We start from the raw sequence: 57,671 nt of genomic DNA on the forward strand, positions 1-57,671 counted from the left end.
ATGAAGGGGAGAGTGAAGGTATGCTAAAAGGAATGTTCAAAAGAAAAGAATTAATATGTATTTCATGTCAGAAAAAAATTCAATATGAAGAAGAGCTTGTTGCTTTTGTAAAGTTGCCGAAAGAAAGAAGTATATTAGTTGGCCCTTTTGATGTGTGTTTGGCAAAAACAGCACAAGAGATATATTGTAAATCATGTTACGACAAAAAAAGCATGACCCAAAGTAATTGAGGGGCATGCTTTTTTCATTGGTGTGCTTTCCCCTCAGATACATTTTGAGTGAGTCGATACCAAAGCCAAAGGTCATTAATGATGGAAGCAAGATCGGCAATTTCTGAATTTAGTTTACAAGAAACTTCGAAGTCTTCTTCGTTATTTAAATAATGTTGTTTTGTATTAATATAGTGCTCAAGTTCTTTTATACGATCAGGAATTTTCCCGCGAACTTGTTCCCATTTTAGTAAAATAGCATGTTGCATTTTTTCGGGGATTTCTTCCCAGTCTTCTTGTAAATGCGGAATTTCAATTCCTAGATGTTCATCGTATAAGAAATACTTTTCCATAAGTTCACCCCCGTTTTCCTGCTTATATTGTACAGAAAAACAGAAAGAAGTTCGACGAAATTGTTTGAAAAAATTTGAAAATGACTCTTGATACATTTTGTGAAAGGTGGTAAAGTGTGAATTATTATAAAAGAAAATGAATATTTATTCTTTAGGGGGATGCAAAATGGAGAAGAAAAAAGTTGTATTAGCATATTCTGGAGGTCTTGATACTTCCGTTGCAATTAAATGGTTACAAGAGAAAAATTATGATATTATCGCGCTTTGTTTAGATTTAGGGGAAGGTAAAGACTTAGGGTTTGTAAAAGAAAAGGCACTTTCAGTAGGTGCAATTAAATCATATATGATTGATGTTCAAGAAGAATTCGCGAATGAATATGCATTGATGGCGATGCAAGCACACACTTTATACGAAGGGAAATACCCTCTTGTCTCTGCATTATCTCGTCCGCTTATTGCAAAGAAATTAGTAGAAATCGCAGAACAAGAAGGTGCAACTGCAGTTGCACACGGATGTACAGGAAAAGGAAATGACCAAGTTCGTTTTGAAGTTTCTATCCAAGCATTAAATCCTTACTTAGAAGTGATTGCGCCTGTACGTGAATGGAAATGGTCACGTGAAGAAGAAATTGCATATGCAAAAGAAAACGATGTACCAATTCCGATTAATTTAGATAGCCCGTTTTCAATCGATCAAAACTTATGGGGACGCAGCAACGAATGTGGAATTTTAGAAGATCCATGGGCAGCGCCGCCAGAAGATGCATATGAGATGACATTGGCGTTAGAAGATACACCGAATAAACCAGAGTTTGTAGAAATCGGATTTGAAGCAGGCGTACCGACTACTTTAAATGGCACTGCATATTCACTTGCAGAATTAATTAAAACGTTAAATGCGCTCGCTGGAAAACACGGCGTTGGACGTATTGATCACGTAGAAAATCGTCTTGTCGGTATTAAATCTCGTGAAGTATACGAATGCCCAGCAGCAATGACGTTAATCACTGCGCATAAAGAGTTGGAAGATTTAACACACGTAAAAGAAGTAGCACATTTTAAACCAGTGATTGAACAGAAAATAACAGAACTTATTTATAACGGTTTATGGTTCTCGCCTTTAAAACAAGCGCTTCATGCATTTTTACAAGAAACGCAAAAGAATGTAACAGGTACAGTGCGTGTGAAATTATTTAAAGGTCATGCGATTGTAGAAGGACGTAAATCTGAGTACTCTTTATACGATGAAAAATTAGCAACATATACTGCCCAGGACGAATTTAATCATGATGCAGCAGTTGGATTCATTTCATTATTTGGTTTACCGACGAAAGTATACAGCCAAGTGAATCAAAAGAAGGTGGAAGCGTGAGCAAACTTTGGGGCGGACGTTTTACAGAAGAAGCGGAAGCATGGGTTGAAGAGTTTGGAGCATCCATCTCCTTCGATCAACAATTAGTAAATCAAGATATAAACGGGAGTATTGCACACGTCACGATGCTAGCAAAGCAGAGCATCGTGACGAAAGAAGAAGCAGAGAAAATAAAGGTAGGTCTTCAATATTTATTGAAAGAAGCAAAAGAGAATAAGCTACAATTTTCAGTAGAAGCAGAAGATATTCATTTAAATATCGAAAAGATGTTAATTGAACAAATTGGCGAAGTAGGAGGGAAACTTCATACAGGCCGAAGCCGTAACGATCAAGTGGCAACGGATATGCATTTGTATTTAAAAGAAAAGGTAGAACATATTATAAAAGCTACAAAGCAATTGCAAACTGTTCTTGTTCATCAAGCAGAAAATAATATTGAAACGATTATGCCTGGCTATACGCATTTGCAACGTGCCCAGCCGATTTCATTTGCTCATCATATTCTCGCTTACTTTTGGATGTTAGAGCGTGATGTAAATCGTTATGAAGATTCGTTAAAGCGTATTAATATCTCCCCATTAGGAGCAGGAGCGCTAGCTGGGACGACATTCCCGATTGACCGAGAATATAGTGCGGAGCTTCTTGGATTTAATGGAATATATGAAAATAGTTTAGATGCAGTAAGCGATCGTGATTTCATACTGGAGTTCCTAAGTAACTCATCTATGCTTATGATGCACTTATCGCGCTTTTGTGAAGAACTTATTTTATGGAGTAGCCAAGAGTTTCAATTTATTGAAATGAGCGATCAATACGCAACTGGAAGCAGCATTATGCCGCAAAAGAAAAACCCGGATATGGCGGAACTAATCCGTGGTAAAACAGGCAGAGTATACGGTAATTTATTCAGTTTACTTACAGTAATGAAAGGATTACCGCTCGCTTACAATAAAGACTTGCAAGAAGATAAAGAAGGAATGTTTGATACAGTAAAAACAGTAGAAGGATGCCTTCATATTATGGGGGGCATGCTTGAAACGATGACTGTAAACAAAGAAAAAATGGGGCAAGCTGTGACGCAAGATTTCTCCAACGCAACAGAAATTGCCGACTATTTAGCAAACAAAGGACTACCATTCCGTCAAGCTCATGAAATTGTTGGGAAGTTAGTGCTACATTGCACACAAAAAGGAATTTATTTATTAGATGTCCCGCTTGAAACATATCAAGAAATGAGCTCTTTATTTGAAGAAGATTTGTATGAAGTTCTTTCACCATATGCGGCTGTAAAGCGTCGTAATAGTGCTGGTGGGACAGGGTTTGAACAAATCAAAAACGCTTTGGAGAAGGCGAAGGGGTTAACGAAAGAATTTATTAAGAATTGAGTTGGGAAGTACGCCAGTCTAGTAAAGTCTGGCGTACTTTGTTTTTTAATAATATTTAAGTTACAATATAGTAAAAAATAACAATTTAGGGGAAGTCTATGAAAAAAATAGTGTTTATCATTGTACTGGTAATTAGTTTAATTGCAAATGCTAAAGTGTTTCTTTTGGACAAATATATGTATGTTGGTGAAAAAGAAAAGCGAGAAGAAGCGATTATCGCAACGATGTGGCATTTGCAAGATAAAGGATATAAAGAAAGTGATATTTTATATATAAAACCGGCCTTTTATAGCAAAATGGATTCGTATGGAATGAATGTGCAGTTTAAAGATGAACCAAATGAATCATATACATATAGAGTTTTAAAAGATACGAAAACAAATAAACTAACTGTACACCAAGATAGCAATGAGCAAGGTGGTATGGGCGGGAAGCATCAAGAGCTTAAATAAAGAAAGAAAACGACTGATGGCATTCGCCTGCAGTCGTTTTTCTTTTAATCATACTTATGTCGATCTTCCGTAATTCGAATATACTCAATATCCATCAAATCTCTAAGTAATGCACCGTTACTTAGTTCAACGCCATGTTTCTCTTTAAAATGAGTACGAATCGTATCTAGCATTTCGAGTTCTTTCCCATTCACATCTAAAATAATACGTTCAGAATCATCCATGTTGCATCCTCCTTTTTTACACATATATATTTTGTCCGTCTATTTCTAAAAAATGTATGTTAACGTAATGTTAGGAAATAAGAAAGGGATGGAAAATGAGACGTATTTATTTTGTAGGGCTAATTTTTTACACGCTAATTGTATTACACGTTGCATTCCCAAATATGTTTTCATTTGAGGAGGTAGAAACAGTACACGTCGGGATATTTATCTTTATTCTATTTGTAGTAGACTGCTGTATTTCAATATGGTTTTCGAAAAGAAAATATGTACAAGATAAAAAAGAAATGGAACAAAAAAAGAGAAAACGTTCATTTTGGATGATGACGTACTGTTTGTCTTTAGTGCTTACTGCTGCTTTTTTTAGTGAACATATTCCATTAGAAAGATTAAATATTGGATTTGGAGCGTTCGTATTCGCATACTATTTTTTTATGCACTTTCTTCCTTATATGAAAGAAAAGCGAGGAGAAGAGGAAGACCCGCTTGTAGAAGAAGCGAGAGAACAAGAGCATAAGAGAATAGAAGGGGATATAAAGAAACTTGGAGAACAAAAATGGTATTTAAAATCAAAAATCATATATGTTCTTTGCTTCATTACGCCGCCAATTGGCTATTTGTACGTCTTCTTACTTCGTAAAAAAATGACAGCAGATGCAAAGCAAACGTACTTAACGATCGCGACAATCATGATGGCGTTATGGTCTTTGAAGTTTCTTCCGCCTTATGTGTTGGCAATTACCGTTGTTGTCGTAGCATGTCTTGTGTTTATAGTGAAGTTTATAAAATGAAAAACACCAAGCCTATGTGGACTTGGTGTTTTATCTATAAATTAAAGCTCACCTTGCTCTTCATCACCACGAACAACAAGGACATCGCATTTCGCATAGCGAATAATATGTTCAGAGACGCTACCAATTAGGAAACGCTCAACAGCATTTAAACCAGTCGCGCCACACATAATTAAATCTACTTTATGGTTTGGAGCAATTTCTTTTGAAATTTTTGATTTAGGATTACCGAATTCTAATACAGTTTCAATTTTTTCAAGACCAGCTTCAAGCGCAGTTTTTTTGTAGTCTTCTAATAAGTCTTCTGCAAATAGATTTGCACGTTCCGCAATTGCACGGCTATAAGCTTCTACTGCTGAGTATGCTTTTACATCAACGATATGAGCAATTGTTAATGTTGCATTGTTGCGCTTTGCGACTTGAATTGCTTTTTTAAAGGCTTTTTCTGCTTCTTTAGAACCATCCACCGCGATTAAAATATTTGTATATGTATTATTCATAGTAAATTCCTCCCAATCTGTTTTATAACTGTTTACAACTTAATTATAAAACAAATTTTGGTAACGTGCTTGCCAGAAACGTTACAGAATTTTGAAAACTCTGTTTCAATTCATTTTAGTTGTAATTGGAGCGAGAACTTGTTACATATGAAGTATAGCAATTTAAAAGGGGGCAGTTTTGTGAGACATGCGCTCATTACAGCCGGTACGAAAGGTTTAGGAAAGCAAGTAACAGAAAAATTATTGGCTAAAGGCTATTCAGTAACAGTAACGTACCATAGCGATATCACGGCTATGGAAACGATGAAAGAAACATATAAAGATGTGGAAGAGCGTCTACAATTCGTGCAAGCGGATGTCACGAAAAAGGAAGATTTACATAAAATAGTAGAAAAAGCGATGAGCCGTTTTGGCAAAATTGACTTTTTAATTAATAATGCTGGTCCATATGTATTTGAACGAAAAAAGTTAGTTGATTATGAAGAAGATGAATGGAATGAAATGATTCAGGGAAATTTAACAGCGGTATTTCATTTATTAAAACTTGTCGTTCCGGTCATGAGAAAACAGAACTTTGGCCGTATTATTAATTACGGATTTCAAGGGGCGGATAGTGCACCGGGATGGATTTATCGTTCAGCTTTTGCCGCAGCGAAAGTAGGACTTGTTTCATTAACGAAAACAGTTGCTTATGAAGAAGCGGAGTATGGTATTACTGCGAACATGGTATGTCCTGGTGATATTATAGGCGAGATGAAAGAGGCAACTATTCAAGAAGCACGTCAGCTAAAAGAGCATAACACACCGATTGGTAGATCTGGAACAGGTGAAGATATTGCAAGAACCATTTCGTTTTTATGTGAGGACGATTCCGATATGATTACCGGTACAATTATTGAAGTGACTGGTGCAGTGGATGTTATTCATAGACATCGATAGAATAAAATAAGATGAAGTTTCGAATAATTGGACAGTTTATCCATTGTGCTGAGAGGTGCGGATAATACTGTCCTTTAATATAAAATTAAATCTATCGGAAAACTCGTGTTATTTTTTTGTCAAATATTGAGATATTATGTTAAAATATAAGAGCGTAGAAAGCGCTTTAAAAAAATGATTCAGGGGTCATTTCATAACTCAAGGGGGAACTAATCATGCGTATCGGTATTCCAACAGAAATTAAAAACAATGAAAACCGTGTGGCAATGACGCCAGCGGGAGCAGTACATTTAGTACAAAATGGTCATGAAGTTTTTGTTCAAAAAGGAGCAGGTTTAGGATCTGGCTTTACGGATGAAGAATACGTACAAGCTGGTGCGAAACTTGTAGAAACTGCTGAAGAAGCATGGAATCAAGATATGGTTATGAAGGTAAAAGAGCCAGTAGCAAGTGAATACGGCTATTTCCGTGAAGGTTTAATTTTATTCACATACTTACACTTAGCTCCAGAACCAGAATTAACGAAAGCATTAATCGATAACAAAGTTGCATCAATCGCATATGAAACAGTACAATTAGACAATCGTTCTTTACCATTACTTGCACCTATGAGTGAAGTAGCTGGTCGTATGGCTGCACAAATCGGTGCACAATTCCTTGAGAAAAACAAAGGTGGTAAAGGTATTTTACTTGCAGGCGTTCCAGGGGTAAAACGCGGCAAAGTAACAATCATCGGCGGTGGTCAAGCTGGTACAAACGCAGCTAAGATTGCAGTAGGTTTAGGTGCAGATGTAACAATCATTGACTTAAGTGCAGAACGTCTTCGTCAATTAGATGATATTTTCGGTAACCAAGTAAAAACATTAATGTCTAATCCATATAACATTGCAGAAGCTGTTAAAGAATCTGACCTTGTTATTGGTGCAGTATTAATTCCAGGTGCAAAAGCGCCAAAACTTGTAACTGAAGAAATGATTCAATCAATGGAACCAGGTTCTGTCGTTGTAGATATCGCGATTGACCAAGGTGGTATTTTCGAAACAACTGATCGTATTACAACTCATGATAACCCAACTTACGAAAAACATGGCGTTGTTCATTATGCAGTTGCTAATATGCCAGGTGCAGTTCCACGTACGTCAACTCTTGCATTAACAAACGTAACAGTACCATATGCAGTACAAATTGCGAACAAAGGTTACAAAGATGCTTGCTTAGGCAACACTGCATTACTAAAAGGTATTAACACATTAGATGGCTATGTAACATTCGAAGCAGTTGCAGAAGCGCACGGCTTACAATACGCTGATGCGAAAGAGCTTCTTGAAAAAGCTCCTGCTTTATCATAATAGAAATACATTTGAGACCTTCCTTTATGAGGAGGGTCTTTTTTATGGAGAAATAACATGTGAATAATTGTTATTTATTGGTGTAAATCGATTTTTATTATGATAATTTAGAATTATATAACAAAAAGAGGGGATTCAATGGGGAGCAAAAAGAGGAAGAAAAAGCAAGTTAAGAGACAAAAGTATATGAAGAGAAAACAGGAACAGAACATACCTTTTTCAAAAAAAGTAGTCCTTATGATAGAAAAAGTATTTCGATATATTTGTATGTTCTTGTATGTGATTTTTTGTGTGTTTTTATGTGGGATGGTTAAAAGTTTGGGGATAACCCCTAATGTTATTGAAGGTATTTTTGGCGTTATGCTTGTTATGGTAGAAGGAATCTTATTCTTTATATTATTTGATAAGGTTTGGCCTAGTCATGAAAGTAAAAAAGATAGAAAAAGAAGCAAAAAATCTTCATCCAATTCAAGCTCATCAAGTGGATTCGGTGACTACAGTAGCAATGATTGTAGCAGCTCAAGTGATGGTGGAGGAGATTGCGGAGGTGGAGGAGATTAAGTTAGTTTTTTAGAAGAACGACTAATGAAAGGATGGGACGAAAGATGGAAACTGTGAACTTAATAGAATTAACAAAGGATATTAAAGATCAACATAAAAATTTCGTCGTTTCAAATGTAAATAATCATTGCTTACGAATCGCTGTATTTACTGGCGAATATGATTGGCATTATCATTCTAATTCGGATGAATTATTCATTGTGCTAGAGGGAGAATTGCTTATCGATTTTGAAGATGGAGAAACGGCGGTTTTAAAGCCAAATGATTCTATTTTAATTCCAGCATGTACGATTCATAGAACGAGAGCATTAAAGAGAACGGTAAATCTTTGTTTTGAACATATAGAGGCTGATACGATTATAGTGGAGCAATTATGAAGAAATTATCTGTAGCCAAGTATAGAAAAATCCTTCCGATTTTAGAAAGTAATATAAGAACGACAACGTTTGCTTATGCGGTATGTGAGCAAATGATAGATGGTGAAGTTTTTGTAAACGAGAAGTTAACAGCAGGATTAATTATTACAGCTAACGGTATCTATTATTTATTTGGTGATACTGATGATCAAAATTATAACGAAGAGTTATTTTCGTATTTAAAAACAGCTATTGAGAAAACAGAGAAGAGATTTACACTCTTTACTTCAAGGGAAGAGTGGGAAATGATGTTAGAAGAGCGTTTTAGTAATACACTTCGGAACATCCCTCGAATGAAATTTCAAAGAGTAACCTTTGAGGAGAGAAAACGAGATTGTAACAAAAATACATATGAAGTGAAGCGTATTGATAGAAGAGATATAGAGCGAAGCAGTGAATTTAAAGAGGAGTACTACAAAGAATATTGGGGATCAAAAGAAACGTTTTTGAATAGTGGTTTTGGATTTTGTATAGAACAAGATGGGATAATTGTAGCTGAATGTGTCTCAATATTTAGCAGGAATGGTTATGCTGAAATAGATATCGCAACACATGAAGCCCATCAAGGGAAAGGATTAGCTCAAGCTGTTGCGACACGGTTCATTGAACATTGCATGCAAAATGATATTATACCGAGCTGGGATTGTTATGTAGACAATATTCCTTCGCGAAAATTAGCTAGTAAATTAAGTTTTTATCATCCAATAGAATACAGTTTGTTTGTACGTAAGAAAACGGGGGAATAAAAATGAATGTAGAATTAACGAGATTTAAAGTTAAGCCTGGTAAGAGTCATCGAGTAGATGAATGGATGCAGCTTCTTAATGAAAATATGAAAGAAGTCCTTTTGACATTAAACGACGAAAAGATGTATGTTGAGACAATTTTCCGGGAAATAAGAGATGGAGAAGAGTACTTATATTGGTATTCTGTGCAAGGAGAAGGCGGAGCTCTTGTCGAAAATTCTCATTATGAAATCGATAAAAAGCACTTAGCGTTTTGGTATGAATGTATCGATGAAGAAGCACCATCTATTGATATGAAAACAGAAGTTGTTATGATTCAAGAGGTTGTGAGGGAAGCGATGGAATAATAGAGTAATATTTTGTGAACAAAAAACAGTCTTATTTTTATGCTGAAATATATATTATTGGAGATGCTATAGGATGAGAATTAGTAATAAATATATCACTCTCGATGAAATAGAGATAATAAGAGAATCCTTAAATAAATTGCATGAATATCATAATAATAAATCAAAATATTTTTCTGGCGATTACCCAAGAATGACATTTGAGGAACGTATTGAAAATTATAAAAAGAACTCAAAGTACGGAGAATATAGAATTGAATTATTGATTGAGTCAGAAACAGATAATATATTAGGATTTTGTATAGCGTATAGTAAAAGCGTAAGCGGAAAGATTGAAATTTTATTTGTTGATGAAAAATACCGAAGAAACGGATTTGGTTTGAAATTAATGAATAGTGCAGTGGAATGGTTTAAAGCGAAGAAGATAGATGAAATTGAATTAACAGTAGTGTACGGAAATGAAGCTGTATCATTTTATGAAAAGCTGGGGTTTTATCCTCGTTCAATTATTATGGCAACTAAGTCATAACGATAGTATGGGGAGAGATGAGTGGGAGTTTTTGTTTCAAAAAAATGATTTATATTTTACTAAAGTATATGTGAGAGCACATCAAAATAAATGTGCTTTTTATTATGAAAAAATTTATAAAAGCTGCATTTGGATATCTTTAAGTGAAAATAAAGAGGGATATCGAGAATATTTTAGGATAAACTATAAAGTGAAACTTTAATCAGTGGGGGGCATCCCCCACTGATTATCAGCCCTCACCAATCGGGCTTTTATGGGCAGTCCGCCCCCCACCTAACTTCTTTGCTTCCGCTGAATTTTGATGTGGGGTCTTACTGCCCGTTAATGCGGGATAAAGAAATAAAAAACACCAAACCAAAAAACTTACCAATATACGGTGTAGTCGTAACAGGAAAAACAGAGGATTTACAAAGTTTACAAGGGTCACCGTATATTAAAGCTGCTGTAAGAGGTGTAACAGTTGAGAAATATTGATTACAAGTAATTAATGTGAATAATCAGAAAATTTATGTTATAATATGGGAAAAGGAGGTTTATATGAGGCAAATACATGGAGCAATTTATATTTACATAACAATGTTTTTCGTGGCGATATCCTATGGATTGGGGCACGTGTATTCGCATCCTATACTAACTTTTTTAAGCGGAGCATGTATGGCGTTTGCGCTTCTTGTCCACCTTTTCTCAGTTTGGATCGTGAAATTTCAATTAAATATTAGTGAAATAGAAGAAGGCACTTTTTGAGTGGCCTTCTTTTTTTAATAATATTTAAAGGAAGAAATAGACAATAAATAAATGCTTTTGAATCGAGGGGCATGATGAAGAGAGTATTATTCTTTTTTATTACTATTTTCTTTTTAGGGAGTTGTTCGATTTGGTATGTTACTTTTTCTAGCGAGAGCAAAAGTTGGACGGGACAATATAAAGGCCATATTAAGGATGATAGTGAAGATGGAATGTTTACATTTCAGTATAAGGGCGGAGATGGAAATACAGAATTTAAAAATTTAGAGATTGCTATTCATGAAACCTTTCGTACAATGACGCAAACTTCAGAAGTTCATAGAGGAGCAAAGGTTGAAATGAAGTCTTCTTGTGTAAGTTGCGCGCCTATCTCTAAAGATGAACCAATAGAGATTGTGATTAAATGGGATGATAAGTATGAGGAGAAGATGGTGCTAAATTTGAAATAGTAGAGAAATAAAAAAGGCAGCAATCAAGCTGCCTTTTTTATTATTTTACAAATTGTAATTCTTTCGGGAATTTCGTTAAAATTTCTGATCCGTCTTTTGTGATGTAAATATCATCTTCAATACGAACGCCACCTACGTTTGGTACATAAATACCAGGTTCGATTGTGAAGACCATACCTTCTTTTAATGGAGACTCGTTACCAGCTTTTACATCTGGATATTCGTGTACGCTAATTCCAAGTCCATGACCAAGTCGGTGCGGGAAGAAGTCTCCGTAACCTGCATCTGCGATAACAGAACGAGCAGCGTTATCGATTGCGCCAAGTGTAACACCTGGTTTACATGCTTCAACTGCTTGTAGTTGTCCAGCAAGTACAGTGTTGTAAATGCGAGTTTGCTCTTCAGAAATCTCACCGAATGCTACTGTACGTGTAATATCAGAGCAATAACCATCAATGATTACGCCTAAATCAAATAGTACGAAATCGCCGCGTTTCATTTTGTTTGCGCCAGGAATACCGTGTGGAAGAGCAGAGTTCGCACCTGCTAATACCATCGTATCAAATGACATTTTATGTATGCCTTTTGTTTTTAATTCGTGTTCAATAATTGCTAATACTTCTAGCTCGCTGCGGTTTTCTTTAATTGCATTTACACCAACTTCAACAGCATAGTCCGCCATTTTAGCTGCTTCGCGTAAAATAGAAAGTTCTTTTTCATCTTTAATTAAACGAAGTTCGCGAACTTTCTCCTCAGCTGATTTGAAAGCTGCATTTGGGAATAATTTCGTTAATTCTTCGTAGCGCTCTACGTTTAAATGTTCTTTTTCAATTGCAACTGCATTTGCATTGATGCCGCGGTCTTTAATTGCTTTTGCAATCATATCCCATGGTCTGTCAGTATCAGTAAATCCGATAATTTCATGTGCCCAGCCAGCGTTACGTGCTTGGCCTTCTTCCATTTTAGGGCAAATTAAAATAGGTTCTTTTTCTTGGAATACAAACATACCAAGAAGTCTTTCGTGTGGTTCACAGTGGAAGTTTGTCATGTAGAAGACGTTCGGTGTAGAAGTTAAGAACGCAGCTTCTACGTTTTTTTCTTTTAGCCATTGCATTAAATTTTCTAATCTAGCATTCATCGATTGGCACCCCCGAGATATTTAATTACAAATATAACTTTAACTCGGAAGAAAGCGTTATGACAAGTAAATAGATGTTAGAAAAGACAGGGGATTGAAAAATCATGTAGAATAAAAAGTGAGAATGTGAATAGGGGAGGAATGTAATAATGAAAGTATCTTATCATGGACATTCAGTTGTGAAAATTGAGGCGAATGGAAAAGTTATTTTAATTGACCCGTTTTTAACAGGTAATCCGAAAACAGATTTAAAAGCTGAAGATGTAAAAGTGGATGCAATCCTTTTATCGCATGGACACGGTGATCATGTTGGAGATACAGTAGAACTTGCGAAGAAAAATAATGCAGTTGTTGTAGCGCCATTTGAACTAGCAACATTTTTAAGTTGGCAAGGTGTAAATACACACCCGATGCATATTGGTGGTTCACATGAATTTGACTTCGGAAAAGTGAAGTTTACACAAGCATTCCACGGCTCTAGTTATATTGATGAAGCAAATAAGACGATTACATATACAGGTATGCCAGCAGGTATTTTATTTACAGCAGAAGAGAAAACTGTATACCACGCAGGAGATACTGCACTATTCTCTGATATGAAGTTAATTGGGGAATTAAATAAAGTTGATCTAGCATTTTTACCAATTGGTGATAATTTCACAATGGGACCAGAAGATGCTGTACTAGCGGCAAAATGGATTAATGCGAAAACTGTTGTACCGATGCATTACAATACGTTCCCAGTTATTGAACAAGATCCATATCAATTTGTAGAAAAGCTACAAAATTGTACAGGGAAAGTATTAGAAGCTGGAGAAAGTATTACACTATAGAAAAGAAACCCTTCATTTGAAAAAGAAAAGTGAAGGGTTTTTTATGTGTGTAGGACAGCTTTTAATGCTTGTATTTGTTTTGGTGATTCTTTTCTTTTGGTACGTGGTTGTTCAGGTGTTTCATTCAATTCCATTGCAACTTTTTTCCCATCTACGAAAGCTAAAAATACAGCACCTACAACCTCTAAAAATTTTTTCATCATGTGTTCGCTCCTTTGTTTTATTTCTTGTCTTAATTGTATAAGTAATTAAGTGTACGAACTATCGAATGAGATGACAATAGCATTACATTGTTGTAATAGAATGAATGGTGGAATGCAAGAGACATTTTGTTATAAAAAAAATAGTACAGGTATGCAAAGAGAGAGTGTAACAGTTTTGAAAATATAGTATACTAAAAGTACAACACATGAAGAATTTAGGGAAAAGAAAGTATGGTGAAACCATTTGGCTACCAAGCATAACCAAATTTTAGAACATATTAATAGCCTGCCAGTAGGCCATAAAATTTCTGTAAGACAAATCGCGAAAGATTTGAGTGTAAGTGAAGGGACAGCTTACCGTGCAATTAAAGATGCAGAAAATAAAGGATATGTTAGTACAATTGAACGTGTCGGAACAATTCGAATTGAACAGAAGAAGAAAGAGAATATCGAAAAACTGACATATGCAGAAGTCGTTAACATTGTCGATGGTCAAGTACTTGGGGGCAGAGAAGGACTACATAAAACATTAAATAAATTCGTAATCGGAGCTATGAAATTAGAAGCGATGATGCGCTATACAGAAGCTGGGAATTTACTCATTATTGGTAACCGTACGAACGCACATCAATTAGCGTTAGAAACTGGAGCCGCTGTATTAATTACGGGCGGATTTGATACGGAAGATCATGTGAAGAAATTAGCAGATGAATTAAAACTGCCGATTATTTCAAGTAGTTACGATACCTTTACAGTTGCAACGTTAATTAACCGTGCGATTTACGATCAGCTTATTAAGAAAGAAATTGTACTCGTTGAAGATATTTTAACGCCAATTGAAGAAACGTTATATTTAAAGCCGAGTGATACAGTGCAGCAATGGCATGCCTATAATGAAGAGACGATGCACGGAAGATATCCGATTGTTGATGAAAGTAACAAAGTGCTAGGAATCGTAACTTCAAAAGATATGATCGGAGTAGCGAAAGAAACACCAATTGATAAAGTAATGACAAAGCACCCAATTACAGTGAACGGTAAAATGTCTGTCGCAGCTGCGGCACGTATGATGGTGTGGGAAGGAATTGAATTACTTCCTGTCGTTGAGGAAGGAAATAAACTGCAAGGTATTATTAGCCGTCAAGATGTACTTCAGGCACTGCAAATGATTCAACGTCAGCCGCAAGTTGGAGAAACCATTGATGATATTGTAACGAATCAATTTATGACGCCAAAAGAAGCGAAGAATGAGCATCTATATCAATTTTCGGTGACGCCGCAAATGACGAACTCAATCGGAACGTTATCGTACGGTGTATTTGCAACAATTGTGACAGAAGCGACAAATCGCGTCATTCGTGCGCAAAAGAAAAGCGATTTAATTGTTGAAAACTTAACGATTTATTTCGTAAAGCCGGTTCAAATTGATAATATTGTATCTGTTCATCCGAAAGTATTAGAAATTGGACGTAAATTTGGTAAGGTCGATGTAGAGGTGCATCATGAAGGTAATGTTGTTGGAAAAGCATTACTTATGGTTCAGTTAATCGATAAATAAAAAGATGGAACAAATCGTTTTGATTTGTTCCATCTTTTTTGTTGTTTTAAATTTGAAAGGCATGATTTTAGATGGGAGTTTTAGTGAAATATGTATGGGATGGAGTGGAAAAGTAACGTGAGAAAAGACAGAATAATAATTCAATTCAGTTGTATATTGTGTTATGATTATATTGTAAGAAAATGGAATTATGAAAGGTGGTATGCATTATGTCGTCAGCCGTACTTTTTTTTGGTAGTATCGCATTATTTTACTTTCTTGTAATGATACCTATTCAATATTTATATTTACAAGGTTTACATGAAAAAAAGGAAAAGACAGGATTATCTCAGCGAGAGCTATATGAAAAAATGTCTTTTGAAGAAGAACAATTACATTTTCATGTACAAGGTAACCCATTTAATATACCATCTGCGTTTGTTGCATATATGATTTTGAAAGTGAAGCAACATAAAAAAGCATCACAATATTGATGCTTTTTTATGTTGCTTCATAGACTTCGGCTTCTTTAACTGCTAATGGCAAGAAATGTTTGTATTGGCGAAACCCGTTAAATACACTTGCACTACCAAATAGAACGAATAAAACACCAACGATAATACGAGCGGTTGAAAGTTCTAAAAAGAATTGGTTTATCCCGAAAAATAAAACGAATGAACCGAGTGCCATTGCGGATTTTCCTGAGAGCCAACCTTTCTCCATTGGGCGGTTTGTACGAAAGTATTTTGTTTTGTAAAAGAGGTACAACATAAATGAGACGATAATACAGAAGACTAATACTGGCATAATGAACACTCCCATCGCTTTATGAAAAATAATAGAAAAGAAAAAGAAATATCTAAACTTTCTAACTTTTATTATAAAGCAATTGTTCGCATGTATGAAATACTTTCCGTTATAATGGAGGATAAAGTGAAGAAGTTGATTAAAAAGGAGATTATACATATGCATGAGCAAATTTTAGAAGCAATTAAAGAGTTTGATACAATTATTATTCATCGCCACGTGCGTCCGGATCCAGATGCGTTAGGTTCACAGGGGGGTCTTGGTACAATTCTACAAGAATCGTTTCCAGAGAAAAATATTTATACGGTTGGGTACAATGAACCGTCACTAGCATACTTACGAGTAATGGATGATATTGAAGATAGTGTATACGAAAATGCGCTTGTTATTGTTTGTGATACTGCGAATCAAGAACGTGTTGACGATCAACGCTATACAAAAGGGAAGATGTTAATTAAAATTGATCATCATCCAAATGAAGATCCATATGGAGATATTACGTGGGTAGATACGACAGCGAGTTCTACAAGTGAACTGATTTATGAGTTTTATAACTATGGAAAAGATAAAGGATTAAAAATAACAAAAGAAGCAGCTCGCCTTATTTTAGCAGGAATTGTTGGAGATACAGGTCGTTTCTTATTCCCAAATACGACAGCCAAAACACTTCGTTACGTAAGTGAGCTTGTTGATATGGGTGTGAAATTCACAGATTTATACAATGAAATGTATAAGACAAAAGAAAAAATTGCTCGTTTAAACGGTTATATTTTACAAAACTTTACGATGGTAGAAGAAGGAGCAGCTTACATTAAATTAACGAAAGAAGTATTAGAAGAGTTTGATGTACTTCCTTCTGAAGCATCTGGTGTTGTTGGAGCGCTTGGCAATATTGATGGATTAAAGGCGTGGGTTCTATTTTTAGAGGAAGACGACGTAATTCGTGTTCGTCTTCGTTCAAAAGGACCAGTTATAAACAAATTAGCAATGCAATATAACGGCGGGGGGCATCCGATGGCTTCTGGTGCGAAGGCATCTTCTTGGGAAGAAGCGGATCGTCTTTTTGCTGATTTACGTGAGATTTGTAAATAAGAGACTATATGTTAGAACGAAAAGAAGGAGCGGTGCTAAAGCCCTCCTTCTTTATTTTTCTTTCTCTATAGTAATGCTAATTTCAAGCACTGTATCAAAAGATATTGTATCGACTTTAAAACGGTATAGCCGATCGTAATGTTTGTACGTTTTATTTTCGATTACCTTTTTAAGTAGGTCTTTATTTTTTGCGATACTTTGAATGTTTTTCGTTAAAAGATGTTGGAGATCATTATGGATAGATGTAGTCATATTTTCGAGTGTAAGATTGTCTAAATCGTATTTTTCTCGATTGATAAGTTTTATTTTAATCTCTTGAATGGTTAAGAGCCGTTTATTTTCAGTGTTCAATTTTTCTTGATCTTCGAGAAGGACGTGGAGCTTTGCTTCTTGTTTTTCTATAATTTCTCTTTGTTCTGCTATTTTACTAGCTTGTTCTTCTTGAAAAACACCGTATATGTACAAAAAAATAAACCAGCTCAAAACGCCTCCAACAGCAGCCCCAGCTAATACTAAGTACCATCTTTTTGCTGTATTAGCACTTGGTACTCTCATACATGTTCCTGCGTTAGCCATTTAATAATAATGAGACCTGTTTGCATACCACCAGTTGCGAAAAAAATAAGGAGAATTTGTTTTACGATATCTTTCATATCTCCGCCAAAGAAACTTCTTTCAAAGCTATAAAAGGTATCGAATGTTCCGCCGATTGCTGCAACGAGTGCCCAAATTCTTAAATTTTGGGCGAATTGATTAATGTAAGTTAGAGCTGGTTTTCCAATAAGAAACGCACCAAATCCACCAATTAATGAACCGCCAAGTATAACCCCAAAGGCAATAAAATAACTAATAATAAGCAGAGAGAAAAAAGTATGTTCTCTTACATCCATCGTCATTCCCCTTTCTTCTTCATATATATGGACAAAGTATAAGAAGTATGTTTTGATTTCCGCTTTCCTCATCACCTATAATAAAAGTAGTCAAATAGGTAAAGAGAGGGTACAACAGTGAAGTTTGTGCATTTACAATGTCAAACCGTTTTTAGTTTATTAAAAAGTGCTTGTAAAATTGATGAGCTTGTAGTCAGGGCGAAAGAACTTGGTTTTTCATCGCTGGCTATTACGGATGAAAATGTTATGTATGGTGTTATTCCGTTTTATAAAGCATGTAAGAAACATGGTATACAGCCTGTTATTGGATTAACCGCTTCTATTTTTAGTGAAGAAGAAGAAAGGTCTTATCCGCTTGTATTACTTGCTGAGAATGAAATAGGCTACCAAAATTTATTAAAGATTTCTAGCAGTATTATGACAAAGTCCAAAGAAGGTATTCCTAAGAAGTGGCTTGCGCATTATGCGAAAGGATTAATTGCTATTTCACCAGGTAAAGATGGCGAAATTGAGCAATTATTACTAGAAGACAATGAGAGTCAGGCTGAAGAAGTAGCTCGCACGTATCAAAATATGTTCGGCCATTTTTATATGAGTTTGCAGCATCATGCGATTCAAGATGAGTTGCTTTTACAAGAGAAACTACCTGAATTTATTAGTAGGGTTAATATTCCAGTCGTTGCAACAAATGATGTGCGCTATATCAATCAAAGTGACGCGCTTGTTCACGAATGTTTACTATCTGTTGAAAGTGGAACGAAAATGACTGATCCAGATAGGCCGAGGCTGAAAACAGATCAGTATTATTTAAAGTCATCGGATGAAATGGAAGCACTATTTTCCCATGCGCCGGAAGCAATCCAAAATACAATAAAAATTGCAGAGCGTTGCCAAGTAGAAATACTGTTCCATGTAAATCAACTTCCGAAGTTTCCTGTTCCGTCTAATGAAACGAGTGATATATACTTGCGTCGTGTTTGTGAAGAAGGTTTGCGGAAACGATATGGTGAACCGAAAGAAGTGCATATAAAGCGTTTGGATCATGAATTAAATGTTATTTCTCGTATGGGATTTAGTGATTATTTCCTCATCGTATGGGATTTTATGAAGTATGCACATGAAAATTATATTCTAACAGGACCAGGTCGTGGATCGGCAGCTGGTTCACTCGTTTCATACGTATTAGAAATTACAGATATTGATCCAATTGAATACGATCTATTATTTGAAAGGTTTTTAAATCCTGAACGTGTGACGCTTCCCGATATTGATATTGATTTTCCAGACGTAAGACGTGATGAGATGATTCGCTATGTGAAAGATAAATACGGTCAGCTCCGTGTTGCGCAAATTGTAACGTTTGGTACGCTTGCAGCAAAAGCGGCAATTAGAGACATTGCTCGTGTAATGGGGCTTCCGCCGCGAGATATTGATATATTTTCAAAACTTATCCCATCAAAGCTTGGTATAACATTAAAAGATGCATATGAAGAATCACAATCACTTCGTGAGTTTATACAAGGGAATCTTTTGCATGAGCGTGTGTTTGAAATCGCAAAACGTGTAGAAGGTTTACCACGTCATACGTCTATTCATGCGGCTGGTGTTATTATGAGTCAAGAACCGCTAACAGGCAGTGTAGCAATTCAAGAAGGACATAACGATGTTTATGTTACGCAATATCCAGCCGATGCGCTAGAAGAACTTGGGTTGCTTAAGATGGACTTTTTAGGATTACGTAATTTAACGTTACTTGAAAATATTATAAAATTTATCGCGAACAAAACAGGGAAAGAAATCGATATAAGAAACTTACCTCTTCAAGATGAAAAGACGTTCCAATTATTAGGAAGAGGAGATACAACAGGTGTATTCCAGCTTGAGTCAGGCGGTATGCGAAATGTACTTCGCGGGTTAAAACCGAATGAGTTTGAAGATATCGTAGCTGTTAACTCGTTATACAGACCAGGACCGATGGAACAGATACCGACTTTTATTGAATCGAAACATGGAAAAAGAAAAATCGAATATTTACATCCGGATTTAAAGCCAATTTTAGAAAGAACATACGGCGTCATTGTATACCAAGAACAAATTATGCAAATTGCATCGAAGTTAGCAGGGTTTTCGCTTGGAGAAGCAGATTTACTGCGCCGTGCGGTGAGTAAAAAAAATCGTGATATTTTAGATCAGGAACGTAAGCATTTCGTCCAAGGATGTTTGGGAAATGGATACAATGAGACATCCGCAGAGAAAATTTATGATTTAATTGTAAGATTTGCGAATTACGGTTTTAACCGAAGTCACGCTGTAGCTTACAGTATGATTGGATATCAGCTTGCCTATTTGAAAGCGAACTATACGCTGGAATTTATGACGGCATTATTATCAAGCGCAATTGGAAATGAAGATAAGATTGTACAGTATATACGAGAAACGAAGCGGAAAGGTTTTCACGTTTTGCCGCCGTCTCTTCAGAGAAGTGGTTATAACTTCCAAATAGAAGGGAATGCGATACGTTACAGTTTACTTTCGATCCGAAATATTGGAATGGCTACAGTGACGGCATTATTAGAAGAACGAGAGAAAAAAATGTTCGAAGATTTATTTGAATTTTGTCTCCGTATGCCGTCAAAGTTCGTAACGGAGCGTAATTTAGAAGCTTTCGTCTGGTCGGGATGTTTTGATGATTTTGGTGTTTCGAGAACGAATTTATGGAAAAGTATTAAAGGGGCGTTAGAGTACGCGAATCTCGCACGTGATTTAGGAGATGCTGTTCCAAAATCAAAATATGTACAAGGAGAAGAGCTATCTTTTATTGAACAACTAAATAAAGAGAAGGAAGCACTTGGCTTTTATTTATCAAGTTATCCGACAGCGCAGTATGTGAAGTTAGCAAAAGAATTAGAAATTCCATCTCTCGCTCAGGCGATGCGACACAAGAAAAAAGTACAAAGAGCGATTGTGTATATAACAAGTGTTAGAGTGATTCGTACGAAAAAGTTTCAAAAGATGGCATTTATTACATTCTGTGATCAAAATGATGAAATGGAAGCGGTCCTCTTCCCGGAAACGTATATACATTTCTCGGATAAGTTGCAAGAAGGAGCAATTGTTTTAGTTGACGGTACGATTGAGCTAAGAAATCATAAGCTTCAATGGATTGTAAATGGACTATATCCGCTAGAGGAAATGGATGTTTATGAAGAAAAGAAAGACGCATCTGTTTACGTGAAATTGCCATCTCAGTATGAGAAAAAGCTTTTAAATCGGGTTACGAAAATATTGTTCGACTATTCAGGTTTTGCGAAAGTACTAATTTATTATGAAAAGGAACATAAAATGGTACAATTATCTCGGAGTTTATCGATTCATCCAAGTGAAGAATGTTTAGGAGCACTTCGTGAAATTGTCGGGGAAGAAAATGTAGTTGTGAAAATATAATGGACAATTTCCCTACACTTCGATTATTATAGTAGTAGTGTTCGTGGTCAGACCACTTGGAGAAATTGATATCAGCAAGAATAATTTGAGGAGAGTGGATAGTTTGTCAACACTTCGTGAAGAAGCACTTCACATGCATAAAGTGCATCAAGGAAAATTAGAAACTGTATCAAAAGTAAAAGTAGAAAATGCAAAAGATTTAAGTCTTGCATATTCTCCAGGGGTTGCAGAACCTTGTAAAGAAATTTATGACGATAAAAGTAAGGTATATGAATATACGATGAAGGGAAATATGGTAGCAGTTGTGACAGATGGAACAGCTGTACTTGGTCTTGGTAACATTGGACCTGAAGCATCTCTTCCAGTAATGGAAGGTAAAGCTGTATTATTCAAGAGCTTTGCTGGTGTAGATGCATTCCCAATTGCCTTAAATACAAACGATGTAGATAAAATTGTTGAAACTGTAAAATTAATGGAGCCAACTTTTGGCGGCGTTAACTTAGAAGATATCGCAGCACCAAACTGCTTCATTATTGAAGAGCGTTTGAAAAAAGAAACAAATATTCCTATCTTCCATGATGATCAACACGGAACAGCTATTGTAACAGTAGCAGGTCTTGTAAATGCACTGAAATTAGTTGGAAAGAAAATGTCTGACATTAAAGTTGTCGCAAATGGCGCAGGTGCAGCAGGTATTGCAATTATTAAACTTTTATATCGCTATGGTGTACGCGACATTATTATGTGTGACCGTAAAGGCGCAATCTATGATGGTCGTCCTACAGGTATGAATCCGGTGAAGGATGAAGTTGCAAAATATACAAATAAGAATCGTATAGAAGGTTCTTTAGCTGATGTTGTACAAGGTGCGGACGTATTCATTGGTGTATCTGCAGAAGGTGCATTAACAGAAGAGATGGTTCGTACAATGAATGACGATGCGATTATTTTTGCAATGGCGAATCCAGTTCCAGAAATTATGCCAGAATTGGCAAAAGCAGCGGGCGCAGCTGTTGTTGGAACAGGTCGTTCTGACTTCCCGAACCAAGTAAATAATGTACTGGCGTTCCCTGGTATTTTCCGCGGTGCACTTGACGTACATGCGACACAAATTAACGAAGAAATGAAGATGGCAGCTGTACAGGCTATTGCTGAGCTTGTAGCAGAAGATGAGTTAAATGCAGACTATATCATTCCGGCACCATTTGACGCGCGTGTAGCGCCTCAAGTAGCGGCTTACGTTGCAAAAGCAGCAATGGAGACAGGAGTAGCTCGCCGTCAAGTAGATCCAAATGAGATCGCTGAAAAAACAAAACAATTAGCGCTGATTGGTAAAGAATAAGCGAGGAATTTCCATTGACATCATCAAATACAAAAGTATATCTCGAAATTGTAAAAAAAATCCGTTCCATTATGGAAGAGGATGGATTGGTGGCGGGGGATCGTTTGCCGTCTGAGCGTGAGTTAAGTTCACGCTTAAACGTAGGACGTTCCTCTGTAAGAGAAGCATTGCGTGCTTTAGAACTGGTAGGATTGATTGAAACGAGACGTGGTGAAGGGACGTTTATTCGAAACTTTTATGATAACGGTCTTGTACAATTAATTGCTCCGTTCTTATTGCAAGATGAGAAAACAATTCGTGATTTATTACAAACGAAACGGTTACTCGAGAAAGATATGATTCGAATTGTATGTAATTTACCGAAAGAAACGTTTTCTAAAGTGCTAAGTAAATTACATCAAGTGCTCGAAGGAAACGAAAACTCAATTCCAATGCTTCATCAAACGTTCTTTAAAACACTTATTGAACAAGTCGATAATTATTTACTATATCGCATTTGGATGATCGTAAATGATTACGTATCAACGCTTTCTTGTAAAGTTTCAAGAGATTCTATCGATATGTATAGAAAGCTTTACGCTACTTTGGAAGAAAAACAAGAAAATGATGCACTAAAAATTTACGATGAATTAGTAGAGAATATACAGTTTCACTCGTAATGTATAAAATTTGTCGAAATGACCATGACACGTTATGACAAACATTCTACCGCGTAGCGGTTAAAGTTAAACGTAAAGAGTGAGGTTATTAGACAGATTGAGAAGATAAGGCTAACATCAAACTTTGGTGTTAGCCCCATTTTCTTCTTACGCTAACCTTAGCTCTCAACGAAGGGGGTCAAATTGTGCTAAGAGATTTATTCGTGAAAAAGAAAAAGTACGCTGCAATACCTTCAGAACAAGTACGAAAAGATGTACCAGATGGCGTTATGACAAAATGTCCGGAATGTAAAAAAATCATGTATACGAAAGAACTTCTAAAAAATTTAAAAGTATGTGTGAATTGTGGATATCATCATCCTATGAATGCATGGGAACGTCTTGATAGTATATTGGACGAAGGGTCATTCCGTGAGTATGACAAAGAAATGGTTTCATTAAATCCACTCGAGTTTCCAGGTTATGAAGAGAAACTAGAGAGCGATCGTAAGAAGACTGAATTGAACGAAGCGGTTGTAACTGGTGAAGGAACAATTGATGACATGCTTGTTGTTGTTGCAGTAATGGATTCTCGTTTTCGAATGGGGAGCATGGGCTCTGTAGTAGGAGAAAAAATCGCCCGTGCGGTTGAAAAGGCGTACGACTTACAAGTTCCATTTATTATCTTTACTGCTTCGGGTGGTGCCCGTATGCAAGAAGGGATATTAAGTTTAATGCAAATGGCAAAAACAAGCGTAGCTTTGAAAAAGCATAGTAATGCAGGAGGATTATTTATTTCTGTTATGACTCACCCAACGACGGGCGGGGTTTCAGCGAGTTTCGCTTCACTTGGTGATTATAATCTTGCAGAACCAGGTGCACTTATCGGATTTGCTGGTAGACGTGTAATTGAACAAACGGTGCGTGAGAAACTACCGGAAGATTTCCAAACGGCAGAATTCTTACTAGATCATGGTCAATTAGATGCGGTGGTGCATCGTGATGATATGAGAGAATCGCTTCGCAAGATTTTAGAAGTTCATCAAGGAGGGGAAATGGCTGTATGGCAGAGCTAGAATTTGAAAAACCAGTTGTTGAGCTAAGAAATAAGATTCGTGAACTGAAAGACTATACGAAAAACAGCCAGATGGACTTCAGTGAGGAGATTCGTATTTTGGAAGAAAAGCTAGAAAATTTAGAGGAAGATATATACGGCAATCTAAAAGTATGGGACCGTGTTCAAATTGCTCGTCATGCAGAACGACCGACAACGCTCGATTATATTGAGCACTTATTTACTGATTTTTTCGAATGTCATGGAGATCGTCTATTTGGCGATGATGCAGCGATTGTCGGCGGCATTGCGAAATATAAAGGGATGCCTGTAACTGTAATTGGGCATCAGCGCGGAAAAGATACGAAAGAAAATATTCGCCGTAACTTTGGAATGCCTCATCCAGAAGGATATCGAAAAGCACTGCGTCTCATGAAACAAGCGGAAAAGTTTAATCGTCCTATTATTTGTTTCATCGATACGAAGGGAGCTTATCCTGGTAAAGCAGCTGAAGAACGTGGACAAAGTGAAGCTATTGCCCGCAACCTATTTGAGATGGCAGGTTTAACGGTACCAGTTATTTGTATCGTTATCGGTGAAGGCGGTAGTGGTGGTGCGCTAGGTCTTGGAGTAGGAGATTACATTCATATGCTAGAAAATTCCACTTATTCTGTTATTACACCAGAGGGTGCAGCGGCAATTCTTTGGAAAGATGCAGGAAAAGCAAAGGAAGCTGCAGAGGCAATGAAAATTACAGCAGCAGATTTGAAAGAATTAGGTGTAATTGACGAAATTATTCCAGAAGCAAGAGGCGGAGCTCACCGTAATATTTTGAAACAGTCAGAAAATATAGATTTAATGATTCGAAAAACTTTTGAACAATTAAACGGAATTTCGAAAGATGAATTAATCGAAAAACGTTATGAAAAATATATGAAAATTGGGCAAGTTTCGTTTTCAAACGCTTCCATTTGGATAAAATAAGAAAAGCGTGCGTTCCACTTCGCGAATGCACGTTTTTATTATGAAAAGACACATCTTCTCCATTGTATTTTTATATTTTTTCGTGTTATTTTATTATAAGGCAAATAATCTTTATGAGGTGAGTACAAATGAAACGTATTGGTGTATTAACAAGTGGTGGAGATTCACCTGGTATGAATGCTGCCATTCGTGCAGTTGTTCGTAAAGCGATTTTCCATGATATTGAAGTATATGGTATTTACCATGGATACGCTGGATTAATTTCTGGTCACATTGAAAAATTAGAACTTGGTTCTGTTGGCGATATTATCCACCGCGGTGGTACAAAATTATATACAGCAAGATGTCCTGAGTTTAAAGATCCAGAAGTACGACTAAAAGGTATCGAGCAATTAAAGAAACACGGTATCGAAGGACTTGTTGTTATTGGTGGAGATGGTTCTTACCAAGGCGCTAAAAAATTAACTGAACAAGGATTCCCATGTGTTGGTGTACCAGGTACAATCGACAATGATATCCCTGGAACAGACTTCACAATTGGTTTCGATACAGCTTTAAACACTGTTATTGATGCAATTGATAAAATTCGTGACACAGCTACATCTCATGAACGTACATATGTTATCGAAGTAATGGGACGTCACGCTGGTGATATCGCATTATGGGCTGGTTTAGCTGATGGTGCGGAAACAATCTTAATTCCAGAAGAAGAGTATGATATGGATGATGTTATCGCTCGTCTGAAGCGTGGTAGTGAACGTGGTAAAAAACACAGTATTATCGTTGTAGCTGAAGGTGTTGGAAGTGCAATTGACATCGGTAAGCACATTGAAGAAGCAACAAACTTTGATACTCGTGTAACTGTATTAGGTCACGTACAACGTGGTGGATCACCAAGTGCACAAGACCGTGTATTAGCAAGTCGTCTTGGCGCAAGAGCAGTTGAATTGTTAATTGCTGGTAAAGGTGGACGTTGTGTAGGTATTCAAGATAACAAACTTGTTGATCATGATATTATCGAAGCGTTAGCTCAAAAGCATACAATCGATAAAGATATGTATCAATTATCTAAAGAATTATCCATCTAATCGGCGTAATGTCAGATATTTGGGAACGGTTTCATAATTTTCGGAGGTGCAATATGCGTAAAACTAAAATTGTATGTACTATAGGTCCTGCTAGTGAAAGTATTGAAAAATTAGAGCAATTAATCGAAGCAGGTATGAACGTTGCTCGTTTAAACTTCTCTCATGGTAGCCATGAAGAGCACGGAGCTCGTATTAAAAACATTCGTGAAGCTTCAAAGAAAACTGGTAAAACAGTTGGTATCTTACTTGATACAAAAGGTCCAGAAATCCGTACTCACGACTTCGTAGACGGACAAGCTGAGCTTGTAACAGGTGCAGAAGTAGTTCTTTCTACTGAGCAAGTATTAGGTACTGCAGAGAAGTTCTCTGTATCTTATGCTGGTCTTTATGACGATGTAGACCCAGGTTCTCGTATTCTAATCGATGACGGTCTTATCGAACTAGAAGTAATCGAAAAAGCTGACGGAAACATCCGTACAAAAGTTCTTAACAGCGGAACTGTAAAAAATAAAAAAGGTGTTAACGTACCAAACGTAAGCATTAAGCTTCCTGGTATCACTGAAAAAGACGTAAAAGATATCATCTTCGGTATCGAGCAAAAAGTTGATTTCATTGCAGCTTCATTCGTACGTAAAGCGTCTGACGTATTAGAAATCCGTGAATTATTAGAAGAGCATAACGCTCAATACATCCAAATTGTACCAAAAATCGAAAACCAAGAAGGTATCGACAACATCGATTCAATCTTAGAAGTTTCTGACGGTTTAATGGTAGCTCGTGGTGACATGGGTGTAGAAATTCCACCAGAAGAAGTACCGTTAGTACAAAAACGTCTAATTAAAAAATGTAACGTGTTAGGTAAACCAGTTATTACTGCAACACAAATGTTAGATTCTATGCAACGTAACCCACGTCCAACTCGTGCGGAAGCAAGTGACGTAGCTAACGCAATCTTCGATGGTACAGATGCAATCATGCTTTCAGGTGAAACAGCTGCTGGACAATACCCAGTAGAAGCGGTAACAATGATGGCTAACATTGCGGTACGTGTTGAAAAATCATTACAATATGAAGATATGTTCAAAAAACGTATTAAAGAGTTCACTCCAACAATTACAGATGCAATTAGCCAATCTGTTGCGCATACAGCACTTGCTCTTGATGTAGCTGCAATCGTAGCTCCAACAGAAAGTGGATATACTGCGAAAATGATCTCTAAATACCGTCCAAAATCTCCAATCGTAGCTGTAACATCTGACGAGCAAGTAGGACGTCGTCTTGCACTTGTTTGGGGTGTACAAGCATTTATGGCTGAGAAGCGCGCAGCTTCAACTGACGAAATGTTAGATACAGCAATTCAAACAGGTATGGATGCAGGTCTAATCGGACTTGGAGATACTGTAGTGATTACTGCGGGTGTTCCAGTTGCTGAAACTGGTACAACAAACTTAATGAAAATCCACGTTGTTGGTGAAGAAATTGCTAAAGGACAAGGAATCGGTCGTAAAGCTGCAAAAGGTAAAGTAGTTGTAGCAAAAACAGCTGCTGAAGCTGTAGCGAACGTAAACGAAGGTGATATCCTTGTTACAACAAGCACTGATAAAGATATGATTCCTGCAATCGAAAAAGCTGCGGCTTTAGTTGTAGAAGAAGGTGGCTTAACAAGCCATGCAGCTGTTGTAGGCGTATCAATTGGTATTCCTGTTATCGTTGGTGTAAACGGCGTAACAGCAACTTTAAAAAATGGCCAAGAAGTAACAGTTGATGCAGCACGCGGAATTGTTTATAATGGACATGCGGAAGTGCTATAAGTAATACGGAGAGAAGGATCGGAGTCCTTCTCTTTTTTTTACACAAAAACGAGATAGAATTAGCTTAAAGCGCCTAGAATTGCTTTTAAAAGCTGTTTGTTATGGGTTTTAATATGAAAGGATATCTATATTTCATATGATGTATATAGGCGTTGTGAGGGCATTAAAAGTGAGATGTGAGAGAGGTGTAGAACTATGAAATGGTTACTATTCTTGTTTATTTTAATACCAGCGATTGAGATTACGGTCTTAATTGGATCAAGTCATGTAATAGGTTTATGGTCTACGTTCGCTATGATTGTATTTACAGGTGTTGTAGGTGTGTATTTGGCGAAAAGACAAGGGTTTAAAGTGCTTGGAGAGATTCAATCTAAGTTGAATAGAGGGGAAATGCCAGGTGAGGCGGTACTAGATGGTATTTTTGTATTTGTAGGAGGTATTCTCTTAGTGCTTCCTGGGTATGTGACAGATGTGCTAGGGTTTATCTGCGTGATCCCTATTACGAGAGCTTTATTGAAGCCGCTTGTTATGAAGTGGATGGAATGGAAATTTAGAAAGAACTCTACTATTATTATTCAGAAATAGCACTTAGATTGTAGAAATCTAAGTGCTATTTTTTGTCTTGTAAGAGGAGGGGAACTTTCTAATTGAAGCTTTGTTTTACCACGCTATTTGTGGGGTGGAATTTCTATCTCGAAATTGGGCTGCTCGTAAGTGTCTGATGTGGGGCGAATGATGAGTGGGGATGAACAAAACGTCTGCTCATTATATTTGCTATATAATTTTCGTTTGAACTCTTGTTGTGCTTCGATTAAACTTGTGATTTTTTAGTGCTATTAATTTAGGTGAATAAGATGGAGGGAAATGCTGCTAAATTAAAGTTTTGCTTTCTTATATAAAGGAACGATTGGTGTAAAAAATTCATATAAAAAGGCGGAGATTGTTAGTTGAAGTCTTATTTTATGCTATTTTGTATAATTATTCATTTACATAAAAAGTAATAAATGTAAATAATAATTATAAAATAAATAGAATAAATATGTAAAAATACCACGAAATATGCGTTTTTTATGCAAAAAAACAAGAGAATTATCTTTTTTGAGTGCAATTCTCTTGTTTTATGTAATGAGTATGAAAAATAAGTACAAGGAATAATCAGTGGGAATTTCCCACTGATTACATGTAAGTTTTTTGTTGTGTATGAATTAGAAACTATTATTTTGAAGGTGAACCTTTAATATATTTCCACAAGTCATGGAAGACATTAGCTTTGTGTAATGTATTAAGTAGTACTAAGGTGACTGGGCCGATGATTAATCCTAAAAAGCCAAAAAGTTTAAAGCCGACAAATAGAGCGACGAGTGTTGCTAATGGATCGAGACCGATGTTAGATGAAAGTACTTTCGGCTCCATAATTTGTCTTTGGACAATCACGACGATGTATAAAATGAGAAGACCAATGGCGAATGCGGTATCGCCAGTGAAAAATACGTATATAACCCATGGAACAAAGACTGCACCTGTTCCTAAATATGGTAGTAAATCTACAACTCCTGTAATAATCGCAATAGTAATGGCGTATGGTACGCGTAATATTAAAAGCCCGATTAGTACAATGACGGTTGTCATAGATACGAGTGTAAGTTGTGCTTTCACAAAACCAAACAAAGCTTTTCTTAAGTCGACAAAAATAGTTTTTCCATAGCCATGTACACGATTCGGTAGCAATTTTCTTGCTTTCTGAGCAAGACGGTGCCAATCGTAACTGATGAAGAAAGTGGCTAATAAAATGAATACAAGGACAGTTAAAGTTGTTGGCAGTGCACTAATGAAATTCGTTAACCCGCTTATAATGGCGGTTAAAAGTTCTTTCATTTGTGTTGTTGCTTCTGTTCCTAAGTTTTGAATGTTTTGTGTAATTGTATAGCGCTGTGGTTCTCCAAGATGATTAAATTTAGAGATTAAATCATCGTAGAGAGGCATAATATGATTAAGTGCAAATTGCTGAGCGAATGTAACGATATCTGGAAACTTTACTGTAACAAGTTGTAGTAAGTATGTTGTGGCAGATATTGCTTCAGTCACAAGATATGTAACAAGTCCAACGATAGCTCCAAATACGAGAATTAAGCTAACGAGTACTGCTAGTGCGCGAGGAAATTGTAGTTTTTGATTAAGGAAATTGACGACAGGATTAATCAAATAAGCAAATGCAAAAGCGATAATAAAAGGATAGATAAGCCCTGACATGTATAGTAATACATAGAACCCAGCTACCGTTGCTACAATGACAAATATGAGTCTCAATATCATATATAGTAAGTTTCGGTTCAAAGATGTATACCTCCCATTCCAATTTGGATTATCCTAATTCGTTCAACTTATAACGAGTGTGCTCCACTGATTAAAGTTTCACTTTACCCCGCATTAACGGGCAGTAAATCTCCTACCCGAAGTGCGGCTGGATCAAAGGAGTTAGCTGGAGATAAACTGCCCGTAAAAGCCCGATTGGTTCAACTAATAATCAGTGGAAAATGCCCCACTGATTAAAGTTTCACTTTATGTTATAGTGGAATGATGGATTTTTCCTGCTTTTTCAGTATGTGAGTGACTGTGAAAGCTTGGTGTTGATGCTTCTACTATATGGTAAAAACTTCATTTTCTCTTCTTTTTATTTTACCTGTTTCTAATTAGAAAAGAAAGAAGAGACGCCCGTTTTTTAAAATGTATACATGCTTAAATTTTGATGGTGAAAGTCTCAGTTTGTCATTTTAAAATACATAAAAAATGAAGTGATTCATGTTGAATAGGCCTCGATATTGCATGTATAACGATAGGTTTAAAGGTATTTTTGTTTGGAAATGAGTTCATTATTTTCAGAAAGGAAGTGCAAACATGATTAGTCAGTCAACGTTATTTTTATTCATACTACTTATTATAGGACTTATTGCTAAAAACCAATCGCTTACTGTAGCTATTGGTGTGTTATTTTTATTGAAGTTTACGTTTTTAGGAGATAAGGTCTTTCCTTATTTACAAACGAAAGGAATTAACCTAGGTGTAACGGTCATTACAATAGCGGTGCTCGTACCGATTGCGACAGGGGAAATAGGTTTTAAACAACTTGGAGAAGCGGCGAAATCTTATTATGCGTGGATTGCTTTAGCTTCAGGTGTAGCGGTCGCTTTGTTAGCGAAAGGCGGCGTACAATTGTTGACGACGGATCCTCACATTACAACTGCGCTTGTTTTTGGGACAATTATAGCGGTTGCGCTATTTAATGGGGTTGCTGTTGGTCCGTTAATTGGGGCTGGAATTGCCTATGCGGTTATGAGTATTATACAGATGTTTAAATAAGGAATTTTATAGTAATATAAAATTTTTGAATTCTTTCTGTTCACAAAAGTCAGATAATTGTTTATAATAGGATTAGAAACTTTGAAAAGTTACATAACAGCAGAGACTTTACACCAGATAAAATAAAAACAACATAAAACAATTTTATAATGATATTGTTTTATGTTGTTTTTATCATAAAACTCTTCGGAATGTATTTTCCTCACTAACTTGTTGTTTTGAGCGTGAGGATTCGGGGAGACATTCACGCTCATGCTTTCCATGTAAACAATGGACAATAAGAGGGGAACATCGCAACAAATTTGCATGATCGTGCATTTTGCTTGCCTAAAGAGTGAACGGGCGTTCATAATTCAAAAGGGAAGCAAATAGATATAAGGAGCAAGGTTGGGAGAATTTTCAGGAAAAGGAGAGAATGTCATGACTGTTATTCGAGGTTTAGAAGGGGTAGTAGCAACAACATCATCTGTGAGCTCTATTATTGATGATACATTAACTTATGTTGGGTATAATATTGATGATTTAGCGGAGAATGCTACATTTGAAGAAGTAGTATACTTATTATGGCATCGTAAGCTTCCTAACGAACAAGAACTAGAGAAATTTAAAGGGACTATATCGGAATACTATAAAGTGCCAGATGAGATTTTAACATATTTGAAACAAGTAGATTTAAAAATCGCACATCCGATGTCGGTTTTACGAACTGCAATTTCCATGCTATCATTATACGATGAGAGCGCTGAAATTATGGATGAAAAGTCCAATTATTTGAAAGCGGTTAAATTACAGGCGCAAGTCGGAACTTTAGTTGCTGCTTACGCGAGAATCCGTAAAGGTTTAGATATTGTTGAGCCAAGAAAGGATTTATCATTAGCTGCAAACTTCTTGTACATGTTAAATGATCGCGAGCCAAATGAAGTTGAAATTGAAGCTTTTGATAAGGCGCTTGTACTTCATGCAGATCATGAGTTAAACGCTTCTACATTTACTGCACGTGTTTGCGTAGCTACACTTTCAGATGTATATTCTGGTATTACAGCAGCAATCGGTGCATTAAAAGGTCCTCTTCACGGTGGGGCAAATGAAAATGTAATGAAGATGTTAACTGAGATTGGTGAAGAAGAAAATGTAGAGTCATATATTCATAATGCTCTTCAAAATAAAGTGAAAATCATGGGCTTTGGCCACCGTGTGTATGAGCAGGGTGATCCACGTGCAAAACACTTACGTGAAATGTCTAAGAGATTATGCGTGCTTTTAGGAGAAGAGAAATGGTATAATATGTCTATCAAAATTGAAGACATTGTAACAAAAGAAAAAGGTCTTCCACCAAATGTTGATTTCTATTCAGCTTCTGTATACCATTGTTTAGGAATTGACCATGACTTATTTACACCTATTTTTGCAATTAGCCGTATGTCAGGCTGGTTAGCTCATATTCTAGAACAATATGAAAACAACCGTTTAATTCGTCCGCGTGCTGATTATAATGGACCAACGCATCAAGTGTATGTTCCAATTGCACAACGATAAGCGAATAACACTATTTTGATAGTGAAAATACGCTTTCAAAAGTCTGATTTTTTCGGAAAGATGTAATGATTAGAATATTTTAATTTGACTAACGGTTTGAACTGAGGGGTTATTCCCTCAGTTTCATACATATGAAATTTCAAACATGGGGGTTATCACATTGACGACAGGTGAAAAAATTACTGTAACTAATGGTGTTATGAATGTACCAAACAATCCGATTATTCCATTTATCGAGGGAGATGGAATTGGTCCTGATATTTGGGCAGCTGCATCTCGCGTACTAGAAGCAGCAGTTGAAAAAGCTTATGATGGTGAGAAGAAAATCGTTTGGAAAGAAGTGCTTGCAGGGGAAAAAGCATTCAACCAAACAGGCGAGTGGTTACCTGAAGAAACTTTAAACTTAATTCGTGAATATTTAATCGCGATTAAAGGTCCACTTACAACTCCAGTTGGCGGTGGTATTCGTTCTCTAAACGTAGCACTTCGTCAAGAATTAGATTTATATGTATGTCTACGTCCAGTTCGTTATTTTGAAGGTGTTCCTTCACCTGTAAAACGTCCGGAAGATACTGATATGGTTATTTTCCGTGAAAATACTGAAGACATTTATGCTGGAATTGAATATGCACAAGGGTCTCCAGAAGCAGAAAAAGTTCTTGCTTTCTTAAAAGAAGCAATGGGTGTTAATAAAATCCGCTTCCCAGAAACATCTGGTATTGGTATTAAGCCGATCTCAGAAGAAGGGACAAAGCGTCTTGTTCGTGCTGCAATTCAATATGCAATTAACGAAAAACGCTCTTCTGTTACATTAGTTCATAAAGGAAACATTATGAAATTTACAGAAGGTGCTTTCAAAAACTGGGGTTATGAAGTAGCGGAACAAGAATTCGGCGACAAAGTATTTACTTGGGCTGAATACGATCGTATTGTTGAAAAAGATGGTAAAGATGCAGCGAATAAAGCGATGGCAGACGCTGAAGTGGCTGGAAAAATCATCGTAAAAGATTCTATTGCAGACATCTTCTTACAACAAATTTTAACTCGTCCACGTGAGTTCGATGTTGTTGCAACAATGAACTTAAATGGTGACTATATCTCTGATGCACTTGCTGCACAAGTAGGTGGAATTGGTATTGCACCTGGTGCAAACATTAACTATGTGACTGGACATGCTATCTTTGAAGCTACACACGGTACAGCTCCAAAATATGCAGGTTTAGATAAAGTAAACCCATCTTCTGTTCTTCTTTCAGGTGTATTATTATTAGAACACTTAGGATGGAACGAAGCTGCGAAATTAGTAACTGCTTCTGTTGAGAAAACAATTGCTTCAAAAGTAGTAACTTATGATTTCGCACGCTTAATGGAAGGTGCAACAGAAGTGAAATGTTCTGAGTTCGCTAATGAACTTATTAAAAACATGGATGTAGCGATAATCAAAAACGCATAATTAAAGCGGGGGGTAAATTATGACAATCAAACGCAAGAAGGTTTCAGTCATCGGTGCAGGATTTACAGGAGCAACAACGGCATTCTTATTAGCACAAAAAGAACTTGCAGATGTTGTATTAGTGGACATTCCACAACTGGAAAATCCAACAAAAGGGAAAGCGTTAGATATGTTAGAAGCGAGCCCAGTACAAGGTTTTGATGCTAACATTATTGGAACATCTGATTACGCAGATACTGCTGATTCTGACGTTGTCGTTATTACAGCAGGTATTGCACGTAAGCCTGGTATGAGCCGTGATGACTTAGTAGCAACAAACTCTAAAATTATGAAAAGTATTACGCGCGACATTGCAAAACATTCACCAAATGCAATTATTGTTGTGTTAACAAATCCAGTTGATGCAATGACATATTCTGTATTTAAAGAAGCAGGATTCCCGAAAGAGCGTGTTATCGGTCAATCGGGTGTATTAGATACAGCTCGTTTCCGTACATTCATCGCACAAGAATTAAATCTTTCTGTAAAAGATATTACAGGATTTGTTCTTGGTGGACACGGTGACGACATGGTACCTCTTGTGCGTTATTCTTATGCAGGCGGTATTCCGTTAGAAACGTTAATTCCGAAAGAGCGTTTAGAAGCAATCGTAGAACGTACACGTAAAGGTGGCGGTGAGATTGTAGGCTTATTAGGAAACGGTAGTGCATATTACGCACCAGCAGCTTCTTTAGTTGAAATGACAGAAGCAATCTTAAAAGATCAACGCCGTGTATTACCGGCTATTGCGTACCTTGAAGGTGAGTATGGTTATAGTGACCTTTACTTAGGGGTACCAGTAATTCTAGGTGGTAACGGAATTGAAAAAATTATTGAATTAGAACTTCTTGCAGATGAAAAAGAAGCGTTAGATCGCTCTGTAGAATCTGTACGTAACGTAATGAAAGTTCTTGTTTAATAATTGAATAGTAGTGAAAAAGATTCGGGATTCCGAATCTTTTTCTACTATTTACCGAATTGTTTTTTTGAAATAATATGAAAACGCTATCATTTGTAATATCCTATAATGAAACTGTAGATTTATACTATATATTGCCCTCATCATAGTAAATTTCGGATAAGGTATCGCTTTTAGTAGGATAATAAGGTGAAAAAATCGGAGGGGGTTGTAACATGTTAAAGAAAAAAGTTCAAATTGGTCGTAAAATGGATGAAATTACAGTAGGAGAGAAATTATCTATCACTGAAAAAATTGAGGATAAAGATTTGTTATTGTACTTAGGGTTAACGAATGATGCCAATCCATTATATATTCAGCATGATTACGCATCCCAAACTCCGTATGAAAAGCCGATTGTACCAAGCATTATGCTAACGGGAATGATTACAACGGCAGTTACGAAATATTTACCGGGTCCAGGAAGTCATATTACGAGAAAGGACCTTACATTCGTGAAACATGTTCACCATTATGAAACGTTACAAATCCACTTTGAAGTTGTGGCTGTTTCTGAGGAGGAACATACAATTGATATGCTTGTATCTGCTCATGATGAAAAAGGAGAAACTGTTGTAAAGGGTTCATTAACAGTAACGCCACCTTATAAATCTGTTTCCATTATGGAAAAAGCATTAGATAACTTTTAAAAGATGAAAATAAAAATAGCGCTAGCATACCTTTAATAGGGATGCTAGCGCTATTTTTAGTTGAAAAACCCTTCTTTGAACCCTTCAGCAAATTCTGAGCAACCCGTTTTAATCGTATCCCAGCTAGGAGCGTTAAAAGCAAGGATACATGTGACTGCTAAAGATAGAATGGATAGTATTAGTCGCATAATAGACCTCCAAATATTATTAATTTATATATTAAGATTAATAATATTATTATCGGTAATTGAAGTCAATTAAAGGAGTGGTTTTTTAGGTGAGGTGGAAAAGAGAAGAGTGATCTTTGAAACGGTAAGAGAAGCTGAAGTGTGGGCAGACGGGTTTGTGAATGAAATGTACGGGAGAGTATTTGATGGATATGAAACACCAGATTATAAAATAGCGTATGCTCTTTCGTTGTTCTTAGCGCAAAATCAAGATTTTATCCCGCATTAACGGGCAGTAAGATCCCACCTCAAAATTCAGCGAAAGCAAAGAAGTTAGGTGGGGAATGAACACCCCCCCACTGATTAAAGTTTCACTTTATAGTTCATACGGAAGTGAGCTTTAACGAAGAGAGAGCAATCTATAAAATTTGGCAAAATCCTGTGTAGTTGCAGGTGAAGCGTAATTAAGTCTATTTTCTCAATTCTACACAAACGATCTCCATGAATAGACAATTATATTGAGAGGGACCTTGTTTTCTAGTATGATGAGAATAACGGGGAAAATACTAGGATGAAGAAGGTTTCAAGTCTATAACTTGGAGGAAAAGAATGAACAATCGTATTTTAGTAGTTGATGATGAGGAATTTATCTTAACTTTAATCGAATTTAATTTACAACAAGCTGGGTTTGAAGTTATAACAGCGATGGATGGAGAAATGGCGCTTCAAAAAGCGACAACAGAACGCCCAGATTTAATTATATTAGATTTAATGCTTCCGAAAATGGATGGTATGGAAGTGTGTAAAGAATTACGATTGCAGCGCGTTATGACGCCGATTTTAATGTTAACGGCAAAAGATGATGAGTTTGATAAGGTGCTAGGCCTTGAACTTGGGGCAGATGATTATATGACGAAACCATTTAGTCCAAGAGAAGTTGTTGCTCGTGTGAAGGCAATTTTGCGCCGCACGAAATTACAACAAGAAGAACAAGTTGCAGAAGCGCCAGATGAAGATAGCATTACAATTGCAGAACTTAAAATTTTACCGGAGTTTTATGAGGCTTATTTCCAAGGAAGAAAGCTTGAATTAACACCAAAAGAATTTGAACTACTTGTGTATCTTGCGAAAAATAAAAGTCGCGTGTTGACACGTGATCAATTATTAAGTGCTGTATGGAATTATGATTTTGCTGGTGATACACGAATTGTTGATGTTCATATTAGCCATTTGCGCGATAAAATTGAACAAAATACGAAAAAACCGACGTACATTAAAACGATACGTGGTTTAGGATATAAATTAGAGGAGCCAAAAGGGAATGAATAAATTTCGTTCCAGGCTTCTTTTTACATTTGTTTCTCTTATTGTATTTATTTTAGTTGGACTAGGTTTATTACTAGAAACTGTGTTTGAAAACTACTATATAGATCATGCTAAAGAGAGAATGGTAAAAGAGACGGAGTATGTTGCGACGTTAGCAGAAGAGCAAGGTTTTAATAATGTCTTAAAAAATCCATACGTATTTGAAAAGTTAGAAGAAAAAATACCAGCTTCTATCGTATTTTTGGATGAAAAAAAGAAAGTTCAATATAGAAAAGGACAAGAATTGGCATTTAGTCCAGAGACGATTAAAGAACTTTCTTCGGAAGTGGCAAAACAACGAAGTAAAGTAATTACGAAAGAAACGGATCGAAAGAATGAATTTTATCATGCGGTGTTCGTTCAAGATGTAGAAGGAAAACAAGGATACATTTTGGTGAAAAGTATAATTGATCCTTTAAGAGACGTACATCAAAAAACGTGGGGATTATTAATTATCGGATTTGTCATTGCTTGTCTCGTAGTTGTATTTTTAGGTATGAAAATTACAGGGCAATATATTAGGCCAATTGAATCGGTTACGAAAGTTGCAATTGAATTGGCAAAGGGTAATTATAAAGCACGTGCATACGAAAGTCATTCGGATGAAACAGGAATGCTGAGTAAAGCGATTAATATTTTAGCACGAAATTTACAAGAGATGACACTTGAACAAGAAATGCAGCAAGATCGTCTGCATACGTTAATTGAAAATATGGGAAGCGGAATGATTTTAATTGATAGCCGAGGATATATAAACCTTGTAAACCGCTCTTATAAGGAAACTTTCCACGTAACAGATGAAGAATATTTAGATCGCTTATATTATGAATCGTTTCATCATACAGAAATTATTGAGCTTGTAGAAGAAATCTTTATGACAGAAGTGAAAGTGCGTAAACAAATGTTATTACCACTTGGAATTGAACGGAAGCATTTCGAAGTATATGGAGCGCCTATTATCGGGACAAACCATGAATGGAAAGGGATTGTTCTCGTATTCCATGACATAACAGAGTTAAAGAAATTAGAACAAATGAGAAAAGACTTTTTAGCGAATGTTTCTCATGAATTAAAGACACCGATTACTTCTATTAAAGGTTTTTCAGAAACACTCTTAGACGGAGCGATGGATAATAAAAAATTCTGCGAACATTTCTTGCACATTATTTTAAAAGAAAGTGAGCGCATGCAAGGATTAATTGAAGATTTATTAGATTTGTCGAAGATCGAACAACAAGGATTTAAATTAAATATGGGAACCGTTGACATGAAGGGGCTGCTTGAAGATATTCATATGGTGCTTGATAATAAAGCAGGAGAAAAAGAAATCTCTTTACAAGTGAATGTATTAAAACGTGCCTCTGTTATTGGAGATCCAAGTCGTTTGAAACAAATCTTTATTAATTTAATTAATAACGCAATCGTATATACACCGGCTGGAGGCGTTGTTTCAGTAGAGTTAGCGGAAGATAAATATAATGCTTATATAAAAGTATCGGATACTGGGATTGGTATTAGTAAAGAGGAAATTCCGCGTATTTTTGAACGTTTCTACCGGGTGGATAAAGCAAGAAGTAGAAATACTGGTGGTACCGGCCTTGGATTGTCGATCGTAAAGCATTTAGTTGAGGCGCATCAAGGTACGATTACAGTAGATAGTGAAGTTGGAGAAGGGACAACGTTTACAGTTGTTTTACCGAAATCAGCAACTGAAAAATAGGATGAAGGATGTTTACAATATATTAACAATGGCTTAATTAAATATTAATAAAGCTCTGTTAATATAATACATGAAAACCCCTTCATCCAAGGAGTAATTTTGGACGAGAATAGTTAAGCTGTTCTCGTCACTTCCCTTTATGCCAATATAAGTCTGTTTTATATATGAAAGAAAATAGCCGTTATTTTTCTTCTCTCTATTAGTCATGTTAATATAGAGAGAGGAAAGGAACGGTTTTTTTCTGTGAAAAAAATCATTTCAAATTTGTATGGGGAGGTTTTAATTTTGGAAAAAAAGGTCGTATTAGTAGATGGTAATAATATCGCGTATCGTGCTTTCTTTGCACTACCGCTTTTAAATAACGACAAAGGTATACATACGAACGCAATTTACGGTTTTACAATGATGTTAATGAGAATATTAGAGGAAGAAAAGCCAACTCATATGTTAGTGGCGTTTGATGCAGGCAAAACAACGTTCCGTCATAAAACGTATAGTGAGTATAAAGGAGGGCGTCAAAAGACTCCACCTGAATTATCAGAGCAGTTCCCGTTTATTCGGGAGATGCTGGATGCGTTCAATGTACCGCGTTATGAATTAGAAAATTATGAAGCGGATGACATCATGGGAACGTTAGCGAAAGAAGCGAGTGAGCAAGGGGCAAGTGTAAAAGTTATTTCAGGAGATAAAGATTTACTTCAACTTGTTTCTGATAACACGCTTGTATGTATTCCGCGAAAAGGGATTACAGAAGTGGATGAATATACGAAAGAAGCTTTATTTGAAAAATACAGCTTATCACCAAAGCAAATTATCGATATGAAAGGTTTAATGGGAGACCAGTCAGATAATATACCGGGTGTACCAGGAGTTGGTGAAAAAACGGCAATTAAATTGTTAACACAGTTTGGAACGGTTGAAGCGGTGTATGAAAATATAGATCAAGTAAGTGGGAAGAAATTAAAAGAAAAACTGGAAGAAAATAAAGAACAAGCTCTTATGAGTAAGGATCTTGCAACTATTATTACAGATGCGCCGATTACAGTTCATGTGGATGATATGGCGTATAAAGGATATGAAGCAAGTGATGTCATTCCAATGTTCGAGAGTTTAGGATTTACATCTCTTTTAAATAAATTAGGCGTTACGCCAGAAGAAACTGCTCCAGCTGAATTAGATGATATTACATTTGATATTGTGGAAGAAGTTACAGAAGAAATGCTTCAGCAAGATAGTGCGCTTATCGTTGAAGTACAAGAAGATAACTATCATAAAGCAGACATTCAAGGTTTCGGTATTCAAAATGAAAATGGATGTTACTTTATTCAGACAGACATTGCTCTTAAGTCAGATGCTTTTAAAGAGTGGCTTGCAGATGGAGAAATGAGAAAGCATACATTTGATGCGAAGCGTGCAATCGTTGCACTGAAATGGAATGGGATAGATATGCAAGGGATTGACTTTGATCTATTAATCGCTGCTTATTTACTTGATCCAGCTGATACGGATAAAGACTTCCGTACTGTAGCGAAAATGAAAGAAACGCATGCTGTGAAATCTGATGAAGAAGTTTACGGAAAAGGTGCGAAGCGTGCTGTTCCAAAGTTAGAGGTAGTAGCGGAGCATGTGGCTCGTAAAGTGCATGTATTATATGATGTAAAGCAAACATTCGTTGAAGAGTTAAAGAAGAATGAGCAATATGAACTGTTTACAGAGTTAGAATTGCCGCTTGCACGTGTATTAGCTGATATGGAAGTAAAGGGTGTAAAAGTTGATACAGAGCGTCTTCGTAATATGGGAGAAGAACTTGCGGGTAGATTAAAGGAAATGGAACAGGAAATTTATAAGCTTGCGGGAACAGAATTTAATATTAATTCACCGAAGCAGCTTGGTGTTATTCTGTTTGAGAACTTAAACTTGCCGGTTATTAAAAAGACGAAAACAGGTTATTCTACGTCAGCTGATGTACTAGATAAGCTTATGAATCACCATGAAATTATTCCAAATATTTTACATTATCGTCAATTAGGAAAACTAAATTCAACTTACATTGAAGGTTTACTGAAAGTTGTACATGAAGATTCATCTAAAATTCATACTCGCTTTAATCAAGTGTTAACGCAAACAGGTCGATTAAGTTCAACGGATCCGAACTTGCAAAATATCCCGATTCGATTAGAAGAAGGAAGAAAGATTCGTCAGGCATTTGTTCCGTCAGAAGAAGGATGGATTATGTATGCGGCTGATTATTCACAAATCGAACTGCGTGTATTAGCTCATATTGCAAATGATAAAGGGCTAGTTGAAGCATTCCAACATGATATGGATATTCATACGAAAACAGCTATGGATGTATTTGGCGTTGAAAAAGATGAAGTAACTTCAAATATGAGACGACAAGCGAAAGCTGTTAACTTCGGAATTGTATATGGTATTAGTGATTATGGTCTTTCACAAAACTTAGGAATTACAAGAAAAGCAGCAGCGGAATTTATTGAAAAGTATTTAGAAAGTTTCCCTGGTGTACAAGAATACATGGAGGACATCGTAAAAGATGCGAAACAAAAAGGATATGTGGCTACATTATTAAATCGTCGCCGTTATATTCCAGAAATTACGAGTCGTAATTTCAATTTACGTAGCTTCGCTGAGCGTACAGCGATGAATACACCAATTCAAGGTACTGCCGCAGATATTATTAAAAAAGCGATGATTATTATGGCGGATCGTTTAGAAGAAGAAGGATTACAAGCACGTCTTCTTCTGCAAGTACACGATGAATTGATATTTGAAGCGCCAAAAGAAGAAATTGAAAAATTAGAGAAGCTTGTACCTGAAGTAATGGAGCATGCAATTGAACTCGCAGTTCCGCTGAAAGTTGATTATTCTTACGGTCCAACTTGGTACGACGCAAAATAAGGAAGTGATGAAATGCCTGAATTACCAGAGGTTGAAAATGTCAGACGGACACTTGAAAATCTTGTAACAGGAAAAACGATTGAAGATGTTATTGTTACTTATCCAAAAATAGTGAAACGACCAGATGATGCAGAAATTTTTAAAGAAATGCTAAAAGGCGAGAAGATTGAAAATATAAAGCGAAGGGGTAAGTTTTTGCTTCTATATGTAACAAATTATGTTATTGTTTCACATTTGCGTATGGAAGGTAAGTTTTTACTACATCAAGAGGATGAGCTGATTGATAAACATACGCACGTCCGTTTCTTATTTACAGATGGAACGGAATTACATTATAAAGATGTGAGAAAATTTGGTACGATGCATCTCTTTAAGAAAGGTGAAGAAATGAACCAAATGCCTCTTGCTGACTTAGGTCCGGAGCCATTTGATGCGGAATTGACAACGCAGTATTTACAAGAAAGATTGAAAAAGACGAATCGTAAAATAAAAGTTGTGCTATTGGACCAGCGTCTTTTAGTAGGGCTTGGAAATATATATGTAGATGAAGTTTTATTCCGTTCTCAAATTCATCCTGAACGAGAAGCGTCGTCTTTAACAGTAGAAGAAATTGAGCGAATTTATGAGGCTACCGTTACAACGCTAAGCGAAGCGGTGAAGCGTGGCGGAAGTACAATTCGAACGTATATCAACTCACAAGGGCAAATTGGTTCGTTCCAAGAACTCCTAAATGTATACGGAAAAAAAGGAGAACCGTGTGTAACTTGCGGTACGATATTAGAAAAAACAGTTGTTGGCGGGCGAGGAACGCATTACTGCCCAATTTGTCAGCCTAGAATATAGAAAAGAGATAACATCGGATAGGCATTTGTCATATACATACAGCAGAGCTATGTATAAGGGAGGAGCTTACCGATGTACCTTTATTTATCTCTTATTTTATTAGCTTTTACATTAAGCTTGGATAGCTGTAGTGTAGGGCTAACATATGGTTTAAGAAGCGTAAGAATTCCACTAAGATCAATTATAATTATCGGAATGTGTTCAGCGGCTGTTATGCTTGTTTCAATGGGAATTGGACATATGATCGCGAAAGTATTTTCACCTGTTATCGCAACGCGTATCGGTGGGCTCGTTCTTATTGGAATAGGGATTTGGGTATTATATCAATTTTTTCGAAGTGAGAAAAAAGAAGAACCGAAGCAAGAGGAGAAGGTCTGGAAATTAGAGATTGCCTCGCTAGGGCTAGTGATTCAAATTTTACGGAAACCGACTGTAGCAGATTTTGATAAATCAGGCACCATTTCTGCAGGAGAAGCATTGCTTCTTGGTATCGCTCTTTCTGTAGACTCATTTGGTGCCGGAATTGGTGCATCTTTATTAGGGTATACACCCGCTATGATGGCGATATTAGTTGCAATTATGAGTTCTTTGTTTTTATTTATTGGAATGAAACTTGGAACGGTTTTATCGAATATGAAGTGGTTACAAAAATTTACATTCCTGCCTGGAGTATTACTCATTATTATTGGAATTTGGAAAATGTAAGTATGGGCGTGGAACATTAGTTTCGCGCCTTTTATTATGAGGAGGATTATGATGACAGTAGTAATTGGATTAACAGGAGGCATTGCAAGCGGAAAAAGTACAGTATCTCAAATGTTTCGTGAACTGAGTATACCAGTAATTGATGCAGATATTATTGCACGAGAAGTTGTAGAGCGAGGAAAACCAGCATATAACAAAATAGTAGAAGTATTTGGAACGGAAGTGTTACAAGAAGATGGAGAACTAGATCGTCCAAAACTAGGAAGTGTCGTTTTCTATAATGAAGAAAAACGATTGCAGTTAAATAAAATTGTTCATCCTGCAGTACGTGAGGAAATGAATAGGCAAAAGGAAATGTACATAAAAGAAGGTATGCAAGCGGTTGTGTTAGATATTCCTCTCTTATTTGAAAGCAAATTAACAAGTCTCGTTGACCGCATTTTAGTTGTAGCGGTTAAGCCGCATACGCAATTAGAACGTTTGATGAAACGAAATAACTTTTCAGAAGAAGAAGCAACAGCTCGTATTCAATCTCAAATGCCGTTAGAAGAAAAAGTGAAAAATGCAGATGAAGTGATAAATAATGATGGCACAATTATGGGAACGAAAACACAATTGCAGGTAATTTTAAGGAAGTGGAACATTATTGACTAAAAAATTGTGAAATTAATGAAAATGCTTAGTGACATATCTCCTTTTTGTGTTATACTATTATTGGGATTGGAGATAAATAGTATAACGCATTCAAGGGGGATAACATATTATGACTCGTGTGGCAATTAATGGATTTGGACGTATTGGGAGAATGGTATTTCGTCAAGCAATAAAAGAAAGCGCATTCGAAATTGTAGCAATCAATGCAAGCTATCCATCTGAAACGTTAGCACACTTAATTAAATATGATACAGTTCATGGCAAGTTTGACGGAACAGTAGAAGCATTTGAAGATCACTTATTAGTTGATGGAAAAATGATTCGCCTTTTAAACAACCGCGATCCAAAGGAATTGCCTTGGACAGATTTAGGTGTTGAAGTTGTAATTGAAGCAACTGGTAAATTTAATTCAAAAGAAAAAGCAATTCTTCACGTTGAAGCTGGAGCGAAAAAAGTTATTTTAACAGCGCCTGGTAAAAATGAAGATGTAACAATTGTAGTTGGTGTGAACGAAGACCAATTAGATATTACAAAACATACTGTTATTTCAAATGCATCTTGTACAACAAATTGTTTAGCGCCTGTTGTGAAGGTGTTAGATGAGCAGTTTGGAATTGAGAACGGTTTAATGACGACGGTTCACGCTTATACAAATGACCAAAAAAATATTGATAACCCACATAAAGATTTAAGAAGAGCACGTGCTTGCGGACAATCAATCATTCCGACAACGACAGGTGCTGCGAAAGCGCTAGCAAAAGTTCTTCCACATTTAAACGGAAAACTTCATGGTATGGCACTTCGTGTACCAACACCAAACGTGTCTCTTGTTGACTTGGTAGTAGATTTAAAACGCGATGTGACAGTAGAAGCTATTAACGATGCATTCAAAACTGTTGCAAACGGTGCTTTAAAAGGTATTGTAGAATTCAGCGAAGAGCCTTTAGTATCTATCGACTTTAATACAAATACACATTCAGCTATTATCGATGGTTTATCTACAATGGTAATGGGTGATCGTAAAGTGAAAGTACTTGCTTGGTATGATAACGAGTGGGGCTATTCTCGTCGTGTTGTAGATCTTGTAACGTTAGTTGTTGAAGAGTTAGCGAAACAAGAAAATGTGCAACACATTTAAGTGAATAAGGGAGGAGAGGGCAAGGCAATATTTGCCCTCTTTTTTTAATTTTTTCTGAAAAGGAAAAAATTATATAAGTATATTTTAAAAAGTGGACATACCACGAAACGTTGTGATTACTGCATTTGTGAATCGTTTATTTTTTTTAGGGAAAAGTAAAGAGGAAAATATGACAGAAAATCGAAAAAACTGTTGTTGCAAAATGAAAATAAACAAAGTATACTAACACTCGTAAACTTAAGAGCTGAGGTACGTAGTCACTACTTAAAGGGTTAGGACCTCTCTGGACTAACTTTCCCCCGTGGTAGTGGAGCAAGCCAAATTGCAAATTAGTTTTCAATTCGAACAGTTAGAATAAATTTACAAGGGGGAACTGTAGAATGGATACTATGGATACGATGGGTCGTCACGTGATCGCTGAACTTTGGGATTGCGATTTCGACAAGCTTAATGACATGCCGTATATTGAACAATTATTTGTGGATGCAGCACTAAGAGCTGGTGCTGAAGTGCGTGAGGTTGCTTTCCATAAATTTGCACCACAAGGTGTAAGTGGAGTAGTAATTATCTCAGAATCACATTTAACAATTCATAGCTTTCCGGAGCACGGTTACGCGAGTATTGATGTTTATACTTGTGGGGATCGTATTGATCCAAATGTTGCTGCAGAATATATTGCAGAAGGTTTAAACGCGAAAACGCGTGAGAGCATCGAGCTTCCTCGAGGCACTGGTAGCTTCGAAATTAAGCAGAGAGAAACAAAAGCTCTTTAAAAAAGAACATAATTGATTTAAAATGTAAAGAGGTGTATAATGCACCTCTTTTTTAGTTTATAAAAAAGGAAAAATATAACGTACTCGTTAGTTGAATAAATTGGATTCTTGCAAATGAGGTAGTGCTCTATATACCATCTTATTTTTAAGGATGAGATGATAAAGTGATGCGCTGAAACTTAAAGTGGTAAGAGAGTTAGAATGAGTTATATAATATTGTATATATATTTTAGGTGAAGTGAGTAGAGAAAAATAAAGAGTATAGTGTAAAGGAGTGAATGTATTGCGTTGTCCATCCTGTTCTCATAATGGTACAAGAGTGTTAGATTCGCGTCCGGTAGACGAGGGGCGCTCTATTCGAAGAAGGAGAGAGTGTGAAAGCTGCTTAAGTCGCTTTACGACCTTTGAAAGGGTAGAAGAGTCACCTCTTATCGTTGTAAAAAAAGAAGGCACACGAGAAGAGTTTAATAAAGAAAAGATTTTACGTGGTTTAATTAAAGCGTGTGAAAAAAGACCAGTATCTTTAAGACAATTAGAAGAAGTAACACAAAGCGTGGAACGTGAACTGCGTAATTTAGGTATATCAGAAGTGAAAAGTGATATGATTGGTGAAATTGTCATGGAAGAACTTCGCGATATTGATGATGTTGCTTACGTACGTTTTGCTTCTGTATATCGTCAATTTAAAGATTTAAATGTATTTATTGAAGAATTAAAAGATATACTGCAAAAAGAAAGAGAGTAGAAGTTGTATTTTATTCTCTTTACATACCGTAAGTAATAGGATAAGAGAGCTAGAAGCGCAAGCTAATAGCTCTTTTTCACTAAGAATTTATATAATGAAGATAGAACGAATGAAGTAGAGGATAGATTGGATGAGAGAAAGGAAAAGCAAGAATGGAAAAACAGTCATGGATGGAGCTATTGCCGATTGATCGTTATAAAGTAAGTGCGAAAGGGCTACTGCACAATTACGACCGAAAAGTGTTAACGATGTTGTATCAGCCGTTAATAGGTAGTAGAGCTTTTAGCTTATACATGACACTATGGGGAGAGCTAGAGCAAGATCGTGTATTTGGAAAAGAGAATACGCATCATTTCCTTATGGTGACTATGCAAATGCAACTTCCTGAAATATATGAAGAACGAGTAAAGTTAGAGGCAATTGGGCTATTGAAGGTATATATTAAGAAAGAAAAAGATATTCGAATGTTCATATATGAGTTGCAACCACCTTTATCTCCGAAGCAGTTTTTTGATGATATTGTTTTAAGTATCTTTTTATACAATCGATTGAGCCGGACAAAATATAATCAAGTAAAGCAATATTTCTTAGAAGAAGAATTTGATTTTGCTTCTTATGAAAATGTTACGCGTTCTTTCAATGATGTGTTTGGTTCGTTTAATCCAGGACAGCTTGAGCATGCGCAAGAAGACCTTCGTATTCCAAAAACGACAACTATGCCAAGTAACGAGAAGGGAGACGCTCCGAAAGTTTGGAATGATTTCTTTGATTTCTCTTTATTTGTAGATGGATTGTCCGCTCTTGTTCCTAAAAAGGCGATTACAGATCAAGTGAGAGACTGCGTTATAACACTTGCTTACGTGTATGGTGTAGATGTGTTATCGATGCAAAATATCGTTCTTGGTGCAGTGACAGAGATGCAAACAATTGATACGGAAAGGCTTAGAAAAGGAGCGCGCGATTGGTATCAATTTGAAAATGGTCAAGCATTACCGGTATTAAGTGAAAGAGTACAGCCTCATGCTGCACGTACGATGAAAGAGAAAGAGCCTTCATCGCAAGAGGAGATGCTAATAAAGCAGCTAGAGGAAATCTCGCCAAAACAACTATTGAAAGAGATTTCTGGTGGTGCAGAGGCAACGAAAGCGGACTTGCAGATCGTTGAAGATGTCATGATTAATCAAAAATTGACACCAGGAGTTGTGAATGTACTTATTTATTACGTTATGCTACGCTCAGATATGAAACTTGCGAAAACGTATGTCGAGAAGATTGCTGGGCATTGGGCACGTAAAAAGGTCGGTACAGTAGCGGACGCGATGGCGTTAGCGAAAGAAGAGAACCGTCAATATCAAGAGTGGGCTGAGACGAAGAAAAAAGGCCGTACGGCGAAGAAAACGGTGCGGAAAGAAATGGTGCCAGATTGGCTTAAGGAAGAAGAGTCGAAAGAACAAGAGAAAGAAACAGAGAAGAAAGATATAAGTGTAGAAAAAAATGCAAGTACGCTAGAAGATGAAAGAAAACGACTAGAAGAAGTGTTAAAAAAATATAAGCGTGATTAATAGAAGAGAATGAACGCTCTTTGAGGTGAGAAAATGGAGCATATTCAAAATTCATTTGCAAAATTAATGGAAAATGAAAACTTTAAAAATAGATATGAAGTATTAAAGGCAGAAGTAATGGCGCATCCGCGTGTGAAAGAATTTATAGACGAACATAAGGGTGAAGTAACGACTTCTATGATTGAGCGCAGTCTTGTGAAGTTATATGAATATATTGGACAAAGTGTAGGTTGCGTGGATTGTCCGGATTTAGGTTCATGTAAAAATATGCTGCAAGGTTATGAGCCAAAGCTTGTTATTCAAGGGAAGATGATTGATATTCAATACGATCGCTGCGTTAGAAAAGTAGCGCATGACGAGAGAAAGAAATATGAAAAACTCGTTCAAAGTGTATATATGCCAACGGATATTTTGCAGGCAACTATGGAAAACTTAGACCCTTCTGATTTAAATGCACGTATCGATGCAATTGGTGCAGCGAATGAATTTTTAAGTACATATGAACCAGGTAAAAAAGCACAAGGTTTATATTTGTACGGTAAATTTGGTGTAGGAAAAACGTACCTTTTAGGAGCAATAGCGAACGAGCTTGCTCGAAAGAAAATAAGTTCGATGCTCGTATACTTCCCGGAATTTTTACGTGAAATTAAAAGTTCAATTCAAGATAATTCGATTGGTGAAAAGATTGATGCGGTTAAACGCGTACAAGTTTTAATGTTAGACGATATCGGGGCAGAAGCGATGTCAAGCTTTGTGCGTGACGATGTGCTTGGTGCAATCTTGCAATTCCGTATGTTAGAAAACTTACCGACGTTCTTTACGTCTAATTTTGATTTTAAACAACTGGAACACCATTTAACGTATACGCAGCGTGGTGAGGCTGAAGAAATGAAGGCAGCACGTATTATGGAACGAATTAAATATTTAGCGAAACCAATTCCAATTGGTGGGAAAAACCGTCGTCATAAGTAAAAGAGCAAGCTGAGAAGCTTGCTCTTTTGTATTATAGTGATATTTTCTTTTCAAATATGAGGTCGAAATATTCAGGTTGTCCAGAACTGCCAATCGTAGGGGCAACAATCTGTACGAACCTCCAGCCATCTCTAGCATGTTCTTGAATAATTTCTTGGTAGTCTTCAGCTGGTTTTGAGCGAGTGAACCCCCAATGTAATTCGACTTTTACGAATTTATATTCAAACATTCAGATACCCCCTTTTATTGATAAGTAAAGTATACAATAAAAATTCATAGTAGCTTGTATCATTTTTTTCTCCCTCCCTTAATATATATAAAATTAGCAAGCCATATTGAGTGGATTTTCTAACGATAGGAAATGTGATTCTACTAAGAGTGAACTTCACGCGGGACGGACTCTTATAGGATTTGTAACGTATAGATACAGTCCTTTAGAGCGGGGATAAAAGGGGGGACAAAAGTGATTGAAATTTGCTTCGAAGAAAAAAATGATGCTATGCACGTATATAGACAATTGCTGAAAAGAGCGGAAGTGTTATATAAGGAAACGAGTGTGTATTTACAGGAACAAAAAGTGGTGATTCACATACCAGTACGTGAATCGAATTATATTGAAAAAATCTTATTGCCAGTAATGGTGTATTTCATTGTGAATGTGAAACAAAATGAGTGGATTTATACGATTTTAAAAGAAAAGTTTTTTTATGAAGAACAAGAAGAGTGTCATCAAATATTGCACATGGCACATGAGATTTTAAAGGGAAGAAGAAAAGGTGTAGCTCAGGATTTAACGCGTAACGCATTTGAGTCATATATTAAGTCTTCTTTAAATAATTGGCTTTGTGATCCGCTCTCATTCTCGTTTTCATCATATATCCGTTTTCGTCTTCGTACATATAGGGAAATGGTGGCTAAACTTGCGGAAGTGGCAATTGATGAATATAAGATGGAGCAAGAATACCAAATGTTCATTGAGACGCTTCGGCAACAAGTAAGTAGCCGTAAATCACGTTTGTCTTGCGTGCATCTTATTTTTGATGAAAGCTTTATCTTTTATGATGATAAAGGTAGACGTTTAAAACAGGAGAAGTTGGTCCAATATATAGATGAGGAATTATTAAAGCAAAATGATGTATATATTGATACGAAAGTAATTGCGCCGCTTCTTTCTATTTCGCCTAAAAAGATTTATTTATATACGAAAGAACAAGACCATAATATGATTATTACTTTGCGAAATGTGTTCCAAGAACGGGTCCAATTACATGGATTACATGATTTTGAGCGCAATGTGAAAAATTTAAAAAATAAAGGTAACGCCCTTGATTTTCTAAGTTTTTGAGCATATAATTACCTACATAAATGAAATATATTGAAATGTCATGATGAGGACATGAGTAGTTTTCTACGATTTTCAGAGAGGGAAGCCTTAGGGTGTGAGCTTCCTAGTACGGGATTATTACTTACCACCTCTAAACTTTAGCAGTGAACGGTTTTTCTAGTAATTGCTAACGGACAACACCGTTATGTTGAACTTGAGCAATTAACAATTATGTTAATTGGAACAAGGGTGGAACCACGAATTCAACACTCGTCCCTTTTTACGGGGTGAGTGTTTTTTATTTTGAGAAAAAGAGGAGTGACCAGTGATGGCAGATGTAGTTAAAATTACTTTCCCTGATGGAGCTGTGAAGGAGTTTCCAAAAGGCGTAACAACTGAAGAAATCGCAGCTTCTATTAGCCCAGGCTTAAAGAAAAAAGCTGTAGCTGGAAAATTAAACGATGAGATGATCGATCTTGTTACACCAATCGAAGAAGATGGTGCAGTTTCTATCATTACATTAGATTCTGAAGATGGCCTATATATTTTACGCCATTCAACAGCCCACCTTTTAGCACAAGCGTTAAAACGTTTATATAAAGATGTTAAGGTTGAGCTTGGCATTGGTCCAGTAATTGAAAATGGCTTCTACTACGATATTGATATGGAAGAAGCAATTACAGTTGAAGACTTCAAGAAAATCGAAAAAGAAATGCAAAAAATCGTGAACGAGAACTTAGAAATCGTTCGTCATGAAGTACCACGTGCAGAAGCAATTCGTCGCTTTGAAGAAATCGGCGATGAGTTAAAATTAGATTTAATTAACGATCTTCCAGAAGATGCAGTTATTTCAATCTATGAGCAAGGCGAATTCTTCGACCTTTGTCGTGGTGTTCACCTTCCATCTACAGGGAAAATTAAAGTGTTTAAATTATTAAGCGTTGCAGGTGCTTACTGGCGCGGTGATAGCAATAATAAAATGCTACAACGTATTTACGGTACTGCATTCGTTAAGAAAGCAGAATTAGATGAGCACTTACGTATGCTTGAAGAAGCGAAAGAGCGCGATCACCGTAAATTAGGTAAAGAATTAAAACTATTTACTAATAGCCAAAAAGTAGGACAAGGTTTACCACTTTGGTTACCAAAAGGTGCAACAATCCGCCGCATTATCGAGCGTTACATCGTTGATAAAGAAGCAAGCTTAGGCTATGATCACGTATATACTCCAGTACTAGGAAGCAGAGAGCTTTATGAAACTTCTGGTCACTGGAACCACTACCGTGATGGCATGTTCCCATCAATGGAAATGGATAACGAAGAATTAGTTCTTCGTCCAATGAACTGTCCTCATCATATGATGGTTTATAAAAATGATATTCACAGCTACCGTGAATTACCAATCCGTATTGCAGAACTTGGAACAATGCACCGTTATGAAATGTCAGGTGCGTTATCTGGATTACAACGTGTACGCGGAATGACTTTAAACGATGCGCACATTTTCGTTCGTCCAGATCAAATTAAAGAAGAGTTAAAACGTGTTGTAAACTTAACTCTAGAAGTGTACAAAGATTTCGGTTTAGAGAACTACTCATTCCGTCTATCTTACCGCGACCCAGCAGATACTAAAAAGTATTATGCGGATGATGAGATGTGGGAAAAAGCACAAGGTATGTTAAAAGAAGCTATGGATGAAATGGGTCTTGATTACTATGAAGCTGAAGGTGAAGCGGCATTCTACGGTCCAAAACTTGATGTTCAAGTTCGTACTGCTCTTGGAAAAGACGAAACACTTTCAACTGTACAATTAGACTTCTTACTTCCAGAACGCTTTGAATTATCATACGTTGGTGAAGACGGTAAACAACATCGTCCAGTTGTAATTCACCGTGGTGTTGTATCAACTATGGAACGTTTTGTAGCCTTCTTAATTGAAGAATACAAAGGTGCATTCCCAACATGGTTAGCTCCAGTTCAAGTACAAGTAATTCCAGTTTCTCCGCAAGTACATTTAGACTATGCGAAGAAAGTACAAGACGAATTGCGTCGTGCTGGTATCCGTGTTGAATTAGACACTCGTGAAGAGAAGATCGGTTACAAAATCCGTGAAGCACAAATGCAAAAAATTCCGTACATGCTTGTAGTAGGTGACAATGAAGTAACTGAAAACGGCGTAAACGTACGTAAATATGGTGAACAAAAATCAGAAACAATCGCATTAGATGCTTTTGTTGACATGATTAAAGTAGAAGGAAAACGATAAGAAAAAGCCGCGGTATACCGCGGCTTTTTTATGTAATATACTCGAGAAAAATTAGAAAAAATAACCATGTAACACTTATCATAAAAAAGTATTGCAAGTATGTTAGTTGTTTGTTACAATATTTCTTGTTGTTAGTAAAACACATCGCGTCTTCTTGACAGACATCATGTCCTATGATAAACTCATCAAGGATAATAGAATATTGTTTTGTGGAACAAGTAGAAGCACCCGCTTCTCACCTGATGGACGCATTCGCAGTTAACAGGTAAATGTATTTCTTACTTAAGATTTTACAAGTGTGGGTGTCGTATGCCCGCACTTTTTTTGTTCGGGTTCTATGACTACAAAATATGTTCTGAGAAAACCTTGGAGGTGGCTTACTATTAGCAAGGATATGATGATTAACGAGCAAATTCGTGCACGTGAAGTACGTTTAGTTGGCGCAAATGGCGATCAACTTGGAATCAAGTCTCGTAATGACGCTTTAGACTTAGCTGCAAATCTTAATCTTGATTTAGTATTAGTTGCTCCAAATGCGAAACCGCCAGTATGCCGCATTATGGACTACGGTAAATTCCGCTTTGAGCAACAGAAGAAAGAAAAAGAGCAGCGCAAAAATCAAAAAGTAATTAGCATGAAAGAAGTTCGTTTAAGTCCAACAATTGATGAACACGACTTTAACACAAAACTTCGTAATGCTATCAAGTTTTTAGAGAAAGGCGACAAGGTTAAAGCGTCAATTCGCTTTAAAGGACGTGCCATTACTCATAAAGAAATCGGTCAACGTGTTTTAGATCGCTTCTCAGAAGCTTGTGCTGAAGTTAGTACAGTTGAATCTAAGCCTAAAATGGAAGGACGCAGTATGTTCTTAGTTTTAGCACCGAAAAACGATAAGTAATAGATAGAGGAGGAAATACCTATGCCTAAACAAAAAACTCATCGCGGCGCTGCAAAGCGTTTCAAAAAGACTGGATCAGGTAAACTGAAACGTTCTCACGCTTACACAAGCCATTTATTCGCTAACAAATCTACAAAAGCTAAACGTAAACTACGTAAAGCTGGTGTAGTAAGCGCTGGTGACTTCAAACGCATTCGTCAAATGCTTGACAACTTAAAATAAGTTCGGCTGATATATAGAACAATTAGGAGGTAATATTATGCCAAGAGTAAAAGGTGGTACAGTTACTCGTCAACGTCGTAAAAAAGTAATTAAATTAGCAAAAGGTTACTACGGTTCAAAAAATACATTATTCAAGGTTGCTAACCAACAGGTTATGAAATCTCTAATGTATGCATTCCGTGACCGCCGTCAAAAGAAACGTGACTTCCGTAAATTATGGATTACACGTATCAACGCAGCAGCTCGTATGAATGGTCTTTCTTACAGCCGCTTAATGCACGGTCTTAAAAATGCTGGCATCGAAGTTAACCGCAAGATGCTTGCTGACTTAGCTGTTCATGACGAAAAAGCTTTCGCTGAATTAGCAACAGTTGCAAAAAACAACATTAACTAATTAATTAGTTGAAACCTTAGAAGAATTTTCTTCTAAGGTTTTTTTATTTGTATTCAAATAGAAGTTAGAAGTGAAAGAAATTCTAAAGATTAACGACTATGTCGTTATCAATATGACAAAATCAATATAAAAGTTATAGCAGTATAGAAGAATATACATATGAAGTCAGGAGAATACTCCTGGCTTTTTTCAATTCTGCTCGTTTGGAAAGAAGAGTATCTTTCCTAGCCGAAACGACACTGCTATAATGGAAAGATGATATGGAACTTTCATCAGATGAACAATTTAAGAGCGATGACTGAAACGTATTTGTAAATTAAGGACAAGCTATTTTATAAAGAGTTAGATAGCTGACTTATTCATAAGAACTGAAACATAATAATGAACTTTGAGATGAAACAACATTGTTGCGTAAAATGCGATGTTGGAGGAGGACAATAGAATGGACTTACTACAACTATTTAAATTACAAAAAGAATTAGATGACCGTATTGCAAAAGAACATGACTTACAACCGAAAAAATTGTTAAAAGAAAAAATGTTAGCTCTTCTTGTAGAAATTGGAGAACTTGCAAATGAAACACGTTGTTTTAAATATTGGAGCAACAAACCAGCTTCGGAACGTGAAGTAATATTAGAAGAATACGTAGATGGTTTGCATTTTATTTTATCAATCGGAATTGATTTAGGTATTGATAAAAACTTCCTATTCTATAAATGTGCACAAACGAATAAAACACAAGTGGAAATTTTCTTAGACACATATGCGAAAGTAATTCGTTTTACAGATCAACCATCTATTACAAACTATATTGAATTATTTACGAGCTATCTTCGACTTGGACAAGCACTTGAATTTGAGCAAGAAGAGATTGAAAAAGCATATTTAGATAAAAATGAAGTAAATCATCAGCGTCAAACACAAGGATACTAATTTAATTTTTGAATATTTCAATTTAATTATTGTATAATGAATTGACTGAAGAAAAAGGAGGGTGTTGGCAATGACAAAATTAGACGCGACATTGACAATGCTAAAAGAATTAACGGACGCACGTGGTATTGCTGGTAACGAACGTGAACCACGTGAAGTAATGAAGAAATATATCGAGCCGTTTGCGGACGAACTTTCTACTGATAATTTAGGGAGTTTAGTTGCAAAAAAAGTAGGGGAAGAAAACGGCCCAAAAATTATGGTTGCAGGTCATTTGGATGAAGTTGGATTTATGATTACACAAATCGATGACAAAGGTTTCCTTCGCTTCCAAACGGTTGGTGGCTGGTGGTCACAAGTTATGCTTGCGCAACGCGTGACGATTGTAACGCGTAAAGGAGATGTAACAGGTGTAATTGGTTCAAAACCACCGCACATTTTACCTCCAGAAGCTCGTAAAAAGCCAGTTGAAATTAAAGACATGTTCATCGATATCGGTGCTTCTAGCCAAGAAGAAGCAATGGAGTGGGGCGTACGACCAGGAGATCAAGTTGTACCTTACTTTGAATTCCAAGTGATGAAGAATGAAAAAATGTTACTTGCAAAAGCATGGGATAACCGAATTGGTTGTGCAATTGCAATTGACGTATTAAAACAATTAAAAGATGAAAAGCATCCAAACGTTGTATACGGCGTTGGAACTGTACAAGAAGAAGTTGGTCTTCGTGGCGCAAAAACATCTGCGAATTATATTAAACCAGATATCGCGTTCGCAGTAGATGTTGGTATCGCTGGAGATACACCGGGTGTAACGTCAAAAGAAGCGCAAAGTAAAATGGGCGATGGACCACAAATCATTTTATATGATGCTTCTGTTATTGGACATACAGGTTTACGTGATTTCGTAGTTGATGTTGCTGATGAATTACAAATCCCGTATCAATATGATTCAGTAGCGGGCGGAGGAACGGATGCGGGTGCGATTCACATTGCTGTAAATGGTATTCCTTCTATGGCAATTACAATTGCAACGCGCTATATCCATTCTCATGCGGCAATGTTACACCGTGATGATTATGAAAATGCAGTGAAGTTAATTGTAGAAGTTATTAAACGTCTTGATAAAGAGGCTGTACATAACATTACATTTAATTAATAGAAAAAGCGAAGGAGATTCTCCTTCGCTTTTTTATGTTTTAAAAAGGCCGTTCTAATCCTGCTGCAGTATGAGCGCCTAAAATAATTAAACGAGTTAATTGCATCGCCATAAAATGCGGAGTATATATCATTCCTCTTTTTAACCATGACATAATCATTCCGATGTGAGCCCCTGTAACATAACTAATCAAAATATCACGAGGAACCATAAGATCTTCATCATCTGGTTGTGAAATAGACAAGCTTAATGTTAAATGCACTTGTATTGTTTTCATCATTTTATAAGAGTAGTTTCCGGCAGCTTTATCCCCAAGCATAACGTTATAAAAGTTTACATTTTCTGCGATATGTTCGAATAAAGCTAAAAATGTAGGGTGAGGTGAATCAAATGTAAGTTGAAAATCTTCTTTATTTCTATTTTTCGGTTTAATTACTTCTGCTAGCTTCTCTAACATTTCTTCAATACTTTTGTCTAATAGGTCATATTTATCATGGTAATGGCTATAAAATGTAGCGCGATTTACAGGAGCGCGTTCTGCGATATGTTGCACAGTTACATTTTCAAAGCCTTTTTCGCCTACTAAAGCGACAAAAGCATCCTGAATGAGTTGTCTCGTTCGCTTTACACGTGGATCATTTGTATTTTTAATAGACATTTTTCTTCTCCTCGTTTAATTTTCTATACTTAAACA

General features: G+C 36.4%; 62 protein-coding genes, 1 pseudogene and 2 other annotated features. Of the genes and pseudogenes, 51 read left to right on the forward strand and 12 right to left on the reverse strand.

Annotated features, from left to right (window positions below; translation table 11 throughout):
* Window positions 1-20 precede the first annotated feature (20 nt).
* Window positions 21-230 (forward strand): hypothetical protein, encoded by a 210-nt coding sequence (locus ACTFRY_RS01290; protein ID WP_000911986.1) that lies wholly within the window; start codon window positions 21-23, stop codon window positions 228-230.
* Between the two features lie 14 nt (window positions 231-244).
* Here ACTFRY_RS01290 and ACTFRY_RS01295 read toward each other — a convergent pair whose 3' ends face one another.
* A complete protein-coding gene (locus tag ACTFRY_RS01295) occupies window positions 245-562 on the reverse strand; it encodes a hypothetical protein (RefSeq protein WP_000417218.1) in 318 nt (105 codons plus the stop codon).
* 166 nt (window positions 563-728) lie between these two features.
* On the opposite strand from ACTFRY_RS01295, the gene ACTFRY_RS01300 reads away from it, so the two are divergent.
* The 3 genes from ACTFRY_RS01300 (at window position 729) to ACTFRY_RS01310 (ending at window position 3,771) form a co-directional block, all read left to right on the forward strand.
* The gene (locus ACTFRY_RS01300; protein ID WP_016118716.1) at window positions 729-1,934 is read left to right on the forward strand and encodes an argininosuccinate synthase; all 1,206 of its coding nucleotides are present in this window, start codon (window positions 729-731) and stop codon (window positions 1,932-1,934) included.
* Window positions 1,931-3,319 (forward strand): argininosuccinate lyase, encoded by a 1,389-nt coding sequence (gene argH, locus ACTFRY_RS01305; protein ID WP_000041290.1) that lies wholly within the window; start codon window positions 1,931-1,933, stop codon window positions 3,317-3,319. The genes ACTFRY_RS01300 and argH overlap by 4 nt, the downstream gene beginning before the upstream one ends.
* Window positions 3,320-3,417: 98 nt before the next feature.
* Window positions 3,418-3,771, forward strand: coding sequence for a DUF3139 domain-containing protein (locus tag ACTFRY_RS01310; RefSeq protein WP_000724675.1), 354 nt, complete (start codon window positions 3,418-3,420; stop codon window positions 3,769-3,771).
* A gap of 44 nt (window positions 3,772-3,815) precedes the next feature.
* Here the strand turns inward: ACTFRY_RS01310 and ACTFRY_RS01315 are convergent, their stop codons facing one another.
* Complete coding sequence (locus ACTFRY_RS01315) at window positions 3,816-3,995, reverse strand: hypothetical protein (protein WP_000342765.1); 180 nt, start codon at window positions 3,993-3,995, stop codon at window positions 3,816-3,818.
* A gap of 95 nt (window positions 3,996-4,090) precedes the next feature.
* Between ACTFRY_RS01315 and ACTFRY_RS01320 the strand changes: the two genes are divergently transcribed.
* Window positions 4,091-4,786 (forward strand): hypothetical protein, encoded by a 696-nt coding sequence (locus ACTFRY_RS01320; RefSeq protein ID WP_001252919.1) that lies wholly within the window; start codon window positions 4,091-4,093, stop codon window positions 4,784-4,786.
* A gap of 41 nt (window positions 4,787-4,827) precedes the next feature.
* On the opposite strand, the gene ACTFRY_RS01325 is transcribed toward ACTFRY_RS01320, so the two are convergent.
* Window positions 4,828-5,286, reverse strand: a complete 459-nt coding sequence (locus ACTFRY_RS01325) for a universal stress protein (RefSeq protein WP_001066673.1) — start codon at window positions 5,284-5,286, stop codon at window positions 4,828-4,830.
* A gap of 147 nt (window positions 5,287-5,433) precedes the next feature.
* On the opposite strand from ACTFRY_RS01325, the gene ACTFRY_RS01330 reads away from it, so the two are divergent.
* From ACTFRY_RS01330 to ACTFRY_RS01375, 10 genes and pseudogenes are all read left to right on the forward strand, one after another.
* On the forward strand, window positions 5,434-6,225 hold the full coding sequence (locus ACTFRY_RS01330) for an SDR family oxidoreductase (RefSeq protein ID WP_002005829.1): 792 nt from the start codon (window positions 5,434-5,436) through the stop codon (window positions 6,223-6,225).
* A gap of 215 nt (window positions 6,226-6,440) precedes the next feature.
* Window positions 6,441-7,574, forward strand: a complete 1,134-nt coding sequence (gene ald, locus ACTFRY_RS01335) for an alanine dehydrogenase (protein WP_001219398.1) — start codon at window positions 6,441-6,443, stop codon at window positions 7,572-7,574.
* Between the two features lie 138 nt (window positions 7,575-7,712).
* Entirely contained in the window at window positions 7,713-8,135 is a 423-nt protein-coding gene (locus ACTFRY_RS01340; protein ID WP_000534949.1) for a hypothetical protein, read from the forward strand.
* Window positions 8,136-8,179: 44 nt separating this feature from the next.
* Window positions 8,180-8,512, forward strand: coding sequence for a cupin domain-containing protein (locus tag ACTFRY_RS01345; RefSeq protein ID WP_016118713.1), 333 nt, complete (start codon window positions 8,180-8,182; stop codon window positions 8,510-8,512).
* Entirely contained in the window at window positions 8,509-9,297 is a 789-nt protein-coding gene (locus tag ACTFRY_RS01350; protein ID WP_098617032.1) for a GNAT family N-acetyltransferase, read from the forward strand. Before ACTFRY_RS01345 ends, ACTFRY_RS01350 begins: the two co-directional genes overlap by 4 nt.
* 2 nt (window positions 9,298-9,299) lie before the next feature.
* A complete protein-coding gene (locus ACTFRY_RS01355; protein WP_001100215.1) occupies window positions 9,300-9,644 on the forward strand; it encodes a DUF6176 family protein in 345 nt (114 codons plus the stop codon).
* A gap of 73 nt (window positions 9,645-9,717) precedes the next feature.
* The gene (locus ACTFRY_RS01360; RefSeq protein WP_098617033.1) at window positions 9,718-10,173 is read left to right on the forward strand and encodes a GNAT family N-acetyltransferase; all 456 of its coding nucleotides are present in this window, start codon (window positions 9,718-9,720) and stop codon (window positions 10,171-10,173) included.
* 333 nt (window positions 10,174-10,506) lie between these two features.
* Window positions 10,507-10,647 (forward strand): annotated as a pseudogene (locus ACTFRY_RS01365) (anti sigma factor C-terminal domain-containing protein); the annotation flags it as partial.
* 63 nt (window positions 10,648-10,710) lie between these two features.
* Complete coding sequence (locus ACTFRY_RS01370; protein ID WP_001248905.1) at window positions 10,711-10,917, forward strand: hypothetical protein; 207 nt, start codon at window positions 10,711-10,713, stop codon at window positions 10,915-10,917.
* Between the two features lie 74 nt (window positions 10,918-10,991).
* On the forward strand, window positions 10,992-11,366 hold the full coding sequence (locus ACTFRY_RS01375) for a hypothetical protein (RefSeq protein ID WP_136986050.1): 375 nt from the start codon (window positions 10,992-10,994) through the stop codon (window positions 11,364-11,366).
* A gap of 40 nt (window positions 11,367-11,406) precedes the next feature.
* Here the strand turns inward: ACTFRY_RS01375 and pepQ are convergent, their stop codons facing one another.
* Window positions 11,407-12,504 carry a Xaa-Pro dipeptidase gene (gene pepQ / locus ACTFRY_RS01380; protein ID WP_000994032.1) on the reverse strand — a complete coding sequence of 366 codons (1,098 nt, stop codon included), beginning with the start codon at window positions 12,502-12,504 and terminating at the stop codon, window positions 11,407-11,409.
* 149 nt (window positions 12,505-12,653) lie between these two features.
* Between pepQ and ACTFRY_RS01385 the strand changes: the two genes are divergently transcribed.
* Window positions 12,654-13,337, forward strand: coding sequence for a metal-dependent hydrolase (locus ACTFRY_RS01385; RefSeq protein WP_000868922.1), 684 nt, complete (start codon window positions 12,654-12,656; stop codon window positions 13,335-13,337).
* Between the two features lie 41 nt (window positions 13,338-13,378).
* Here ACTFRY_RS01385 and ACTFRY_RS01390 read toward each other — a convergent pair whose 3' ends face one another.
* Window positions 13,379-13,540: a hypothetical protein gene (locus ACTFRY_RS01390; RefSeq protein ID WP_000976017.1), complete on the reverse strand. Its 162-nt coding sequence runs from the start codon at window positions 13,538-13,540 to the stop codon at window positions 13,379-13,381.
* 244 nt (window positions 13,541-13,784) lie between these two features.
* On the opposite strand from ACTFRY_RS01390, the gene ACTFRY_RS01395 reads away from it, so the two are divergent.
* Both ACTFRY_RS01395 and ACTFRY_RS01400 read left to right on the forward strand, forming a co-directional pair.
* The gene (locus ACTFRY_RS01395) at window positions 13,785-15,098 is read left to right on the forward strand and encodes a CBS domain-containing protein (RefSeq protein WP_098617035.1); all 1,314 of its coding nucleotides are present in this window, start codon (window positions 13,785-13,787) and stop codon (window positions 15,096-15,098) included.
* A gap of 209 nt (window positions 15,099-15,307) precedes the next feature.
* Window positions 15,308-15,571 carry a DUF3949 domain-containing protein gene (locus ACTFRY_RS01400; RefSeq protein WP_000093044.1) on the forward strand — a complete coding sequence of 88 codons (264 nt, stop codon included), beginning with the start codon at window positions 15,308-15,310 and terminating at the stop codon, window positions 15,569-15,571.
* A gap of 7 nt (window positions 15,572-15,578) precedes the next feature.
* On the opposite strand, the gene ACTFRY_RS01405 is transcribed toward ACTFRY_RS01400, so the two are convergent.
* Window positions 15,579-15,884, reverse strand: a complete 306-nt coding sequence (locus ACTFRY_RS01405; RefSeq protein WP_001144776.1) for a YtpI family protein — start codon at window positions 15,882-15,884, stop codon at window positions 15,579-15,581.
* 159 nt (window positions 15,885-16,043) lie between these two features.
* On the opposite strand from ACTFRY_RS01405, the gene ACTFRY_RS01410 reads away from it, so the two are divergent.
* Window positions 16,044-16,976 carry a DHH family phosphoesterase gene (locus ACTFRY_RS01410; protein ID WP_016118710.1) on the forward strand — a complete coding sequence of 311 codons (933 nt, stop codon included), beginning with the start codon at window positions 16,044-16,046 and terminating at the stop codon, window positions 16,974-16,976.
* Between the two features lie 51 nt (window positions 16,977-17,027).
* On the opposite strand, the gene ytrI is transcribed toward ACTFRY_RS01410, so the two are convergent.
* Window positions 17,028-17,531, reverse strand: coding sequence for a sporulation membrane protein YtrI (gene ytrI / locus ACTFRY_RS01415; protein ID WP_001265736.1), 504 nt, complete (start codon window positions 17,529-17,531; stop codon window positions 17,028-17,030).
* On the reverse strand, window positions 17,528-17,941 hold the full coding sequence (locus tag ACTFRY_RS01420) for a YtrH family sporulation protein (protein WP_002005839.1): 414 nt from the start codon (window positions 17,939-17,941) through the stop codon (window positions 17,528-17,530). The genes ytrI and ACTFRY_RS01420 overlap by 4 nt, the downstream gene beginning before the upstream one ends.
* 42 nt (window positions 17,942-17,983) lie before the next feature.
* Between ACTFRY_RS01420 and dnaE the strand changes: the two genes are divergently transcribed.
* The 8 genes from dnaE (at window position 17,984) to ACTFRY_RS01460 (ending at window position 28,812) form a co-directional block, all read left to right on the forward strand.
* Window positions 17,984-21,310 carry a DNA polymerase III subunit alpha gene (gene dnaE, locus ACTFRY_RS01425; RefSeq protein ID WP_061663242.1) on the forward strand — a complete coding sequence of 1,109 codons (3,327 nt, stop codon included), beginning with the start codon at window positions 17,984-17,986 and terminating at the stop codon, window positions 21,308-21,310.
* Between the two features lie 133 nt (window positions 21,311-21,443).
* Entirely contained in the window at window positions 21,444-22,652 is a 1,209-nt protein-coding gene (locus ACTFRY_RS01430) for an NAD(P)-dependent malic enzyme (RefSeq protein ID WP_161508111.1), read from the forward strand.
* Between the two features lie 14 nt (window positions 22,653-22,666).
* On the forward strand, window positions 22,667-23,311 hold the full coding sequence (locus tag ACTFRY_RS01435) for a FadR/GntR family transcriptional regulator (protein ID WP_000204439.1): 645 nt from the start codon (window positions 22,667-22,669) through the stop codon (window positions 23,309-23,311).
* 185 nt (window positions 23,312-23,496) lie between these two features.
* Window positions 23,497-24,366 (forward strand): acetyl-CoA carboxylase, carboxyltransferase subunit beta, encoded by an 870-nt coding sequence (accD, locus tag ACTFRY_RS01440; protein WP_000942856.1) that lies wholly within the window; start codon window positions 23,497-23,499, stop codon window positions 24,364-24,366.
* Window positions 24,354-25,328 (forward strand): acetyl-CoA carboxylase carboxyl transferase subunit alpha, encoded by a 975-nt coding sequence (gene accA, locus ACTFRY_RS01445; RefSeq protein ID WP_000818804.1) that lies wholly within the window; start codon window positions 24,354-24,356, stop codon window positions 25,326-25,328. The genes accD and accA overlap by 13 nt, the downstream gene beginning before the upstream one ends.
* A 128-nt stretch (window positions 25,329-25,456) precedes the next feature.
* Window positions 25,457-26,416 carry a 6-phosphofructokinase gene (gene pfkA / locus ACTFRY_RS01450; protein ID WP_000821157.1) on the forward strand — a complete coding sequence of 320 codons (960 nt, stop codon included), beginning with the start codon at window positions 25,457-25,459 and terminating at the stop codon, window positions 26,414-26,416.
* A gap of 53 nt (window positions 26,417-26,469) precedes the next feature.
* Window positions 26,470-28,227 (forward strand): pyruvate kinase, encoded by a 1,758-nt coding sequence (pyk, locus tag ACTFRY_RS01455; RefSeq protein WP_001232673.1) that lies wholly within the window; start codon window positions 26,470-26,472, stop codon window positions 28,225-28,227.
* A 195-nt stretch (window positions 28,228-28,422) separates the two neighbouring features.
* Window positions 28,423-28,812 carry an FxsA family protein gene (locus ACTFRY_RS01460; protein WP_000871631.1) on the forward strand — a complete coding sequence of 130 codons (390 nt, stop codon included), beginning with the start codon at window positions 28,423-28,425 and terminating at the stop codon, window positions 28,810-28,812.
* Between the two features lie 630 nt (window positions 28,813-29,442).
* On the opposite strand, the gene ytvI is transcribed toward ACTFRY_RS01460, so the two are convergent.
* Window positions 29,443-30,561 (reverse strand): sporulation integral membrane protein YtvI, encoded by a 1,119-nt coding sequence (gene ytvI / locus ACTFRY_RS01465; RefSeq protein WP_001081388.1) that lies wholly within the window; start codon window positions 30,559-30,561, stop codon window positions 29,443-29,445.
* Between the two features lie 561 nt (window positions 30,562-31,122).
* Here ytvI and ACTFRY_RS01470 point away from each other — a divergent pair.
* The 5 genes from ACTFRY_RS01470 to ACTFRY_RS01490 all read left to right on the forward strand — a co-directional run bounded on the left by ACTFRY_RS01470 (window position 31,123) and on the right by ACTFRY_RS01490 (window position 36,220).
* Window positions 31,123-31,584, forward strand: a complete 462-nt coding sequence (locus tag ACTFRY_RS01470; protein ID WP_000625507.1) for a DUF441 domain-containing protein — start codon at window positions 31,123-31,125, stop codon at window positions 31,582-31,584.
* A 387-nt stretch (window positions 31,585-31,971) separates the two neighbouring features.
* The gene (gene citZ, locus ACTFRY_RS01475) at window positions 31,972-33,120 is read left to right on the forward strand and encodes a citrate synthase (protein ID WP_136986137.1); all 1,149 of its coding nucleotides are present in this window, start codon (window positions 31,972-31,974) and stop codon (window positions 33,118-33,120) included.
* Between the two features lie 160 nt (window positions 33,121-33,280).
* The gene (gene icd / locus ACTFRY_RS01480; RefSeq protein ID WP_000206898.1) at window positions 33,281-34,573 is read left to right on the forward strand and encodes an NADP-dependent isocitrate dehydrogenase; all 1,293 of its coding nucleotides are present in this window, start codon (window positions 33,281-33,283) and stop codon (window positions 34,571-34,573) included.
* 19 nt (window positions 34,574-34,592) lie between these two features.
* On the forward strand, window positions 34,593-35,531 hold the full coding sequence (mdh, locus tag ACTFRY_RS01485; RefSeq protein WP_000153232.1) for a malate dehydrogenase: 939 nt from the start codon (window positions 34,593-34,595) through the stop codon (window positions 35,529-35,531).
* Window positions 35,532-35,746: 215 nt separating this feature from the next.
* Window positions 35,747-36,220, forward strand: a complete 474-nt coding sequence (locus ACTFRY_RS01490; protein WP_000914181.1) for a MaoC family dehydratase — start codon at window positions 35,747-35,749, stop codon at window positions 36,218-36,220.
* Window positions 36,221-36,276: 56 nt separating this feature from the next.
* On the opposite strand, the gene ACTFRY_RS01495 is transcribed toward ACTFRY_RS01490, so the two are convergent.
* Entirely contained in the window at window positions 36,277-36,408 is a 132-nt protein-coding gene (locus ACTFRY_RS01495; protein ID WP_001237022.1) for a hypothetical protein, read from the reverse strand.
* A gap of 109 nt (window positions 36,409-36,517) precedes the next feature.
* On the opposite strand from ACTFRY_RS01495, the gene ACTFRY_RS01500 reads away from it, so the two are divergent.
* The 12 genes from ACTFRY_RS01500 (at window position 36,518) to dnaI (ending at window position 49,783) form a co-directional block, all read left to right on the forward strand.
* Window positions 36,518-36,676: a hypothetical protein gene (locus ACTFRY_RS01500; RefSeq protein WP_016118707.1), complete on the forward strand. Its 159-nt coding sequence runs from the start codon at window positions 36,518-36,520 to the stop codon at window positions 36,674-36,676.
* A gap of 320 nt (window positions 36,677-36,996) precedes the next feature.
* Complete coding sequence (gene phoP, locus ACTFRY_RS01505; RefSeq protein ID WP_001065220.1) at window positions 36,997-37,716, forward strand: two-component system response regulator PhoP; 720 nt, start codon at window positions 36,997-36,999, stop codon at window positions 37,714-37,716.
* Window positions 37,709-39,472: a sensory box histidine kinase PhoR gene (phoR, locus tag ACTFRY_RS01510; RefSeq protein WP_001032108.1), complete on the forward strand. Its 1,764-nt coding sequence runs from the start codon at window positions 37,709-37,711 to the stop codon at window positions 39,470-39,472. The genes phoP and phoR overlap by 8 nt, the downstream gene beginning before the upstream one ends.
* A gap of 285 nt (window positions 39,473-39,757) precedes the next feature.
* On the forward strand, window positions 39,758-42,391 hold the full coding sequence (polA, locus tag ACTFRY_RS01515) for a DNA polymerase I (RefSeq protein WP_000412803.1): 2,634 nt from the start codon (window positions 39,758-39,760) through the stop codon (window positions 42,389-42,391).
* Between the two features lie 12 nt (window positions 42,392-42,403).
* Window positions 42,404-43,234 (forward strand): DNA-formamidopyrimidine glycosylase, encoded by an 831-nt coding sequence (gene mutM, locus ACTFRY_RS01520; protein WP_016118706.1) that lies wholly within the window; start codon window positions 42,404-42,406, stop codon window positions 43,232-43,234.
* 72 nt (window positions 43,235-43,306) lie between these two features.
* Window positions 43,307-43,939 carry a sporulation membrane protein YtaF gene (gene ytaF / locus ACTFRY_RS01525; RefSeq protein ID WP_016118705.1) on the forward strand — a complete coding sequence of 211 codons (633 nt, stop codon included), beginning with the start codon at window positions 43,307-43,309 and terminating at the stop codon, window positions 43,937-43,939.
* A 51-nt stretch (window positions 43,940-43,990) separates the two neighbouring features.
* Complete coding sequence (gene coaE, locus ACTFRY_RS01530) at window positions 43,991-44,593, forward strand: dephospho-CoA kinase (RefSeq protein WP_000219316.1); 603 nt, start codon at window positions 43,991-43,993, stop codon at window positions 44,591-44,593.
* 109 nt (window positions 44,594-44,702) lie between these two features.
* Window positions 44,703-45,731, forward strand: a complete 1,029-nt coding sequence (locus tag ACTFRY_RS01535) for a glyceraldehyde-3-phosphate dehydrogenase (RefSeq protein WP_098617037.1) — start codon at window positions 44,703-44,705, stop codon at window positions 45,729-45,731.
* A 389-nt stretch (window positions 45,732-46,120) separates the two neighbouring features.
* Window positions 46,121-46,504 (forward strand): adenosylmethionine decarboxylase, encoded by a 384-nt coding sequence (gene speD, locus ACTFRY_RS01540; protein ID WP_002003660.1) that lies wholly within the window; start codon window positions 46,121-46,123, stop codon window positions 46,502-46,504.
* 283 nt (window positions 46,505-46,787) lie between these two features.
* Entirely contained in the window at window positions 46,788-47,249 is a 462-nt protein-coding gene (gene nrdR / locus ACTFRY_RS01545; protein ID WP_001203687.1) for a transcriptional regulator NrdR, read from the forward strand.
* Between the two features lie 152 nt (window positions 47,250-47,401).
* The gene (locus ACTFRY_RS01550) at window positions 47,402-48,811 is read left to right on the forward strand and encodes a replication initiation and membrane attachment family protein (protein ID WP_098617038.1); all 1,410 of its coding nucleotides are present in this window, start codon (window positions 47,402-47,404) and stop codon (window positions 48,809-48,811) included.
* A 33-nt stretch (window positions 48,812-48,844) separates the two neighbouring features.
* Window positions 48,845-49,783: a primosomal protein DnaI gene (gene dnaI / locus ACTFRY_RS01555; RefSeq protein ID WP_000400104.1), complete on the forward strand. Its 939-nt coding sequence runs from the start codon at window positions 48,845-48,847 to the stop codon at window positions 49,781-49,783.
* 31 nt (window positions 49,784-49,814) lie between these two features.
* Here the strand turns inward: dnaI and ACTFRY_RS01560 are convergent, their stop codons facing one another.
* Window positions 49,815-50,012, reverse strand: a complete 198-nt coding sequence (locus ACTFRY_RS01560; protein WP_000464457.1) for a DUF4177 domain-containing protein — start codon at window positions 50,010-50,012, stop codon at window positions 49,815-49,817.
* Window positions 50,013-50,246: 234 nt separating this feature from the next.
* On the opposite strand from ACTFRY_RS01560, the gene ytxC reads away from it, so the two are divergent.
* The 7 genes from ytxC (at window position 50,247) to ACTFRY_RS01595 (ending at window position 56,977) form a co-directional block, all read left to right on the forward strand.
* The gene (ytxC, locus tag ACTFRY_RS01565) at window positions 50,247-51,128 is read left to right on the forward strand and encodes a putative sporulation protein YtxC (protein ID WP_000569629.1); all 882 of its coding nucleotides are present in this window, start codon (window positions 50,247-50,249) and stop codon (window positions 51,126-51,128) included.
* 31 nt (window positions 51,129-51,159) lie between these two features.
* Window positions 51,160-51,388, forward strand: a binding site (T-box leader).
* A 47-nt stretch (window positions 51,389-51,435) separates the two neighbouring features.
* A complete protein-coding gene (gene thrS / locus ACTFRY_RS01570) occupies window positions 51,436-53,373 on the forward strand; it encodes a threonine--tRNA ligase (RefSeq protein ID WP_000786083.1) in 1,938 nt (645 codons plus the stop codon).
* 210 nt (window positions 53,374-53,583) lie between these two features.
* Window positions 53,584-53,704, forward strand: a sequence feature (ribosomal protein L20 leader region).
* A 63-nt stretch (window positions 53,705-53,767) separates the two neighbouring features.
* Window positions 53,768-54,271 carry a translation initiation factor IF-3 gene (gene infC, locus ACTFRY_RS01575; RefSeq protein WP_000973215.1) on the forward strand — a complete coding sequence of 168 codons (504 nt, stop codon included), beginning with the start codon at window positions 53,768-53,770 and terminating at the stop codon, window positions 54,269-54,271.
* 21 nt (window positions 54,272-54,292) lie between these two features.
* Window positions 54,293-54,493 (forward strand): 50S ribosomal protein L35, encoded by a 201-nt coding sequence (gene rpmI, locus ACTFRY_RS01580; protein ID WP_001125945.1) that lies wholly within the window; start codon window positions 54,293-54,295, stop codon window positions 54,491-54,493.
* Between the two features lie 37 nt (window positions 54,494-54,530).
* Entirely contained in the window at window positions 54,531-54,887 is a 357-nt protein-coding gene (gene rplT / locus ACTFRY_RS01585) for a 50S ribosomal protein L20 (protein WP_001138362.1), read from the forward strand.
* 442 nt (window positions 54,888-55,329) lie between these two features.
* Window positions 55,330-55,821: a dUTP diphosphatase gene (locus ACTFRY_RS01590; protein WP_000365050.1), complete on the forward strand. Its 492-nt coding sequence runs from the start codon at window positions 55,330-55,332 to the stop codon at window positions 55,819-55,821.
* A 70-nt stretch (window positions 55,822-55,891) separates the two neighbouring features.
* Window positions 55,892-56,977, forward strand: a complete 1,086-nt coding sequence (locus ACTFRY_RS01595) for a M42 family metallopeptidase (protein ID WP_000163555.1) — start codon at window positions 55,892-55,894, stop codon at window positions 56,975-56,977.
* A gap of 40 nt (window positions 56,978-57,017) precedes the next feature.
* Here the strand turns inward: ACTFRY_RS01595 and ACTFRY_RS01600 are convergent, their stop codons facing one another.
* Window positions 57,018-57,635, reverse strand: a complete 618-nt coding sequence (locus tag ACTFRY_RS01600) for a TetR/AcrR family transcriptional regulator (RefSeq protein WP_000023661.1) — start codon at window positions 57,633-57,635, stop codon at window positions 57,018-57,020.
* Window positions 57,636-57,671: the final 36 nt, after the last annotated feature.

This window comes from Bacillus cereus group sp. MYBK195-1, from assembly GCF_051916605.1.
Classification (GTDB): Bacteria; Bacillota; Bacilli; order Bacillales; family Bacillaceae_G; genus Bacillus_A; species Bacillus_A cereus.

Coding starts and splice junctions, on each gene's coding strand:
- ACTFRY_RS01290 (WP_000911986.1), top strand. CDS start 21: ATGCTAAAAGGAATGTTCAAAAGAAAAGAATTAATATGTATTTCATGT.
- ACTFRY_RS01295 (WP_000417218.1), bottom strand. CDS start 562: ATGGAAAAGTATTTCTTATACGATGAACATCTAGGAATTGAAATTCCG.
- ACTFRY_RS01300 (WP_016118716.1), top strand. CDS start 729: ATGGAGAAGAAAAAAGTTGTATTAGCATATTCTGGAGGTCTTGATACT.
- ACTFRY_RS01310 (WP_000724675.1), top strand. CDS start 3,418: ATGAAAAAAATAGTGTTTATCATTGTACTGGTAATTAGTTTAATTGCA.
- ACTFRY_RS01315 (WP_000342765.1), bottom strand. CDS start 3,995: ATGGATGATTCTGAACGTATTATTTTAGATGTGAATGGGAAAGAACTC.
- ACTFRY_RS01320 (WP_001252919.1), top strand. CDS start 4,091: ATGAGACGTATTTATTTTGTAGGGCTAATTTTTTACACGCTAATTGTA.
- ACTFRY_RS01325 (WP_001066673.1), bottom strand. CDS start 5,286: ATGAATAATACATATACAAATATTTTAATCGCGGTGGATGGTTCTAAA.
- ACTFRY_RS01330 (WP_002005829.1), top strand. CDS start 5,434: ATGAAGTATAGCAATTTAAAAGGGGGCAGTTTTGTGAGACATGCGCTC.
- ald (WP_001219398.1), top strand. CDS start 6,441: ATGCGTATCGGTATTCCAACAGAAATTAAAAACAATGAAAACCGTGTG.
- ACTFRY_RS01340 (WP_000534949.1), top strand. CDS start 7,713: ATGGGGAGCAAAAAGAGGAAGAAAAAGCAAGTTAAGAGACAAAAGTAT.
- ACTFRY_RS01345 (WP_016118713.1), top strand. CDS start 8,180: ATGGAAACTGTGAACTTAATAGAATTAACAAAGGATATTAAAGATCAA.
- ACTFRY_RS01350 (WP_098617032.1), top strand. CDS start 8,509: ATGAAGAAATTATCTGTAGCCAAGTATAGAAAAATCCTTCCGATTTTA.
- ACTFRY_RS01355 (WP_001100215.1), top strand. CDS start 9,300: ATGAATGTAGAATTAACGAGATTTAAAGTTAAGCCTGGTAAGAGTCAT.
- ACTFRY_RS01360 (WP_098617033.1), top strand. CDS start 9,718: ATGAGAATTAGTAATAAATATATCACTCTCGATGAAATAGAGATAATA.
- ACTFRY_RS01370 (WP_001248905.1), top strand. CDS start 10,711: ATGAGGCAAATACATGGAGCAATTTATATTTACATAACAATGTTTTTC.
- ACTFRY_RS01375 (WP_136986050.1), top strand. CDS start 10,992: ATGAAGAGAGTATTATTCTTTTTTATTACTATTTTCTTTTTAGGGAGT.
- pepQ (WP_000994032.1), bottom strand. CDS start 12,504: ATGAATGCTAGATTAGAAAATTTAATGCAATGGCTAAAAGAAAAAAAC.
- ACTFRY_RS01385 (WP_000868922.1), top strand. CDS start 12,654: ATGAAAGTATCTTATCATGGACATTCAGTTGTGAAAATTGAGGCGAAT.
- ACTFRY_RS01390 (WP_000976017.1), bottom strand. CDS start 13,540: ATGATGAAAAAATTTTTAGAGGTTGTAGGTGCTGTATTTTTAGCTTTC.
- ACTFRY_RS01400 (WP_000093044.1), top strand. CDS start 15,308: ATGTCGTCAGCCGTACTTTTTTTTGGTAGTATCGCATTATTTTACTTT.
- ACTFRY_RS01405 (WP_001144776.1), bottom strand. CDS start 15,884: ATGCCAGTATTAGTCTTCTGTATTATCGTCTCATTTATGTTGTACCTC.
- ACTFRY_RS01410 (WP_016118710.1), top strand. CDS start 16,044: ATGCATGAGCAAATTTTAGAAGCAATTAAAGAGTTTGATACAATTATT.
- ytrI (WP_001265736.1), bottom strand. CDS start 17,531: ATGAGAGTACCAAGTGCTAATACAGCAAAAAGATGGTACTTAGTATTA.
- ACTFRY_RS01430 (WP_161508111.1), top strand. CDS start 21,444: ATGCATAAAGTGCATCAAGGAAAATTAGAAACTGTATCAAAAGTAAAA.
- accA (WP_000818804.1), top strand. CDS start 24,354: ATGGCAGAGCTAGAATTTGAAAAACCAGTTGTTGAGCTAAGAAATAAG.
- pfkA (WP_000821157.1), top strand. CDS start 25,457: ATGAAACGTATTGGTGTATTAACAAGTGGTGGAGATTCACCTGGTATG.
- pyk (WP_001232673.1), top strand. CDS start 26,470: ATGCGTAAAACTAAAATTGTATGTACTATAGGTCCTGCTAGTGAAAGT.
- ACTFRY_RS01460 (WP_000871631.1), top strand. CDS start 28,423: ATGAAATGGTTACTATTCTTGTTTATTTTAATACCAGCGATTGAGATT.
- ACTFRY_RS01470 (WP_000625507.1), top strand. CDS start 31,123: ATGATTAGTCAGTCAACGTTATTTTTATTCATACTACTTATTATAGGA.
- mdh (WP_000153232.1), top strand. CDS start 34,593: ATGACAATCAAACGCAAGAAGGTTTCAGTCATCGGTGCAGGATTTACA.
- ACTFRY_RS01490 (WP_000914181.1), top strand. CDS start 35,747: ATGTTAAAGAAAAAAGTTCAAATTGGTCGTAAAATGGATGAAATTACA.
- ACTFRY_RS01495 (WP_001237022.1), bottom strand. CDS start 36,408: ATGCGACTAATACTATCCATTCTATCTTTAGCAGTCACATGTATCCTT.
- phoP (WP_001065220.1), top strand. CDS start 36,997: ATGAACAATCGTATTTTAGTAGTTGATGATGAGGAATTTATCTTAACT.
- phoR (WP_001032108.1), top strand. CDS start 37,709: ATGAATAAATTTCGTTCCAGGCTTCTTTTTACATTTGTTTCTCTTATT.
- mutM (WP_016118706.1), top strand. CDS start 42,404: ATGCCTGAATTACCAGAGGTTGAAAATGTCAGACGGACACTTGAAAAT.
- ytaF (WP_016118705.1), top strand. CDS start 43,307: ATGTACCTTTATTTATCTCTTATTTTATTAGCTTTTACATTAAGCTTG.
- coaE (WP_000219316.1), top strand. CDS start 43,991: ATGACAGTAGTAATTGGATTAACAGGAGGCATTGCAAGCGGAAAAAGT.
- ACTFRY_RS01535 (WP_098617037.1), top strand. CDS start 44,703: ATGACTCGTGTGGCAATTAATGGATTTGGACGTATTGGGAGAATGGTA.
- speD (WP_002003660.1), top strand. CDS start 46,121: ATGGATACGATGGGTCGTCACGTGATCGCTGAACTTTGGGATTGCGAT.
- ACTFRY_RS01550 (WP_098617038.1), top strand. CDS start 47,402: ATGGAAAAACAGTCATGGATGGAGCTATTGCCGATTGATCGTTATAAA.
- dnaI (WP_000400104.1), top strand. CDS start 48,845: ATGGAGCATATTCAAAATTCATTTGCAAAATTAATGGAAAATGAAAAC.
- ACTFRY_RS01560 (WP_000464457.1), bottom strand. CDS start 50,012: ATGTTTGAATATAAATTCGTAAAAGTCGAATTACATTGGGGGTTCACT.
- thrS (WP_000786083.1), top strand. CDS start 51,436: ATGGCAGATGTAGTTAAAATTACTTTCCCTGATGGAGCTGTGAAGGAG.
- infC (WP_000973215.1), top strand. CDS start 53,768: ATGATGATTAACGAGCAAATTCGTGCACGTGAAGTACGTTTAGTTGGC.
- rpmI (WP_001125945.1), top strand. CDS start 54,293: ATGCCTAAACAAAAAACTCATCGCGGCGCTGCAAAGCGTTTCAAAAAG.
- rplT (WP_001138362.1), top strand. CDS start 54,531: ATGCCAAGAGTAAAAGGTGGTACAGTTACTCGTCAACGTCGTAAAAAA.
- ACTFRY_RS01590 (WP_000365050.1), top strand. CDS start 55,330: ATGGACTTACTACAACTATTTAAATTACAAAAAGAATTAGATGACCGT.
- ACTFRY_RS01595 (WP_000163555.1), top strand. CDS start 55,892: ATGACAAAATTAGACGCGACATTGACAATGCTAAAAGAATTAACGGAC.
- ACTFRY_RS01600 (WP_000023661.1), bottom strand. CDS start 57,635: ATGTCTATTAAAAATACAAATGATCCACGTGTAAAGCGAACGAGACAA.